General features: G+C 36.2%; 47 protein-coding genes and 5 tRNA genes (1 of these 52 running past the window's edge). 43 read left to right on the top strand and 9 right to left on the bottom strand.

Annotated elements, in window-relative coordinates; all coding sequences use genetic code 11:
• A protein-coding gene (locus tag DDY94_RS11920; RefSeq protein WP_157957312.1) for a hypothetical protein crosses the window boundary here: on the bottom strand, positions 1-250 show its 5' end (the start). 1061 nt of this gene lie to the left of the window's left edge; the window shows 250 of its 1311 coding nt (coding positions 1-250); the start codon lies at positions 248-250; the stop codon falls past the left edge of the window.
• A 116-nt stretch (positions 251-366) separates the two neighbouring features.
• Here DDY94_RS11920 and DDY94_RS11915 point away from each other — a divergent pair, with 116 nt between their 5' ends.
• Genes DDY94_RS11915 through DDY94_RS11890 form a run of 6 tightly spaced genes read left to right on the top strand, consistent with a single transcriptional unit; the run spans position 367 to position 7791 of the window.
• Entirely contained in the window at positions 367-2091 is a 1725-nt protein-coding gene (locus DDY94_RS11915; protein WP_111684348.1) for a hypothetical protein, read from the top strand.
• A gap of 20 nt (positions 2092-2111) precedes the next feature.
• Positions 2112-3056, top strand: a complete 945-nt coding sequence (locus tag DDY94_RS11910; RefSeq protein ID WP_111684347.1) for a glycosyltransferase family 2 protein — start codon at positions 2112-2114, stop codon at positions 3054-3056.
• A gap of 49 nt (positions 3057-3105) precedes the next feature.
• Positions 3106-4083 carry a GNAT family N-acetyltransferase gene (locus DDY94_RS11905; RefSeq protein WP_111684346.1) on the top strand — a complete coding sequence of 326 codons (978 nt, stop codon included), beginning with the start codon at positions 3106-3108 and terminating at the stop codon, positions 4081-4083.
• Positions 4080-5183, top strand: a complete 1104-nt coding sequence (locus DDY94_RS11900; protein WP_111684345.1) for a DegT/DnrJ/EryC1/StrS family aminotransferase — start codon at positions 4080-4082, stop codon at positions 5181-5183. The genes DDY94_RS11905 and DDY94_RS11900 overlap by 4 nt, the downstream gene beginning before the upstream one ends.
• The gene (locus tag DDY94_RS11895) at positions 5184-6491 is read left to right on the top strand and encodes an O-antigen translocase (RefSeq protein ID WP_111684344.1); all 1308 of its coding nucleotides are present in this window, start codon (positions 5184-5186) and stop codon (positions 6489-6491) included.
• Between the two features lie 10 nt (positions 6492-6501).
• Positions 6502-7791: an O-antigen translocase gene (locus DDY94_RS11890; RefSeq protein ID WP_111684343.1), complete on the top strand. Its 1290-nt coding sequence runs from the start codon at positions 6502-6504 to the stop codon at positions 7789-7791.
• Here the strand turns inward: DDY94_RS11890 and DDY94_RS11885 are convergent.
• Positions 7788-8933 carry a glycosyltransferase gene (locus tag DDY94_RS11885; RefSeq protein ID WP_111684342.1) on the bottom strand — a complete coding sequence of 382 codons (1146 nt, stop codon included), beginning with the start codon at positions 8931-8933 and terminating at the stop codon, positions 7788-7790. The two genes, DDY94_RS11890 and DDY94_RS11885, sit on opposite strands and share 4 nt — an antisense overlap.
• A gap of 36 nt (positions 8934-8969) precedes the next feature.
• Between DDY94_RS11885 and DDY94_RS11880 the strand changes: the two genes are divergently transcribed.
• Positions 8970-10058, top strand: coding sequence for a glycosyltransferase (locus tag DDY94_RS11880; RefSeq protein ID WP_111684341.1), 1089 nt, complete (start codon positions 8970-8972; stop codon positions 10056-10058).
• Positions 10059-10072: 14 nt separating this feature from the next.
• Positions 10073-10477 (top strand): sugar 3,4-ketoisomerase, encoded by a 405-nt coding sequence (locus DDY94_RS11875; protein WP_111684616.1) that lies wholly within the window; start codon positions 10073-10075, stop codon positions 10475-10477.
• Here the strand turns inward: DDY94_RS11875 and DDY94_RS11870 are convergent.
• The 3 genes from DDY94_RS11870 to DDY94_RS11860 are packed head-to-tail and all read right to left on the bottom strand — an operon-like array spanning position 10463 to position 13011.
• On the bottom strand, positions 10463-11404 hold the full coding sequence (locus DDY94_RS11870) for a glycosyltransferase family 2 protein (protein WP_111684340.1): 942 nt from the start codon (positions 11402-11404) through the stop codon (positions 10463-10465). The two genes, DDY94_RS11875 and DDY94_RS11870, sit on opposite strands and share 15 nt — an antisense overlap.
• Positions 11401-12315, bottom strand: a complete 915-nt coding sequence (locus tag DDY94_RS11865) for a glycosyltransferase family 2 protein (RefSeq protein ID WP_157957311.1) — start codon at positions 12313-12315, stop codon at positions 11401-11403. The genes DDY94_RS11870 and DDY94_RS11865 overlap by 4 nt, the downstream gene beginning before the upstream one ends.
• A gap of 12 nt (positions 12316-12327) precedes the next feature.
• Entirely contained in the window at positions 12328-13011 is a 684-nt protein-coding gene (locus DDY94_RS11860) for a cell division ATP-binding protein FtsE (RefSeq protein ID WP_111684338.1), read from the bottom strand.
• A gap of 98 nt (positions 13012-13109) precedes the next feature.
• Between DDY94_RS11860 and DDY94_RS11855 the strand changes: the two genes are divergently transcribed.
• From DDY94_RS11855 to DDY94_RS11840, 4 genes are all read left to right on the top strand, one after another.
• Positions 13110-14708, top strand: a complete 1599-nt coding sequence (locus tag DDY94_RS11855) for a right-handed parallel beta-helix repeat-containing protein (protein WP_157957310.1) — start codon at positions 13110-13112, stop codon at positions 14706-14708.
• 158 nt (positions 14709-14866) lie between these two features.
• Positions 14867-17890, top strand: a complete 3024-nt coding sequence (locus DDY94_RS11850) for a tetratricopeptide repeat protein (protein WP_111684336.1) — start codon at positions 14867-14869, stop codon at positions 17888-17890.
• A gap of 57 nt (positions 17891-17947) precedes the next feature.
• Positions 17948-19681 carry a TonB-dependent receptor gene (locus tag DDY94_RS11845; RefSeq protein ID WP_111684335.1) on the top strand — a complete coding sequence of 578 codons (1734 nt, stop codon included), beginning with the start codon at positions 17948-17950 and terminating at the stop codon, positions 19679-19681.
• A gap of 49 nt (positions 19682-19730) precedes the next feature.
• Positions 19731-20144 (top strand): hypothetical protein, encoded by a 414-nt coding sequence (locus DDY94_RS11840; RefSeq protein ID WP_157957309.1) that lies wholly within the window; start codon positions 19731-19733, stop codon positions 20142-20144.
• Here the strand turns inward: DDY94_RS11840 and DDY94_RS11835 are convergent.
• Positions 20125-20826, bottom strand: a complete 702-nt coding sequence (locus DDY94_RS11835; RefSeq protein ID WP_111684333.1) for a class I SAM-dependent methyltransferase — start codon at positions 20824-20826, stop codon at positions 20125-20127. The two genes, DDY94_RS11840 and DDY94_RS11835, sit on opposite strands and share 20 nt — an antisense overlap.
• 57 nt (positions 20827-20883) lie before the next feature.
• On the opposite strand from DDY94_RS11835, the gene DDY94_RS11830 reads away from it, so the two are divergent.
• The 5 genes from DDY94_RS11830 to DDY94_RS11810 all read left to right on the top strand — a co-directional run bounded on the left by DDY94_RS11830 (position 20884) and on the right by DDY94_RS11810 (position 24628).
• Positions 20884-21378 carry a YkgJ family cysteine cluster protein gene (locus tag DDY94_RS11830; protein WP_111684332.1) on the top strand — a complete coding sequence of 165 codons (495 nt, stop codon included), beginning with the start codon at positions 20884-20886 and terminating at the stop codon, positions 21376-21378.
• A gap of 51 nt (positions 21379-21429) precedes the next feature.
• Positions 21430-22329 (top strand): hypothetical protein, encoded by a 900-nt coding sequence (locus tag DDY94_RS11825; RefSeq protein WP_111684331.1) that lies wholly within the window; start codon positions 21430-21432, stop codon positions 22327-22329.
• A 4-nt stretch (positions 22330-22333) separates the two neighbouring features.
• A complete protein-coding gene (locus DDY94_RS11820) occupies positions 22334-23182 on the top strand; it encodes a sterol desaturase family protein (protein ID WP_111684330.1) in 849 nt (282 codons plus the stop codon).
• 28 nt (positions 23183-23210) lie between these two features.
• Positions 23211-24038 (top strand): glycerophosphodiester phosphodiesterase family protein, encoded by an 828-nt coding sequence (locus DDY94_RS11815; protein WP_232817867.1) that lies wholly within the window; start codon positions 23211-23213, stop codon positions 24036-24038.
• 161 nt (positions 24039-24199) lie between these two features.
• Positions 24200-24628 (top strand): hypothetical protein, encoded by a 429-nt coding sequence (locus DDY94_RS11810; RefSeq protein ID WP_111684328.1) that lies wholly within the window; start codon positions 24200-24202, stop codon positions 24626-24628.
• Here the strand turns inward: DDY94_RS11810 and DDY94_RS11805 are convergent.
• The gene (locus tag DDY94_RS11805) at positions 24625-25854 is read right to left on the bottom strand and encodes an exo-beta-N-acetylmuramidase NamZ family protein (protein ID WP_111684327.1); all 1230 of its coding nucleotides are present in this window, start codon (positions 25852-25854) and stop codon (positions 24625-24627) included. The two genes, DDY94_RS11810 and DDY94_RS11805, sit on opposite strands and share 4 nt — an antisense overlap.
• A gap of 9 nt (positions 25855-25863) precedes the next feature.
• Here DDY94_RS11805 and DDY94_RS11800 point away from each other — a divergent pair, with 9 nt between their 5' ends.
• The 25 genes from DDY94_RS11800 to DDY94_RS11680 all read left to right on the top strand — a co-directional run bounded on the left by DDY94_RS11800 (position 25864) and on the right by DDY94_RS11680 (position 49961).
• Positions 25864-27096 carry an ABC transporter permease gene (locus DDY94_RS11800; protein ID WP_111684326.1) on the top strand — a complete coding sequence of 411 codons (1233 nt, stop codon included), beginning with the start codon at positions 25864-25866 and terminating at the stop codon, positions 27094-27096.
• Between the two features lie 80 nt (positions 27097-27176).
• Positions 27177-28157, top strand: coding sequence for a PLP-dependent cysteine synthase family protein (locus tag DDY94_RS11795; protein ID WP_111684325.1), 981 nt, complete (start codon positions 27177-27179; stop codon positions 28155-28157).
• Positions 28158-28226: 69 nt separating this feature from the next.
• On the top strand, positions 28227-29498 hold the full coding sequence (locus DDY94_RS11790) for a DUF2851 family protein (protein WP_111684324.1): 1272 nt from the start codon (positions 28227-28229) through the stop codon (positions 29496-29498).
• Positions 29499-29543: 45 nt separating this feature from the next.
• Entirely contained in the window at positions 29544-29771 is a 228-nt protein-coding gene (locus DDY94_RS11785) for a PspC domain-containing protein (protein ID WP_111684323.1), read from the top strand.
• A 4-nt stretch (positions 29772-29775) separates the two neighbouring features.
• A complete protein-coding gene (locus DDY94_RS11780) occupies positions 29776-30807 on the top strand; it encodes a potassium channel family protein (RefSeq protein ID WP_111684322.1) in 1032 nt (343 codons plus the stop codon).
• An 87-nt stretch (positions 30808-30894) separates the two neighbouring features.
• A complete protein-coding gene (locus DDY94_RS11775) occupies positions 30895-32490 on the top strand; it encodes an alanine/glycine:cation symporter family protein (protein WP_111684321.1) in 1596 nt (531 codons plus the stop codon).
• Positions 32491-32507: 17 nt separating this feature from the next.
• Positions 32508-33374, top strand: a complete 867-nt coding sequence (locus DDY94_RS11770) for a ComEA family DNA-binding protein (protein ID WP_111684320.1) — start codon at positions 32508-32510, stop codon at positions 33372-33374.
• Between the two features lie 21 nt (positions 33375-33395).
• Positions 33396-34553, top strand: coding sequence for an acyl-CoA dehydrogenase family protein (locus tag DDY94_RS11765; RefSeq protein WP_111684319.1), 1158 nt, complete (start codon positions 33396-33398; stop codon positions 34551-34553).
• An 88-nt stretch (positions 34554-34641) separates the two neighbouring features.
• On the top strand, positions 34642-35532 hold the full coding sequence (locus DDY94_RS11760; RefSeq protein ID WP_111684318.1) for a tyrosine-type recombinase/integrase: 891 nt from the start codon (positions 34642-34644) through the stop codon (positions 35530-35532).
• A gap of 72 nt (positions 35533-35604) precedes the next feature.
• On the top strand, positions 35605-35913 hold the full coding sequence (locus tag DDY94_RS11755; protein WP_111684317.1) for an HPF/RaiA family ribosome-associated protein: 309 nt from the start codon (positions 35605-35607) through the stop codon (positions 35911-35913).
• 109 nt (positions 35914-36022) lie between these two features.
• Positions 36023-36096, top strand: a tRNA-Thr gene (locus DDY94_RS11750).
• A gap of 178 nt (positions 36097-36274) precedes the next feature.
• Positions 36275-36357 (top strand) — tRNA-Tyr (locus DDY94_RS11745).
• Positions 36358-36556: 199 nt separating this feature from the next.
• Positions 36557-36629, top strand: a tRNA-Gly gene (locus tag DDY94_RS11740).
• 113 nt (positions 36630-36742) lie between these two features.
• A tRNA-Thr gene (locus DDY94_RS11735) sits at positions 36743-36814 on the top strand.
• Between the two features lie 65 nt (positions 36815-36879).
• Positions 36880-38067: an elongation factor Tu gene (tuf, locus tag DDY94_RS11730; RefSeq protein ID WP_111684316.1), complete on the top strand. Its 1188-nt coding sequence runs from the start codon at positions 36880-36882 to the stop codon at positions 38065-38067.
• A gap of 62 nt (positions 38068-38129) precedes the next feature.
• Positions 38130-38202, top strand: a tRNA-Trp gene (locus DDY94_RS11725).
• Positions 38203-38290: 88 nt separating this feature from the next.
• Complete coding sequence (gene secE, locus DDY94_RS11720) at positions 38291-38485, top strand: preprotein translocase subunit SecE (protein WP_111684315.1); 195 nt, start codon at positions 38291-38293, stop codon at positions 38483-38485.
• A gap of 18 nt (positions 38486-38503) precedes the next feature.
• A complete protein-coding gene (nusG, locus tag DDY94_RS11715) occupies positions 38504-39049 on the top strand; it encodes a transcription termination/antitermination protein NusG (RefSeq protein ID WP_111684314.1) in 546 nt (181 codons plus the stop codon).
• 68 nt (positions 39050-39117) lie between these two features.
• A complete protein-coding gene (gene rplK, locus DDY94_RS11710; RefSeq protein ID WP_111684313.1) occupies positions 39118-39558 on the top strand; it encodes a 50S ribosomal protein L11 in 441 nt (146 codons plus the stop codon).
• A gap of 10 nt (positions 39559-39568) precedes the next feature.
• The gene (gene rplA, locus DDY94_RS11705) at positions 39569-40258 is read left to right on the top strand and encodes a 50S ribosomal protein L1 (protein ID WP_111684312.1); all 690 of its coding nucleotides are present in this window, start codon (positions 39569-39571) and stop codon (positions 40256-40258) included.
• A 21-nt stretch (positions 40259-40279) separates the two neighbouring features.
• Positions 40280-40801: a 50S ribosomal protein L10 gene (rplJ, locus tag DDY94_RS11700; protein ID WP_111684311.1), complete on the top strand. Its 522-nt coding sequence runs from the start codon at positions 40280-40282 to the stop codon at positions 40799-40801.
• A gap of 59 nt (positions 40802-40860) precedes the next feature.
• On the top strand, positions 40861-41238 hold the full coding sequence (rplL, locus tag DDY94_RS11695) for a 50S ribosomal protein L7/L12 (RefSeq protein ID WP_111684310.1): 378 nt from the start codon (positions 40861-40863) through the stop codon (positions 41236-41238).
• A 121-nt stretch (positions 41239-41359) separates the two neighbouring features.
• Positions 41360-45172 carry a DNA-directed RNA polymerase subunit beta gene (gene rpoB, locus DDY94_RS11690; RefSeq protein ID WP_111684309.1) on the top strand — a complete coding sequence of 1271 codons (3813 nt, stop codon included), beginning with the start codon at positions 41360-41362 and terminating at the stop codon, positions 45170-45172.
• A 75-nt stretch (positions 45173-45247) separates the two neighbouring features.
• Positions 45248-49549 carry a DNA-directed RNA polymerase subunit beta' gene (rpoC, locus tag DDY94_RS11685; RefSeq protein WP_111684308.1) on the top strand — a complete coding sequence of 1434 codons (4302 nt, stop codon included), beginning with the start codon at positions 45248-45250 and terminating at the stop codon, positions 49547-49549.
• A gap of 94 nt (positions 49550-49643) precedes the next feature.
• A complete protein-coding gene (locus DDY94_RS11680; protein ID WP_111684307.1) occupies positions 49644-49961 on the top strand; it encodes a DUF3467 domain-containing protein in 318 nt (105 codons plus the stop codon).
• Positions 49962-50607: 646 nt separating this feature from the next.
• Here the strand turns inward: DDY94_RS11680 and DDY94_RS11675 are convergent.
• Positions 50608-50838: a (4Fe-4S)-binding protein gene (locus DDY94_RS11675; RefSeq protein WP_111684306.1), complete on the bottom strand. Its 231-nt coding sequence runs from the start codon at positions 50836-50838 to the stop codon at positions 50608-50610.
• Positions 50839-50979: 141 nt separating this feature from the next.
• The gene (locus tag DDY94_RS11670) at positions 50980-52569 is read right to left on the bottom strand and encodes a peptide chain release factor 3 (protein WP_111684305.1); all 1590 of its coding nucleotides are present in this window, start codon (positions 52567-52569) and stop codon (positions 50980-50982) included.
• A 479-nt stretch (positions 52570-53048) separates the two neighbouring features.
• Between DDY94_RS11670 and DDY94_RS11665 the strand changes: the two genes are divergently transcribed.
• Positions 53049-57671: beta strand repeat-containing protein (locus tag DDY94_RS11665; protein WP_111684304.1), on the top strand; the 4623-nt coding region annotated here is incomplete at its 3' end.

The following is a 57671-nucleotide window of genomic DNA, read 5'->3' as shown; positions in this document are numbered from 1 at the left end:
GCACAGAAATTAAGCTAAAGGCCGCATGAAAGGCAACCGCTGCAACATCAAAATACGTTCCAAACAGTGTTGTAAACGCCTTCAGGAACATAACATAACCCATCTGTCGGTAAGGCATTGCCCTCAGGTAACTGTAGGTGTCGGGTGAGTAGATGGGATCAGTAAGTATGCAAAAAAGGAATACAATGAGATACGACGACAACAGAACATAAGAACTAATTGAGAGATTTTTGAGTTTAAATTTGAGCATATGTTCTATTGAATGATTATTGTAAAAATAGAAAAACTAATCAATCATTTTCTGAAGACGATATTCTTTAAAGATAACCTAAGGAATAATTCTCATTTACTTATCTTGACCCCTCTATGAATATTAGCATTTTAAAATCTTCAAAGCTCGGCATTACACTGATCATAGTAGTTTTAATTCAACTATTAATGGCCTTTCAGGGATTTGATGTTTGTGATGATGGCTGGGTGCTTACATTTTATCAGCAAATTTTTTCTAATCCTGAATCTGTAGAGTATAACTTTCTGTATTGGTTCGCAGGAATTGTAGGTGGATTGTGGTACAAATTATTCGAGGATGGTGGAATTCTGTGGTTTAGAATTTTAGCTATTATTGTAAATACTTCAGCATTTTATCTGTCGTATCAACTTCTAAAAAAATATCTCAACAAAGATTTTTTGCTTTTAGCACTTACCATGGTGTTGTTCGTTAACGACTATGGATTTTTAACTTTTTATCACAATCAGCTCACAGCTTTAATGGCAGTAATTGTTGTTTTTATTTTGAATAAGGCACTTCGTTCAGATAATCGACGCTTGTTTATTATTGCTGGTTTCGTATTGAGTTTTACGGTTTTTGTGAGAATACCCAACGCGGTATTGCATATTCTCATTTTTGCAATTCCTTTTGCATTCTTTATTGCTGATAAAAAGGTTTCAAAATCAATACAACCCGCTCTATTGTTCGTTTCAGGATCGATCTTAGGCTATCTCAGTATTTACTTGATATTGCTCGGCTTAGGTCAGGTTGAGATTATGAAAAATGCGCTTTTAACCATTGTAGATCTAGGAAATACTGAGAACAGTTCGCATAACTTCAAAGAGATTTTTAAAGCTCCATTACATAATTTTCTGTCTATTGTTCAAGCATTTAATGACCTGATCGTATTGGCTTTCATTCTTTACATTCTGAATTACATTCCACTTCCAAGAAAGATACTCTTGGCAATGACATCGATAGTTGCTATAGGTGTATTTATTTTTTGGTTCAACACCGGAAATATTTATCCGGTTTACAGTTTGTGTCTATTCGGAAGTGCTGTTTTAATGTTTAAGAAGAGTATACCTAATGAGATTAGGGTGATAAGTTTCATGTCGCTTTTAATTCTCTCAACCTTGTGGCTAGGTTCAGCAGGCGGACTTAAAAACAGTGGTTATATGGCTATTTGGATTGGTTTGCCATTGTTTTTTTATTTGATGCCTAAGGATTTTTCTATTAAAGGCGGTGATAAATCAATTTATATTCACAAGTATTTATATTGTCTTGCTTTCGCCTTTTTAATTTTGAAAGCCTATAAAATCCCACAACAGTCATATTTTGATCCTGGAAGTCGTTTCGAAAAGACATTTGCGATCAATAATGTGAAAGCTAGAGGTGTTTATACCACAGAAAGACGGGCCCAAATAATGAACGAACTATTACTTAATTTGAATAGATTTGTTAAACCAAATGAGTATTTGCTGGCATACGACAAGATTCCTATGGTTCATTTCTTAACTGAGACCAAACCATATATGTATAACTCTTGGGTGTGGATTTATGATTACAATTCCTTCGAGAAAAAGCTTTTAAAAGCGGAACAAGAGATAGACGAGTTGCCTGTGGTAGTTCAGCAGAAGATTGAAACGATCTATGAATTTTCAGAACCGATAGAAGATTATATGTCGGAGACTAAAGAGAATACAAACTTTCATAGCAATGAACGAAATGCCACAATGAACTCATTTTTAAAGCGAAATAATTATGAGGTTGTTTGGAGTAATGCGTATTTCAATATTTATAAATCTAATTTGAACCAGTAATCCACTAAAGACAGATTCAGATGAAAAAGAGTGATATTTCAGTTGTGATTCCAATATATAACGAGCAAGACAGCTTACTCGAATTATATGAACGCCTCACCAAGAGTCTATCTAATTTTACCGATAATTACGACATAATTTTTGTCAATGACGGAAGTTCCGATAATTCCTTAGAGATTATGTTAGGTCTTTCAGAAAAAGATAAGCACGTCTATTATATCAATTTCAGTAGAAATTTTGGACATCAAATAGCCCTTTCGGCTGGCCTCGAGTACTGTCATTCCGAAACTACGGTATTGATGGATGGTGATTTACAAGACCCACCCGAACTCATTGAAAAGTTGTATTCAAAATATAAAGAAGGATTCGATGTTGTCTATGCGAAGCGTCAAAAAAGGGAAGGTGAAACATGGGTTAAAAAGTTTACGGCCAAAGTATTTTATAGACTATTTAAGCGAATGATTCCTTTTGAAATCCCTCTAGATACTGGAGATTTTCGACTTATTTCACAAAAGGTGGTGAAATCACTTAATAAGATGACTGAGCGTAGTAAATTCTTAAGAGGCCAAATTGCTTGGTTAGGATTTAATCATGCCGAAGTTCTTTTTGACAGAGAACCGCGAAAACATGGTGAGATTAAATATTCTTATAGTAAACTAACAAAGTTGGCTCTAGATGGCATCACAGGATTCTCGGATAAGCCATTAATTATGGTGAGTCGATTAGGTTTTATTATATCAATATTTTCGTTTTTGGTGATCATTTATGCCATTTTTTCACATTTCGTATTGAAACACAGCATAACCGGATGGACGTCTTTGATCATTAGTTCAGCTTTTATCGGCGGTATTCAATTATTGTCTATCGGAGTGATAGGTGAGTACATAAATCGAATCAATAACAATACTCGAGAGCGCCCTTTGTTTATTGTAAAAGACACCAACATTAAAAGCGATGAAGATTGATTTAAACTCACAAATTAGCCAAATAAAGAATTAAAGCTATTTTTGACTGATGCGAAACGTCAAAGTTTTACAATATCAACCATCCGATAAGCACCTTTGGGACAGTTTTGTCTTAGATAGTAATCAGCAAACCTTTCTATTCCAAAGGGGTTTTATGGATTATCATAGTGATAGATTTTCAGATTTCTCCTTGATGATCTACATGGACGATAAGTTAATTGCTCTATTACCGGCCAATAAGGTTGGAAATGAACTCCATTCGCATCAGGGATTGACCTATGGTGGAATAATTTGTAATTTTCGGTTAAAATCTGAAGAGGTGATTGTCATTTTTAAAGCAATCCTTCAATTTCTAAATCAAAGCAAAATTGAAAAGCTTCACATTAAGGAGTTACCATTTATTTATTTAGATAGTCCAATCAACAATCCATTTTCGTATCTATACTTTAAAGTAAGCGCTCAATTGTACCGAATGGATATGCATTCGGTTGTAAAACCAACTAGTTTGAATTATTCCAGAAGCAGGAAGAACGGTATTAAACGTGCCGAAAAGCATGACCTTATTGTTGAAGAAACTGACGATTTTTCGGCATTTTGGAATGAAATACTTATTCCAAATCTAGATAATAAACACGACGTGAAACCTGTGCACTCACTTGATGAAATTCAGCTATTGAAATCCAGATTTCCTCAACAGATAAGGCAATTTAATGTGCTTCATGAAGGTAAGATTGTTGCAGGAACGACTATTTTCGACACTAAAAATGTTGCTCATAGTCAGTATATTTCAGGAAATAAGGATAAAAATACTTTAGGATCGTTAGATTTTTTACATCGTTTTTTACTTCAAAATGTATTTGCTGATAAATCGTATTTCAATTTTGGAATTTCGCACCTCGAGCAAGGTCAGCTTATTAATGAAGGTTTGATGTATTGGAAGGAAGGATTTGGCGCCCATTCCGTTACACAAGGTTTTTACACTATTGATACTAATAAACACGGCTTGTTAGAAGACATCTTTGTATGATAAAGTTTTTAGATCTTCATAAAATCAACGATAGATTCAGGGCAGATTTTGAGGCATCCTTCAAAAATTCTTTGGACACTTCTCATTTTATTTTAGGGAGGAATGTTTCAAATTTTGAAAATGAGTTTGCCGATTATTGTGGAACTAAATTTGCTGTAGGAACTGCCAATGGATTAGATGCTCTAACCCTTATTCTGAAGGGTTATATCCGACTGGGTCGTCTCAAAAAAGGGGACAAGGTTATTGTTCCGGCGAACACATTTATAGCTACTATTTTGTCTGTGTTTCATGCTGATTTAGAACCTATTTTTGTTGAACCAGATCCGAGGTCTTATTGTCTTTCTTCAGAATTAGTTGAAGAAGCGATTATTGAAGATGTAAAAGCTATTGTGATGGTTCATCTTTATGGTCAATTAGCTGATGTTGAAGGTCTGAAAGACTTAGCTAAGACACATGATCTGCTTCTAATTGAAGATGCTGCACAAGCCCATGGTGCAATTAGTAATACCCAAAAATTGAAAGCAGGTAATTTGGGTGATGCTGCGGCTTTTAGCTTTTATCCGAGCAAAAACTTAGGTGCGTTAGGGGATGGTGGTGCCATTACAACAAGCGATCCAGAATTATACAATGTGCTTTCATTGTTAAGAAATTACGGAAGTGAAGAGAAATATAAGAATGACATCATTGGCTACAACAGTCGTTTAGATGACATGCAATCCGCGTTTTTACGCATCAAATTAAAAACGCTAGATTCAGACAACGAACAGCGACAGCACATCGCAAAACAATATCTTCAAGGAATTAAGAATTCTAAGATTAATCTTCCTGTTTACTCAGGAACTAAAGATCATGTATTTTATGCTTTTGTTGTTGAGGTAGAGGATAGGAATCATTTTATGGATTACCTCGATAAAAATCATGTTGGTTGGTTAATTCATTACCCGATTCCTCCACACAGGCAGAAAGCACTCAGTAGATTTTCAGAATTAAAATTGCCAGTAACGGAGCAAATTCATCGTAGAGTCATAAGTTTACCTATGAGTCCTGTTTTAACAGATCACGAGGTAAATTATGTAATTGAAGTTTTAAACAACTATTAATTGAAAAAGTTTTTCCACTATATAAATACCGAAGTTTTGGTGAAAGCCGCAAACTTAAACACTGCAAATATCAGTGTTAAGATTCTTGCTGGTATTCTAATTTCCAAATTTATAGCTGTATTTATTGGCCCGGAAGGAATGGCATTGATCGGTAACTTAAGAAATTTTCTTAGTACCATTCAATCTACAGCCATAGCCGGACTCTACAATGGTATGGTAAAACTCATTGGTAAATGTAAAAATGATCTTGCTGCACTCACCAATACCTTGTCTACAGTATTCTATTTAGGCTTTTTCTCGTCAATACTTTTGGCCTTTTTGTGCTACTATAATGCGGAATTTATTAATGAACTCATATTCCTAAACAATAACTATACCTATGTTATTGAAACCATGGCCATCATACTACCATTCTACGCGCTGAATATGTTTGTGTTTTCGATAATGAATGGTTTTTCCAAGTATCGCATTCTCCTGGTGATTAATATTACTGGGCAAATTCTGGGCTTATTGGTTACCTTACTTTTAATTAAGCAAGAGAATATTGATGGTGCATTGGTTGCAGTTGTCATAACACCAGCGCTAAATCTTTTGATTACTATTGTTGGTATTGCCTTTCGGAAAAACTTAATGTCGTACATCAGAATAACAAATATCAATTTAGGTGTACTGAGAAACCTAAGTCCATATATGATTATGGCATTGGTAACTTCAATAGCCTTACCAATCGTTTACATCATTATTAGAAACTATATTATTTCAGAAATTGGTATTAAAGAAGCGGGATACTGGACCGCAGTTACAAGAGTCTCTGATTATTATTTAATGTTTATCAATTCGTTGATGGCACTCTATATTTTGCCGCGGTTTGCCGAACTAAAATCACAATCAGAATTTAGAAAAGAAGTCTTTAGTTTTTACAAAACTGTTCTGCCAATTTTCGCCGTAATATTGGGAATAATCTATCTCTGTAGAGGACTATTAGTAACCGTTTTATTTACTGAAGAATTTAGACCAATCGAAGATTTATTTGGATATCAAATATTGGGCGATTTCATGCGGGTGATGTCTATGGTGATCGCTTATAAATTTTTAGCCAAGAAGATGTTTACACACTTCATTATTATAGAAATATTCTTATTTGTAATAATGTATTTCTCTAGTATTTATCTCATCGATGTCTTCGGTGTGAAGGGTGCTGTTATGGGACACTGTCTTAGTTATTTTATGCACTTCGGAATAGTTTTGCTGATATTTGGAAGTTCATTATTTGGTGTATTAAGTGATGAAGGACTCGATGAATACTAATTAGCAAAACGTGAAAATACCTAAATTTCTTAGAGAAAATATTATCCTGAAGATTACCTCGCTAAATGCCGTAGTCATCACAATTAGGCTAGTAGTCTCAGTTTTCGTGCAACGCCTTTTAGCCATTACAGTAGGCGAAGCAGGGATAGCAAGTATTGGGCAGGTGCGTAATGCGATGGTAATGCTAACCAGTACTTCAACCCTCGGAATTTTTAGCGGAGTTGTAAAATATGTTGCTGAGTATAAAGAAAATAAACCTGAACTTGCGAAGTTGTTTTCAACAGCAACCGTGTTTTTGATTTCCGGTTCGATAGTTTCAGCGTTGATCTTGTTCTTTGGGGCGACTTATTTCTCTGATTTTTTGTTCAAATCTGAAGACTTTGTTTACGTCTTCAAAGTACTAGCTGTAATCGTCCCTTTTATTGCCATAAATAGAGCCATTGGTGGTATTGTAAATGGTCTTTCAGATTATAAGCGTTATGCTAAAATTGAGCTTATTAGTTATCTTTTAGCGACTTTGGCATTATTACTCGGGTTATATACATCAAATTTAGATGGTGTAATTATTGCCATTGCATTTGCGCCAATTATTCAGTTAATCGTCCTTGGTTTTGTATTTGGCAAAACTCTGAAATCTTATATAAAACTGAAAGACATTAACCTTAGTCTTAGCTACAAGAACAAGCTTTTAGCATTTACATTGATGTCTTTCGTTTCGGCATTTCTACTCAACTATATAGAAATAAATATCAGAACTAAGGTGGCCAACGAGATCAATATTAATGAAGCGGGTTACTGGACGGCAATGACCTTTATTTCAAAAAATTATATGGTATTTGCTACTGGATTATTCACCTTGTATGTCATCCCGAAATTTGCAAATATTCATACCAAATCAGCCTTCAAAAATGAAGTGGCGAATATCTATAAAACTATTCTTCCAGTGTTTGGCCTCGGAATGATCCTAGTTTACTTTTTACGTAACTTGATAATTGACATTATTTATCCCGATTTTAAGGGAATGGAGCCATTATTTAAATGGCAATTGTTAGGTGATTTTGTTAGGCTTTGTGCCTTAGTCTTGGCCCATCAGTTTTTAGCCAAGCGTCTGGTGAAGAGTTTTATCATTACAGAGATTATTTCGTTGGTACTTTTCTATGCGCTCACCTTAATTTTTATTAAAGAATATGAAACAGAAGGCGTCGTTATAGCCCATTTAGTACGTTATCTTATCTATTTTGTGATCGTTGTATTTGTATTATGGATGTACTACCGAAACAGAACAACTGAACAGTCTTAATTTTCATTTGTTTGCCAAGCCTTTAAATAACCTTTGGCAGAAGAAATATAATCATGATGCTGCTCAATAAACTGTCTTGCATTTCGAGATATATCTATGATTTTTTCAGGATTATTAATCAACCAAATAAGTTTATCAGCAATTTTTTGCGCATCAGGTAGCGCATTTATAGCAACGGTATCCGCTTTTAAATTGTAATACTCAAGCCATTCTTTTTCAGCGCCAGTAAATACAACCTTGCCCTTGGCCATTGCTTCTAAGGCATTAAACCCTTGATCGTACGCATAAACCTGATCCAATAGAATATGTGCATTGTCGTAAGCATTAATATATTCAGCATATGGTAAGCTTCTTACCGTAATAATTTCTACGCGATCGGAATAAGTTGTATTCAGAATATCCAAAGCCTTTTCAAAAATATCGTTTCCTTTTTTGTAATAGTGATGAGAATTGATCCCATGGAAGATCACGATCTTATCTTCTATCTGAGGAAGTTTGAAGTCCAATAGCGCTGTATTTATCGGATTTGCAACTAATCCTAAATATTTTGGATGATCTTCCAGCGGAATATGATAATCGATATCTGAGGCAATAACACCTTTTATTCTACCATAAATATGATGATGTAATTCTTCATATTCTGGTTGTAGAAATTTTAAACCATAAGTGCTCAAAAAGGTTTGATCCTTGCCATTTTTGTAAGGCGTTAATATAGAGTATCTGAATTTATCATCATTAGCGTAATTAACGCTGATATAGTCGGTACCGCAAGAGAGTAAAAAGATATTCGTATTCCATGAGGATATTAAATCAAAGATCGATTTTTCGATATCAACCACACAGCCAAAAGGCGTCTCATTTATAAATTGCACGATATCGTAATCACTAAGTTGAGGTTGTAACTCTCGGATTTGTTTTTTTATGTTGAGCGATTCAAGATCTATGCCTGTCAAAGAGAAGAGGAGATTTTTCAGTTTCTTCAAAAATCCTTTTTGATAGTTCTTCTTTATGAGTAGATCAACATCATATTTTTTGAAACCGTCATAACTCGCAACGATAGTGACCTCATGATTCAGTTTTTCTAATCCTTCCTTTAAAGAATTATGAAGTCTGCTGTATTCACCAACTAATAAAATCTTCATTTATATCGTTACATTTGTTTTCAAATATAGTGGTTAATGTCAAAAGCTGAAGCGAAAAAAATTTGCATTGTTGTTTCATCCCTTGGAGGAGGCGGAGCCGAACGCTCCTCTGCTTTATTATCTGAAATATTATTCCACTTAGGTTATGATGTTCATATTGTTTCAGTATTAGATAAGATTGATTATCCATTTAAAGGGCAGCTGCTCAATTTAGGTGCACTAAAATCTAAAGATGATAGTCGGCTTGGAAGGTTAAAGCGACTAAAGGTATTTAAACGCTATTTACAAACACATAATTTCGACTATATCATCGATAACCGAACTCGAATAGGTTGGTTTAAAGAATTTGTGATTTCTAAATGGGTTTATACCTCGCAGAAAACTATTTACTGTGTTCGAAGTTATAACACAGACATGTATATTAATCCTAGTCGTTTTCTAGGAAAGTGGCTTTACAACTCAGCTTTTAAGATTGTTACCGTGTCTGAAGCAATTTCAGAAAAACTGAAACTTGAATACGGATTTGAAAACCTTGAAGTTATACATAACCCCATTGTTGATGAGGTTGAAATACTAGGTTCTAAATCAGAGATTACGGAATCGTTTATTATTTTTTATGGTCGTTTAGAAGACAAGGTTAAAAACATCTCTTTATTGCTGAATGCCTATTCAAGATCAGAGTTACCCAAGGCAAATATGAAACTGAAAATATTAGGAAAAGGAAATGACAAAGCCTTGTTAATCCAAAAATCTGAAGAATTACAGATCAATGATCATGTTGAGTTTTTAGGTTTTTCTCCAGACCCATTTAGTTTGGTGCAAGCTGCGTATTTTACTGTTCTTACAAGTCATTATGAAGGGTTCCCACGTGTTTTGGTAGAGTCGCTTGCCTTAGGCACTCCAGTAGTTTCAGTAGATTGCAAATCGGGTCCAAGCGAGATTGTTATCCATGAGCACAACGGACTGTTGGTTGAAAATCACAATGAAGAAGTATTAGTAAATGCTATGAATAGAATGTTAAAGGATAAAGATTTATACTTACATTGCAAGTCTAATGCAAAAACTAGTGTTGCCAAATTTTCAAAAGAGGCGATAGGTTCACAATGGCAAACCCTACTAAAGTAAGCACCAAAAATACTATGAAGACATTAACGCATACGCAATTGATCGAAATTCCGAAGGTACACGACGAGCGCGGATCACTTGCGGTTGTTGAGAAAGATATCATTCCTTTCGAAATTAAACGCGTATACTATTTATACGATGTGCCAACGGATAGTTTTAGAGGTGGTCATGCGCATAAAAAACAGCAATCTGTTGTAATAGCACTTAGTGGCAGCTTTGAAGTTATTATCGATGATGGTCATACACGTCAACGTATAATGCTAAATAAGCCAAATCAGGGCTTGTATATTCCTACTGATATTTGGCGCGAAATCGATAACTTTTCTTCAGGTGCAGTGTGTTTGGTTTTAGCATCTACCAACTTTGATGCCAGCGAGTATGTGAGAGATTATGATGCGTTTTTATCATCTAAACGGTGAGCTGTAAAGTTGCTTTTTTAAAAGCAGAAATTTCATTCTTTTTAAGAATCTTAATATTCCAGAAGGTAAATTCAATAGCAGTCGCAATTTAAAGTTGAGATGATTTGGATCGATATCTTGCTTTACCTTTTTGTAGTTTTCATAGTCATTTCGCAATTTCGCCTCCATCGCAATCATAAATCTATTCACATCTAAAAAAGCTTTAAGTGAAGGATTGTTTTTTTCTTCAGCTTTGTGCTTATCGATCATCATCATGAGATTTGGGATATTTTTTGTGAGAGAGAGATGATTTTCTTGCGTATGAATCATTTTATGAGCAGTCACCTTTGAAGAAAACGCAACTTTGTGATTATTCGCAATTCTAATCCAAAGATCGGTGTCTTCGCCCCAGCCGAGATGTTCATCGAACAAAAAACCTGAATCAATTATTTTCTTCGGAATTGCCACAGCAGACGTCCAGAGGATATTGTCTACTAAACTTGTCTTGAAATAGTCCTCTACAACACCAAAAAAGGGATGGTCTACATCACTAAATTTAGGTGAAGTAGTATATTTATTAAAAAAGTGTTTTTCGTACGACGTGGCATAAATACCGCAATCGCTGTTAGCGTCGATTAAATTTTTAAGTTCTTCAAGATGATTTTCTAACCAAATATCATCGCCATCAGAAAGCGCAATGAATTCGGTTTTGGCTTTTTGCATACCAAAATTTCGGGCAGCAGAAACACCTTGATTTTTGTTTGAATAAATGATAATCCGTTCGTCCTTGATACCTTGAATAATTTCCAGACTATTGTCAGTACTACCGTCATCAACGATCAATAGTTCGAAGTTATCAAACGTTTGATTAAGAATACTTCTAATCGTTTTTTCTATAAAGTGCCCTTTATTATATACGGTAACTACGACTGAAAAGAAAGGCGTCATTTTTTATCGAGACTTATAGCACAAAGGTAGCCCAATTTATAAAACTGCAATAGCTTAACATTTGGACTATTGCCAAGCAGATGCCTTTTAATTGGCTGTCTGAACGTATTAAACATTCCACTTACAATTCTTACCATACCAAGTCTCTTAAGAGATTTAAATAATTTTAGAAGGCTGTTTTGAGTGGTATTGATTTTTTGTTCATTCAGAAGTCTATAATTGGTTTCTACAGATTTTTCCACCTTAGCTAAATATTCTGAATTTTCATCCAAACCAGTATGTAGCACAGGATTGTCGATATGATGTACTTTAGTCTTATGTTCTTTCATTAAAGCCCCAATAAAAACATCATAGCCGTAACCTTCATTCTTAATTTCTGAAATAATATGTTGAAAGGTGTGTTTTTTAATTAGAAAATTAGCCGATACAATGGACTTGTAAGGTGTTTTGTTTCTGACGCTAGAATTCACTTCCTCGTAGGCTTTTCCGTATTTCCAACGTAGTAATTGTGATGTTTCAGGCTGTTCTGATGCATAGGAGCAGCCACCATAAATCGCCTCTTTTGATTTATCAAAATAGTCTGAATAGGTTTTGATGAAGTCATCATTTGAAATTTCCACATCAGCATCGAGAAAAAGTAACCAATCGTATTTAGCATTCTGCGCAAGGCGTTTCCTCGAATTTATTCGGCCTTTATTTTCCTCTGAAATGATATGAAGCGTATGGTCATAACTATCGCATGCTGCTTTATTTTCTTCAACATACAATTGCGAGCCATCTTCTAAACATTGTATTTCGTAAGCAAGGTCAAAATTATCCAATACCCTATGTAGCGACGCAACAAGCGCACTAATTGGATAGTTATATGTGGGAATCAAAATGGATAGCATGGTGTTCTGCCAGTGGATCACAACTCTAAAAATTTAGGTCTTCCTTTGTACCACTTCAAATACTTTATTTTCATCACATTTTAAAGTTTTGCTGGGGTACTTCAGAAGTAAGGCGTAATCGTGGGTTGCCATTAATATCGTATTACCGTTTTTATTGATGTCTTGTAAAACCTCCATCACCTCTATACTCGTCTGAGGGTCTAGATTTCCTGTTGGCTCGTCAGCAAGAATTAGTTCTGGGTCGTTAAGTAATGCTCTTGCAATAGCTATACGCTGTTGTTCACCACCAGAAAGTTCATGAGGAAATTTAAAGCCCTTTGTTTTCATGCCAACTTTGTCTAAAACCTCTTCAATTCGTTGACTAATCTTGTCTTTTTCTTTCCATCCGGTAGCCTTAAGAACAAATTCTAAGTTGCCATTGACAGTACGGTCTGGAAGCAATTTGAAATCTTGAAATACTATTCCAAGTTTCCTGCGTAAAAAAGGAATGTCATTTTCCTTCATGGTTCTAAGATCAAAATCTACGACTTGCCCTTCGCCTTCCGTAAGTTCAAGGTCACCATAAAGGGTTTTCATAAAGCTACTTTTTCCACTTCCTGTTTTACCGATAAGGTACACAAAGTCACCTTTTTCCATTTCAAAATTAACGTCGGTAAGGACCATATTTCCACCTTGGTAAATGGTAGCGTCTTTAAGCTGAAGAACGGTTTCGGACATAGATTTAGATAGTTTTTAATCCCTGTAAATGTATGGCGTAAAATTTCAAATCCCAAATGCTATTTATACCTTGGCATAGTAATTGGAAACCTATATACATGAGAATTATTTTTTGCATATTTTCTTTAGTTTTAACCATGACTTCATTTGCTCAGAACGAATATCATGTGTTTCCTATTGATGGAAAAAACATTAAAGGTTCAAAGGTGGGAGATGGAAGCCTTGATCGTCCGTGGGAATTGCAAACTGCATTGTCGCAGTCTTCAGAACGTATAAATGGCGGCGATATTATATGGATCCATGAAGGAACCTACAATGGAAATTATGTAAGTACTCTAACTTCTACCGTCAATTCTGAGTTTATTACAGTTTCGGCATATAAAAATGATAAAGTAATTCTCAATGGAAATATTCAAGAAAAGACCCATTACGTGCTCGAGGTTATGGGAAGCAGAGTTATTTTCAAGAATTTTGAGATCACATATCTGGGTGAATTTAATCGTACTAAATCAGGGAATAAATTTAAAGCGGTCACTGGAGTTAATCATATTGAAGGTGAAGATTGTAAATTTCAGAATTTAATTATTCATAATATTCCAGGCTCTGGATTTGGGTCTTGGAAATCAACTGGCGGATCTATCATTGAAGATTGTTTGATCTACAATAATGGTTATCAGGCACAGCGAGGTCATGGTGTTGGAATCTATGTGCAAAACGAAAGTAACAAGACAAGAATTCTCCGCAACAACATCGTTTTTAATAACTACTATAAAGGCATTGAAGTATGGTCAGCCAGTTCTGGAACTAATCGAGAATTTGTTAAAAATGTCGATCTCGAAGATAATATAGTATTCAATAATGGCGCGCCTTCAGGTCAACCATGGTCGAACCTTATCGTAGCCTCTGGTGATCGAAAAGGTGTCAATATTGCAAAAAATATCAATGTGAGAGACAACGTATTTTATCATAATGTAGATTTTCAAAGTGCAAAGAATTATGGCTACGGAAACTCTATCACTGTTGGGTTTACTGATAAAGCATTGGTCGAGGATATTTTAATCGAAAACAATGTGATCATTGGAAGAAATAATGCGCTTAATATTCTGCATGCAAAATCTCTGAAATTCCAAAATAATACAGTTTATACCGGTTATATACATTTTGAAAAGTCAACACTCACAGGACTCGAAAATGGTAGCATGGTATTTAACAATAACAGATATCACACTAGAAAAGTAAAGGGTTTAAGGATATTGAAACACAAAGATTTTCAACTGTCTGAATGGAAAACTAAATACGATTTAGATGCTGAAAGCCAATGGAAATCGCTTCAAACATTTGAAGTTGATCCTGTATTGAAAGTAGAAAAATTGAATACAAATTCTCTGCAATTCAATGTGGCGGTATTAGATAAAGAAGGCGATGATGTTGAAGTAGATTTTAGTTCGAAAGGATTAAAAAAAGGATTGGTTTATAAGATCTATGATATTGAAAATAGGCACAAGGTTATAAAAACAGGGCTGCTTGGTGAAGATATGAAGATAACCTTTCCTATGGGTCTTTCAGAATTTGAAAAACCCTTACATAATAGTGTTGCCGTAAAGTCACAAGGAAATTTTGGCGTTTACAGAATTGAATTCGAAAGTGCTAAAAAGACTGTGGGTTTTCACAATCGATTTTTCGGATGGCTTTTTTAATGAAATAGAAATTATGAATACATTGACTCATAAGGAAATACCCAATATTAATAAGTCGGTTTATAATTATACTAATTTTCTACCGTTATAGGATTTGTATTCAACTATATTTGAAACGCTATTTATCATCAATATTAATTAATCAAAAAACGACACTGATGCTACTTTTAAAGAGACAATTTATCATCGTTTTTCTAATCATTAGTTCACTTGGATTTTCGCAAAAATCCTCAGTTTACACAAGTGAGTTAAGAGATTACCAAAAGGCTTTAACCTTGTATAATAATAAACAGTACAAAGCCGCTCAATCATTATTTGACGACATAAAATACAATACGGAAGATGAGGTTTTGAAGTCTGATTGCTCGTATTATATTGCTAATTGTGCAGTACGGCTAAATCAAAGAAATGCCGACGATCTCATCACTGAATTCGTTGAAGAATATCCAACAAGTACAAAGCGTAATACAGCATTTTTAGATGTGGCAGATTATTATTTTGAAAATTCAAAATATGCTTATGCACGGAAGTGGTATCAAAAAGTTGATGAGATGAGTATAGCCCGATCAGAGCGCGATCGCTACTATTTCAATTATGGTTACAGTTTATACGCCACAAAGAGTAAGACCCAGGCTACCAAATATTTAAATAGAGTTGTTGATTCTAAAGAATATGGCTCACAGGCCAAGTATTACATCGGATATATGGCCTATGAAGGCGATGATTATGACACTGCCAATACCTATTTCGATCAGGTTAGTGATAATGAAAAATATAAGGAGAAGCTCTCTTATTATCAGGCTGATCTGAATTTCAAGTTAGGGAAGTTTGAAAAAGCTATAGAATTGGCCTTAGAGCAATTACCAAATAGCCAAGGTGAAGAAGTTTCAGAACTTTCAAAGATAATTGGTGAGAGCTATTTTAATCTCGAAAAGTATCCGGAAGCTATTCCATATTTACAGGCTTATGAAGGCAAACGCGGTAAGTGGAGTAACACCGATTACTATCAGCTGGGCTACGCTTACTACAAGCAGAATGACTTCGAGAAGGCTATTTCAGAATTTAATAAAATCATTGACGGTAACAATTCAGTAGCTCAAAATGCTTATTACCATTTGGGTGAGAGTTATATCAACCTCGATAAAAAACAAGAAGCTCTTAATGCCTTCAGAAATGCTTCGGAAATGGATTACGACCTAAAAATTCAAGAAGATGCATGGTTAAACTATGCGAAGATCAGTTATGAGATAGGAAATCCTTATCAGTCAGTTCCTCAGGTCTTGGCAGGTTATTTAGACAAGTATCCAGATACCAGCTATAGAGAAGAGATCGAAACCTTACTTATCGATTCTTATATCACTTCAAAAAATTATAAAGAAGCGCTTGAATTGTTGAAAGGAAAGAACAGTTTTGAAAATAAAGTCGCTTATCAGAAAGTAGCCTTTTTCAGAGGCATTGAATTATACAACGAAACACGTTATAGTGAAGCATTGGAGATGTTTAATAATTCTCTGAAAGAACCTAGAGAGCCTGTATTTGTGGCTAAAGCAACATTCTGGAAGGCTGAAACAGAATATAATCTCACCAATTATAATGATGCCTTAATCGGTTTCAAGCAATTTGCAGGTAGAGCAGAGGCTTCAAGCTTACCTGAAAATGACAATCTCGACTACAATTTGGCCTATACCTATTTTAAGTTGAAAGATTACAATAATGCATCAAAATACTTTCAAACATTCATTGATAAAAATGCCAGTGATCGTCTCAGAAGAAATGATGCTTATTTAAGATTGGCAGATGGTTATTTCGTATCTAGTAAATATCAAAATGCAATTAGCGCTTATGATAAGGCCATTCAGATCAATGAGATCGAAACCGATTACGCAGCCTTTCAGAAGGCCATGAGTCATGGTTACTTGGGAAAAGTTTCTACTAAGATTTCAGAGTTAAAAACGTTTATTGAGGGTTATCCAAAATCGGCCTTACGCGATGATGCCATGTACGAATTGGCTAATTCTTATGTGAAAAAAGGCGATACAGACAATGCTATGCAAATGTATGATCGTTTAAATTCTGAATACCGAAGAAGTGCGTTTACGTCAAAGGCTTTATTACGACAGGGGTTAGTTTACTATAACGCCAATGATAATGAGCGTGCCTTAACAAAGTTTAAAAAGGTGGCTGGAGATTTCCCAGGTTCGGGTGAAGCTGTTCAGGCAATTTCAACGGCACGTCTGATCTACATAGACCTTGGTCAAGTTGATGAGTATGCCGCATGGGTACGATCTTTGGATTATGTTGAGGTTACTGATGTGGAGTTAGATAATACCATGTATTTAGCCGCAGAAAAACCGTATTTAGACAATGATACAGATAAAGCCATTAGGCAGTTTAATAAATATTTGAATCAATTCCCAAATGGTATTCATGCTCTAAAATCGCATTTCTATTTAGCGCAATTGTACTATAAGAAAGACCTGTTTGAAAATGCACAACCGCATTACAAATATGTTGTTGAGGCATCAAAAAGTGAATATACCGAGCAAGCCACTGTGAGGCTTTGCGAGATCTATTTGAAAGACTCCAATTGGCAGCAGGCTATACCGGTGTTGCTCACTTTAGAAGAAGAGGCAGATTATCCGCAAAATGTATTGTATGCACAATCTAACCTCATGAATGCCTACTATCAGACCGAAGATTACTCCGCAGCTGAAAGTTACGCAGAGAAAGTACTGGGCAATTCAAATCTAGATAATAAAGTAAAAAGTGATGCTCAGATAATAATTGCACGCTCTGCCATAAAAACTGGAAATGAGGATAAGGCTAAAACAGCTTATGCCAATGTTGAAAAAATTGCCTCAGGAAGTTTAGCGGCTGAAGCACTTTATTACAATGGTTATTTCAAGAATAAAGAAGGAAAATATGAAGCATCAAATGCCACAATTCAACGTTTAGCTAAGGACTACAGCAGCTATAAATACTTTAGTGCGAAAGGCTTGGTGGTAATGGCGAAGAATTTCTATGCCTTAGGCGATGCGTTTCAGGCGAATTACATTCTTGAAAGTGTGATTTCAAATTTCCCTGATTATGACGATGTGGTTGAAGAAGCCACCTTCGAACTCAATAAAATTAAAGCCGAAGAAGCCAAAACAAATTCATCAATCGAAACAGACGATAATTAGAAAGCTTTAAAATAGCAGAACAATTAAAAGTCTGAACCCTCAATCAAAACATTATTTATGAAGATCAAAGTTTTAATTTTTATAATCACAATAGCAAGCAGTTTAACGCTCAGCTTTGCTCAAGAGCGCAAAAAGGATACTATCGACGATCAGGTGGTGAATGTGATCAAGCCATATACACCAACAATTTCTGATGCTTTCAAAATTAAGGATACACCTAAATTGAACGATTCAAATGTGGTAAAGAAAAAGGATGTGAAGTATAATATTTTTTCGATACCTGTTGCTTCAACATTCACACCCGCAAAAGGTAAAGCGGCTAATGTTGATAAGGCAAAACCCGTTAAATTGTATGATAATTATGCCTCGTTGGGTGTGGGTTCATATACCACTATTTTAGGTGAGGTTTACCTCAATCATGAGATCAATAGTACGGAGAACGTCGGCGGTTATTTTAGTCACCATTCGTCACAAGGTGGCATCGATGGCTTGCTTTTAGATAACGACTTTTCTAGTACCCATATCAATGCGCATTATTCTCAAAAGTTAGGAGATTTTTCATGGAAAATTGACGGTGGTTTTGACGCAATGACTTACAATTGGTATGGTTTACCACAGGAGTTCTTCGGGCAAGCGGAAGCGAATATGATCGATCCGATACATACATTCAGTAGTTTCAATGTTGGTGGAAAATTGAAATTTGACGACGCGATCATCAATGACGGAAGTGTAAGATTTATACGTTTTGGTGACGATAGAGATTCTGGCGAAAATCGATTTATAGCTAAAGCTAGTTTTGATGTGCCAATACAGGGCGAAGAGATAAATACTGAATTTTATGTGGATTATATCGGAGGTAGTTTCGATTCAAATTTAAACAATACTGCAGGCATAGATTATGGTAATGTTACTTTTGGTTTATCGCCGTCATATCAGCTTAAAGAAGATGACCTTACTGTAAATCTTGGCGTGCGTTTTGTATTTCTGAATGATACTGAATTGAGTGATAATAAGTTCTTTATATATCCAAATATAACGGCTTCTTATCGTTTGGTTGATGAGATCTTGATTGCCTTTGGTGGAATTACTGGTCAGTTGCAGCAAAACTCTTATTATGATTTTGCGAACGAAAATCCGTTTGTGTCACCGAACCTAATAATCGCACCAACAGACGAGCGTCTTAATGGTTTTATCGGACTGAAAGGAAAACTCTCTAATAATGTGAGTTATAATGTAAAGGGTAATTATTTTTCAGAGGAGAATAAACCGCTATTTAAAGTCAATGATGCAAATTTTGATATGGCGAATAGAAATGATTATGAATACGGAAATTCGTTTGGAGTTGTTTACGATGATGTCAGAACCTTCTCTTTGGCTGGTGAATTGAATATTGATGTTAACCGCAATTTTACCTTAGGATTAAAAGGTGAATATTTCAACTATAGCACTGACGAACAAGCCGAAGCGTGGAATTTACCAGATATTACAGGCTCGGTTTTTATGGATGTTCAGATTTCTGAGAAGTGGTTTGCAGGTGCAAGTGCTAATTATGTAGGTGAGCGAAAGGATCTGCAAGAGGTTACAGGGACTTTAATTTTTGTAGAGCCAGTCTCTATAACACTCGATAGCTTTTTTGATGCCAATGCCCATTTAGGTTATAAGATCAACGATCAGTTGTCTGTATTTGCTAAGGTGAATAATATGTTCGATCAGGATTATCAGCGCTATGCGAACTTCCCGGTACAAGGTATTCAAGCATTAGCTGGGGCAACCTATCAGTTTGATTTTTAATTTTTATAATTCTAAAAACCAAGTAAGTTTCTGTTGAAATCATAATGATTTGCCAACATTTAAAATAAGGCACCTGAAATTAAGTCTTAAAAATATATCAATTCTGCTCTATGTAATTGCATTAATCTTACCCTGTTTTGTTGGGGCAGAAGGACTCTTGGGTATTATGGCGTTACTTTTGGGATGGATGGGTGTAATGTCACTAGATGTTTTTGTCGGTTTACCATGGTTGGCAAATCTACTATTTTTCGTTTCTATGATGTTTTATATGCTTAATAAAAAAACAAAGATTGTATTAACGTTATTGGCAATTGTCTTTGGATTATTCACTTTAGGAATAAAAAAAATTCCAGCCGATGAAGGTGGTGCATATTATACCGTTTCTGTTGGTTTAGGTTTTGTGTTTTGGATGTCAAGTTTTATCATTTTACTCATTTCCCATATTAGAGAGAAGTCAGCCTAGCCAAATAATCAAAATGTGGGCCATCCATAAGCTTTTCGCAATACAATCCAACACTTTGGCAGGCCGCATTCAAAGTATCAAAATCGAGATATAACCATTTCATAGGTAATTCTGTTTCACCTTTATAACTCAAGTAATAGTCGAGCTCACCATAATAGCGACTATTAAGATCTTGCCAAAAACCTCCATCATCATCTTCGTACATATACGCAATGTCTGAAGAGTCCATGAGAATTTGACCCTCAGGGTTCAAAAGTGATTTAAGATGTTTCAGGTATTTCGAAACTTGAGACAACTCCTGAAATATTCCGCTACCATTCATCAGTAAAAGAATGGTATCATAAGAATTAGTTTCTTCTAGTATAGCTCTGTGGTACGTATCTAGAACACCGCGTTGTTCCGAAACCTTGATGGCGCCCTCAGAATTATCAATCGCAGTCACCTTCAGTCCTTCATTTTGTAACCAAAGTGAATGACTTCCTGAACCGCAGCCTACATCAAGAACATGACCTTTACTATGCTGAAGGGCTTTTTGTTCAAGTATTGGCATTTCAGAATAGCTTCTAAATAAATAGGGAAGAGGTAAAACATCTTTGTCTGAAATATGAGTCCAGGTGACAATATCTTCAGAATAATCGCCATTCTGATAATCCATTAAAGCTTTTCCGAAGATATCTTTCATTATAAAATTGTTATAACAGACTTGATTCAATTTCCCTTTCTCGTTATCTTTACATTTATGCAAGACCAAATCCAAAATTTACCTAAGCGCGCCAAAGATAAGCATAAGGAAAATAAAGCCTTCTTTGCAAAACTTAGGAAAAAGCCACCCAAACAATTAGATTATTTAATGCAAGAGCTTCATGAAGATGAATTTGAGCGTACCGATTGTTTAGAATGCGCAAACTGTTGTAAAACCACTGGGCCATTATTTACAGACAAGGATATCGATCGTATTGCAAAGTTCTTTAAAATGAAACCTCAAAAGTTTATTGAAACCTATTTACGCGTAGATGAAGAGAACGATTTTGTCTTAAAGTCAGTGCCGTGTACTTTTTTGGGTGCAGATAATTATTGTTCAATTTACGATGTGAGACCTAAAGCATGTAGAGAATTTCCTCATACCGATCGAAAAAAATTTCAACAAATATCTAATTTAACCTTGAAAAATGTTGCTATTTGCCCGGCTGCTTTCAACATTGTAGAAAACATGAAAAAACGAATTTCAGTATAGCAATCAGGATTCGGAATAATTTTTGATAGACTATTGAAAACCACAATTACCATGAAACAACGTCTCTTAATCATCTTCTTCGTTCTATTTGCCATTAATCTTACTTCTGCACAAGCCTGGATGACCAATCTAGAGATTGCCCAACGATTAGCTTTAGTTCAGAATAAAATGGTGTTAATGGTATGGGAAGAGACGACCAGCTATGAATATCCTGTCTTAGTCAAAGATAAAAAAGGGCGTACCATATTTATCAATAATTTATTCGAAGACGAATATATTAGTCCATTGATTTGGGAGCATTTTGTACCTGTAATTGTGAGTGAAGATCGCTACGCCGATCTGTATGAAAAGATAAAGGGCAAACGCAGTCAGAAATACATCGATAAGTTTAATGACGATACCATTAAGATTATGGATGTTAATGGCAATATCGTTAATACCGATTATTTGGTTGAAGACTTTCAGAACGTTACAAATATTATCAATCAATATGCTTTTGATACATCATTTTTAGAAGAAGAATTAAATAATTATAGAAAGGACAAGAACTTTTTTTCTGCCTATTATTTAGCTTCAAAGTATTTAGATATTGCGCTCTATACAGGGCGGAAAGTAAGATCTAATATTGTCGAATTATCAAACATATATCTAGATGAGGCAAAGGCACTAGTTGTTGAACAGGAGATTAAAGAGAGAGACGCCTTAAGACAACGCTGTGAGCTTCTTAAATTGCAGGAATTTATATTACTAAGGCGCCCTAAAAAAGCAGTAAGAGCACTTAAAAAAATTGATGAGGAAACTATTGCCGAAAGCAATAAATCTTTCGTCGCATTTTTGTATTACACGGCTTACATGAGTATGGATAAGTATGACGATGCCGAGCCATGGAAATCTAAAATATCTTCACTAAATTTGAAAAAAGCACAAAAGCTTATAAATCTCAACACCTAGACCTTTGGAAAGCATTGTTACTTATTTTGAAACCATTCCGTCCTTACATAGAAGCTTAATTTTAGTTGGTGGCCTCACCTTTTTTTGGTTACTAGAAAGCGGTTTACCGCTTTTCAAATTTAAATACAATAAGTGGCGACATGCATTACCAAATCTGTTCTTTACATTAACTACCGTCATCATCAATTTTGCTTTGGCATTTTTGTTAGTAGGATCGGCAGATTGGGTTGCAGCAAATGACTTCGGAATGATCAATTGGATGTTTCCTAATTCCCAACCCTTATGGCTTTATGTGTTGTTAGGCGTTTTATTCCTTGATTTTTTTGGTGCTTATTTAGCACATTTTGTTGAACATAAAGTAAAGCCACTCTGGATGGTGCATTTGGTGCACCACACAGATCATAAAGTAGATACTACCACAGCCAACAGACATCACCCAATCGAAAGTTTAATACGCTTTACGTTCACTTTGGCTGGAGTATTTATTGTAGGAACACCAATAGCCATCGTAATGCTATATCAGGCGCTATCATTGATTTTTACGCAATTCACACATGCTAATCTTAAAATGTCTAAAGGCTTTGATAAACTTTTAAGTTATGTGATCGTTTCTCCAGACATGCATAAAATTCACCATCATTATCGTTTGCCCTATACCGATTCTAATTATGGAAATATTTTCAGTATTTGGGATCGCATCTTCGGAACCTACATGTACATGGATCGCGAGAAACTGGTGTATGGTGTAGATGTTTTTCCTGATGAGCAAAAGAATACACATATTGGTGAATTGTTGAAACAACCTTTTCAGAAGTATGAAAAACCTACGTTTTCGCCAGACGCTCAGAAATAGTTGTGTTTTACTAATAATCGGTTTTCTTGTGAGTTGTAATCCTAAAAAACATGTCGACATTCAAGGGCATCGCGGTTGCAGAGGACTACTTCCTGAAAACTCACTTCCAGCATTTGAAAAAGCTATTGATCTCGGTGTACATACTTTAGAACTAGATATTGCTATTACAAAAGATCGAAAGGTTGTTGTATCTCACGAACCATTTATGAGCAGAACCATTTGTTACGATCCTGAAGGGAATAACATTCCTGAAGAAATGGATATGGCGTACAATCTTTTTGAGATGACACATGATGAAATCAAACGATTTGATTGTGGTTCTAAATTTCACTCGAAGTTTTCTAATCAAGAAAAAATAAAGACGTACAAACCACTTTTATCCGAAGTTTTTGAATTGGTGAAAGCGAAAAAAGCCGATGTGAAATTCAATATTGAAATAAAATCCAAGCCAAGCTATTACGGCATTTATACGCCACAGCCGAACGACTATGTCAAAATTGTAATCGATGAGATAAATACCTATGATATGTTTGAATTTGTGAATCTTCAATCCTTTGATCTCAATATTCTCGAAGAGATAAAGAAGCAATCACCTAATATGCCAGTAGCCTTACTGATCGATGAAGATGAATCGATAAATACTAAGCTGTCACAACTTTCTTATAAACCTGAAATTATTAGTCCATATTTCAAATTATTATCCCAAGAAGAAACACAAAAATTCCAATCGGAAGGTTACCTTATTATTCCCTGGACGGTCAATGAATCAGCCGATATGAAGACCATGCTCAGTTGGAAAGTAGACGGAATTATTACGGACTACCCAGATAGATTGATCGCTCTATTGACCAATTAAGGTTTTCAACACCTTATTAACATAAAAATGTTGTTCCTCTGATTTCTGTGTAGTTTATGGATTTTTTATAGCCTCATGCCTTTATCCAATTATGTTTGTGACGGATTGATTAATTACTGTTGAGCTAAACACCCTTATGTTTAATGTAACGCTTTGCTGTATTGAAAAATTTAATCCGCATTTTCCTCATCGTTATCCTCATCTTTTTGTTGAGCTTTACACTTAAAGCACAAGAGCGTATTAAGCTCGAAAAAAACAGAAACATTCAAGCTAAAAATCTGATCCATAAATTAAATGAGACCAAGGATACTTTAATTCTTCAAAGTGATCAAAAGATCAATTATCTGTACTCTATTAATAAAGATTATGGAAGAGATTTCGAAATCAATGTAGACACAACCTACTTTGAATTTCCTTTAAATAAACTAGCTATTGGTAAACATGTTCTGGTGGCTGTGCAATCGCCTAAACGTATCGTTTTTGTAGTTAAAGTATTTGAGGAAATCCCAAGTCCGGAGCCAGTTAAATTAGTTCAAAATGAAAGTGTAGCCATCGAACCTAAAGGGGTCGTTACAACTAAAAGCCACTAGTTATAGAGCAGGTATTTTGTTCTCATGGTCTTATAAGAATTCAAATCCTTTTGCCAACTTTTTTTAATTTCAGCCTCACTCATTCCAGCTTCTATTTGCTCTTGTAATTTAGCAGTACCAGCATGTTTTGTAAAGTTTGAAGTATTAAAAACCTTCGATTTATCTTTGGCATTAGTATAGGCATCAATAATATATTTCAGAGTAAATTTACGTTCTGCTTCAACCTGAGATAAATCAGCGCCGTAACAAATCTCATTTTGATGTTTTGGATATTTAGAACCAAAATTCGGAATTGGTGTATAACTAAAGTTGTAATGTTCTTTATCTAAAAACGGAGCACCATAGCGTTGGAACTGAAATTCAGTACCTCGACCGGCATTAATATTTGTGCCCTCAAATAACCCAAGACTTGGATATAATGTGATGGCTTGGTCATTGGGTAAATTGGGTGAAGGCCTAATGGGTAAGCTATACGAACTATTATGATCGTAATTCTTTAGACCAATAATTGTAATATCACAAGTAATACCATCCTTTAGCCAGCGCTCCCCATTGATCATTTGCGCATATTCACCTATAGTCATCCCATGAACTAATGGAATGGTGTGCATCCCTAGAAAGCTGCTGTGTTCTTTTTCTAGTACTGGTCCATCTACATAATTTCCGTTTGGGTTTGGGCGATCAAATATGAGCAATGGCACATCATTTTCAGCACAAGCCTCCATCACATAATGTAAAGTAGAAATATAGGTGTAAAACCGAACACCCACATCCTGAATATCAAAAACGACAACATCTAAATCTTTCAGTTGCTCATCAGTAGGCTTTTTGTGCTTTCCATGAAGCGAGAAAATTGGTAATCCGGTTTTGGTATCAGCACCATCTTTTACATTTTCTCCTGCGTCTGCTTTTCCTCTAAAACCATGCTCTGGAGAGAAGACTTTAGTAACGGTTATCTGATGCTTTAATAATGAATCGACAAGATGAACATTTGAAGATTTTGTAAATATTACAGATGTCTGATTGGCAACAATCCCAACACGTTTTGCCTTAAGCAATGGTAAATAACGTTCAGTTTGATTGGCACCAACAATAATTGGTTGTTCTTTCTGTTCTAGTTCATTAAGTTCGTCATTTGTGGTACTTTCATTTTTAGTTTTAGAAGCACAAGCAATGGCTACCAGAACAAATAATAAAACTGTATTTTTGAAAACCTTAAAACGCATATTTCGGTTTTGAATTTTGAGTTGTTTATAGCTAAACGCATTATTGGCAATAAAGCGTATAAAAGTAGTGTTTCGGCACCAATAATTAAAATTGGTATTGCTGCAATTGCAATTGGTATAATTGTGATGCTTGTTGCTATTGCTACAGGTTTAGGCTTGCAACAAAAGATCAGGGATAAGGTAGTGGCCTTTAATGGTCATATTGAAATTTCTAATTACGATACGAATGCTTCAGACGAATCTCAGGTTCCAATTTCATTAGATCAAGATTTTTACCCAAACTTTACAGCACTTGAAGGTGTAAAACATATTCAGGCTATAGCAACCAAATTTGCTGTGATCAGAACTGAAACTGATTTTGAAGGCGTGGTTGTAAAGGGCGTAGGTGCTGATTATGACTGGACGTATTTTAAGGAATTTCTCATCGAAGGGCGTTTGCCTGATTTCTCAGGAAAACGTAATGAAGAAATCTTAATTTCGAGCTATTTGGCCAATCGGTTGAATTTCAAATTAGGCAATAAATTTCAAACACTATTTGGAGATAACCTCAATTCTAGACCTCGAATCATGAATTATGAGATCGTAGGAATTTACAATTCGGGCTTTCAAGAGTTGGATGAAAAATTCTGTATTGCCGATCTGAGACATATCCAACGCTTAAATAAGTGGGAAAATAATGAGGTTGGCAGTTTTGAAGTTTTTGTCGATGACTTTTCAGAATTAGAAAACCTTACCATACAAGTCGATAGAGAGATAGGTTCTTTACTGAATGCAACTCCTGTTAATCGCAAGTTTTTTACAGTTTTTGAGTGGATAAAGATTTTTGATAATAACACCTACGGTATTATCGCTATAATGATCATTGTTGCTGGGATTAATATGATCACAGCACTATTAGTGCTTATCCTTGAGCGGACAAGTATGATCGGTATTTTGAAAGCTCTTGGAAGTTCTGATTGGACCATTAGAAAGGTCTTTTTATACAATGCATCTTATTTAATTGGTTTAGGATTACTATGGGGAAATATCATTGGGCTAGGCTTACTTTTTGCGCAAAAATATTTCAAATTATTTCCTCTAAATCCTGATACTTACTATGTGAGTGAAGCACCTGTATACATTAGTTTAGATTACATTATAATACTCAATATTGGGACATTTCTCGCGTGTTTATTAATGCTTTTGATTCCTTCAGTAATTATTGCAAAGATTTCGCCAGTAAAGGCGATTCGTTTCGATTGATTTATTATTTCTGAAACATAACTCACTTTTAACTTTGTACTTCTCACATTTGCCGTAAATTTGCGCAGCAAAAATATTCTATGGATTACGCAGAAAATATACTTGGGACAATTGGTAATACACCTTTAGTGAAAATGAACAAATTAGTCGAAGAACTACCTTGTTTAGTATTGGCCAAATATGAAACCTTTAACCCTGGTAACTCAGTGAAAGATCGTATGGCTCTACAAATGGTTGAAGATGCTGAAGCCGATGGACGATTGAAACCAGGAGGAACCATTGTGGAAGGCACATCTGGTAATACTGGGATGGGTTTAGCGCTAGCCGGCGTGGTAAAAGGTTACAAATGTATTTTCGTTACAACAGATAAACAGTCTAAAGAAAAGATAGACATTCTTAGAGCTCTAGGAGCACAAGTTGAGGTTTGCCCGACCGATGTTGCGCCCGATGACCCAAGAAGTTATTATTCGGTATCTAAGCGATTAGGTGAAGAAATTCCGAATGCGTGGTATGTAAATCAGTACGATAATCCTAGTAACACCAAAGGACATTATAAAACTACTGGTCCAGAAATATGGGAACAAACCGATGGTAAAGTCACGCATTTTGTTGTTGGTGTTGGTACTGGTGGAACAATTTCTGGCGTTGGTACTTACCTCAAGGAGAAAAACCCTAACATTAAAGTTTGGGGCATAGATACTTACGGATCGGTGTTTAAGAAATACCACGAAACGGGTATTTTTGACGAGAACGAGATTTACCCATATGTAACCGAAGGTATTGGTGAAGACATCCTACCTGCTAATGTAAATTTTGATGTCATCGATGGCTTTACAAAAGTAACCGATAAAGATGCTGCGGTTTACACACAGCGATTAGCTAAAGAGGAAGGCATGTTTTTAGGTAATTCTGCCGGAGCAGCTATAAAAGGTGTGCTTCAGTTGAAGGAACATTTTGGTCCAGACGATGTAGTGGTGGTGTTATTCCATGACCATGGTAGTCGTTATGTTGGCAAAATGTTTAATGACGACTGGATGCGCGAGATGGGATATATCGACTAAATCTCCTATTTTATTTATTGTAAGAAATATACTACATTTGTGTAGTAATATTTCAATTCATTTCCGTGTATGCAAGAAGATTTTCTTCATTACATCTGGAAGCATAGTGCATTTTCTAATCCAATTCTGTACACCTATGAAGGTCAGGTTTTGACTATTCAAAACTTGGGTCAACATAATTTTAATTCTGGACCAGATTTCTTTAATGCTCAAATTCGTATTGATGAACAGCTATGGGCTGGAAATGTTGAAATTCATGTAAAATCTTCAGATTGGTATTTGCACAATCATCAATCAGATATGGCCTATGATAATGTTATTCTACATGTAGTATGGGAGTATGATGCGGCTATTTTCAGAAGAGATAATACCGAAATACCAACTTTAGAACTCAAGAATTTAGTAGAAGAAAATCTATATTCAAACTATAAGAAATTGATGCAATCCAAAACTTGGATCAACTGCGAAAAGGACTTTCATAGTATAGATGAATTCCATCTCAACAATTGGTTAGAACGGTTGTATGTTGAACGACTCGAAAGGAAATTTAATGAGATCTCACTTCTCTTGAGTGAATCTCGGAATGATTGGGAGGCCGTTTTGTTCAAAATGCTTTTGAAGAATTTTGGACTAAGAGTAAATAGCGATGCTTTTCTGAGTATTGCAAACTCAATTGATTATTCGGCTGTAAGAAAACTACAATACGAAGTTACTGATCTTGAGGCCTTATTATTTGGGCAAGCCAGATTGCTTATTGATGATATTGAAGACTATTATTACAAGTGTTTACAAGAACGCTATAAATTTCTGAAACGAAAATTTAAACTTGAAAACGATAGTGTAATTCAAGTAAAATATTTTAGGTTGAGGCCAGCAAATTTCCCAACAATTCGATTATCACAGTTTGCAAGCCTTTATAGCAAAGAACGTCAGCTTTTTTCAAAGTTAATTCAGTTAGAAAAGAAAGACGAATTGTATGATCTTTTTAGTTATGGTGTCTCAGACTTTTGGAAATCACATTATACGTTTAATACAAAATCAGGGACTTCAACAAAAACAATCACTCGGTCGTTAATAGACTTAATAGTGATTAATACAATTATTCCATTAAAATTCTGCTATCATAAACTACACAGTAATACCATGGATGAGGTTTTACTCGATTTAGCCAGAGAAATTTCACTCGAAAACAATACCATTGTAAATAAGTTTTTCGATTTAAGACCCATGGCTAAAAACGCTCTCACATCTCAAGGATTGTTAGAATTAAAACAAAATTATTGCGATAAAAATAAATGTTTACAATGTGCTGTTGGGAATCGTCTAATCGTTAAAAATTGAGTAAATTTGAATACCGTTTAACAATTGGAATTTAAATATCAACGGATGAATTTATTCTATACTTTGTTACATTATTTTCAGAAGCGAGGTTATTATGTGTGCCAGCGTATTGCGGATCGATTAGGAATAAGAGCAAAAATTGTTAGAACATCCTTCATTTATTTAACCTTTGTTACCTTAGGTTTTGGTTTTGCATTGTATTTATTCTTAGCTTTCTGGATACGAATTAAAGATATAATTTACACTAAACGCTCTTCGGTATTTGATCTTTAGGCCTATGAATAACCGTCTGATAAAACTATTTAGATCTAAAATCTATACGGCATTTTTGCTGCTATTCTTAGTTTTGTGTATTGGTGTTTTAGGGTATAGATATATTTCGGACTACACTTGGATTGACGCCATGTATATGACGGTTATTACGATTACGACTGTCGGTTTCGAGGAAGTTCAACCTTTAGATGTACCAGCAAAAATATTTACCATTTTTTTAATTTTAACCAGTATCGTAATTGTTGGTTACGCGATATCAATTATCACCGAGTATATTTTAAGTAAAAACAATTTTGAAGACATAAAACAACGTAAGATGCAAAAGGAAATTGAATCCATGTCTAACCATATTATTATTTGTGGATTTGGACGTAACGGACGGCAAGCGGCTAAAAAATTACAAGACTATGGAAAACCCTTTGTAATAATTGAACGTAATAAAGAAATTGTAGAACGTCTATTAGATGACGGAATACCTCATGTATTCGGAAATGCCAATGAAGATGAAACTCTAATTGAGGCTGGAATTGAACGCGCAAGTACATTAATAAGTGCCTTACCCAGTGATGCCGACAATTTGTTTGTAGTCCTATCCGCAAGACAAATTAATGCTTCACTTGGAATTATAAGTAGAGCCTCCCAAGAGACGTCATACAACAAGCTTAAATTAGCTGGTGCCAATAATGTGATTCTACCAGATAAGATTGGTGGTGATCATATGGCTTCGTTGGTTGTAATACCTGATCTTGTAGAATTTATAGATAATCTGGGAATTGTCGGCGAACAAAATATCAATATTGAAGAAGTTAAAGTTGAACAATTGTATAATGCCAGCGAAGTAAAAACCATTCGGCAATTAGATCTTAGAAAAAAAACCGGTTGTACCGTAATTGGGTTTAAAGGTGTTAATGGCGAATACATAGTTAATCCTGAGGCAAATACTAAATTAGTTGCAGGTTCTAAAATTGTAGTTTTGGGCCGTCCTGAACAAATTAAAAGCTTGAATTCTCAATACAATATTGAACAAGAGACCTAGTCTTTTAACGTCTCTGACTTTAAAAAATCATTTTTTTTTAGCATCTTGTCGGCTGTTTAAAATAACATCTAACTAATAATAACTCTCATGAAGAAATATCTTCTATCTATTTTTGCACTTTTATTACCACTATTAAATTTTGCTCAAGAAGCTCAAGAAATGGGTATTGACGAAAAGATTGACCAAGCATTCGGTAATGCAACAGGTTGGTTTGTAAATGCCATTTTTTATCAAATTGATTTTGGAGGCGGTGTAAGAGTATTTTGGGTGTTATTTCCCTTAATAATAGGAGCAACTTATTTTACCTTCTATTTCAAGCTGATTAATTTCAGAGGTTTCTTTACCTCCATAAATATCGTTAGAGGTAAATACGATGATATAGATGACCACGGCTCATTAATTGCTGCCGGAGATTCTACGCCAGGTGGTGATATTATCGAAACCATAGCAGTTGAAGACCATGAAGGCGAAGTATCGCACTTCCAGGCATTAACAGCAGCGTTGTCAGCAACTGTTGGTTTAGGAAATATTGCAGGTGTTGCTATTGCCGTTTCAATTGGTGGAGCAGGAGCAACATTCTGGATGATCATTGCCGGTCTTCTAGGTATGGCTTCAAAATTTGTAGAATGTACCTTAGGTGTAAAATACCGTGATATAGCCGAAGACGGAACCGTTTATGGTGGTCCGATGTATTACCTTACTAAAGGACTAAAATCAAAAGGATTTACAGGCTTAGGTAAGGTATTAGCAGGATTATTTGCCGTATTTGTTATTGGTGGATCTTTTGGTGGTGGAAATATGTTCCAGGTAAATCAGGCTTTTCAGTTAGTTCAAAATATAACTGGTGGTGAGAATTCAGTACTCGACGGTTACGGTTGGGCCTTCGGAATAGTGATGGCTATCCTTGTAGGTATTGTAATCATCGGTGGAATAAAGAAAATTGCTAAAGTAACAGATAAGATCGTACCATTTATGGTTGCTATATATGTAGCGGCTTCGTTATTTGTAATCTTTGCTAATTTTAATATGATTGGTGATGCTTTTGCGCAGATTTTTAATGGAGCTTTCAGTCCTGAAGGTGTTGCTGGTGGTGCAATAGGGGTGTTAGTTCAAGGATTTAGAAGGGCGGCATTCTCAAATGAAGCAGGTGTTGGATCTGCATCTATTGCACATTCAGCGGTAAAGACAAAATACGCGGCAAGTGAAGGAATGGTTGCATTATTAGAGCCGTTCATTGATACGGTTGTTGTATGTACAATGACTGCTTTAGTGTTAATCATTACAGGAAATGTAACAGCAGCTAACGCTGGCTTAAACGACGCTCAGGCCATCTTATTAACTTCAGGTGCATTTGAATCTGCAATCTCATGGTTCCCTTATGTACTAACGGTAGCGGTAGTTTTATTCGCATTTAGTACAATGATATCTTGGTCTTACTACGGTTTCCAAGGATGGGCCTATTTATTCGGAAGATCAAAGAAAATGGAATATACCTATAAAGTAATCTTCTGTATTTTCGTTGTGATTGGCGCTGCGGCAAGTTTAGGATCAGTAATTGGATTCTCCGACGCGATGATCTTTGCTATGATGGTTCCAAACATGATCGGATTAGTAATACTAGCACCAAAAGTAAGGGACGAACTCAAAAAATATATGACAGCCATAAAGGAGAGGAAGGCTTAAAGAATTTAAATAACATTATGAAATCCCATTTCCAGTTTACGAATCAACAACGAAATGGGATTTTTCTTTTAATCACCATTATCATTGCCTTGCAATGCATTTACGCGTTTGTAGATATACCCGATAGGAGTGAAGCATTAAATAATGAAAAGCTAGATGCTTTCAGAAGAGAGATAGATTCTATCAAAGTAGCTAAGCTCGAAAAGAGTAAACCAAAAATCTACCCTTTCAATCCAAATTTTATCACCGACTATAAAGGGTACACGCTAGGAATGACCAATCATGAAATTGATAGGCTTCATGCGTTTAGAGAAAAAGATCAGTGGATCAATTCTTCAAAACAATTTCAAGCGGTGACTAAAATTTCAGATTCATTGTTGAACGAGATCTCACCTTATTTTAAATTTCCCAAATGGGTAACACAGTCAAGATCTAATTCAAATAAAAACTATTCAAATAATAGTGAGCCAAAGTCATTCGAACAAAAAATTGATTTAAATACAGCAACTGCTGCTCAACTTCAAAAGATATATGGAATTGGTGAAAAGCTTTCTGAACGAATTATCAATTACCGCAATAGGCATGAGGGAGGATTTGTTGACATCATTGAACTCACTGAAGTTTATGGGTTAACAACTGAAGTGATTGAGCGCGTAAAAAAAGAATTTGTTGTTAAAACTCCACGTGTAATTAAGCAATACAACCTGAATACAGCGACCAGAGATGAATTGGTAAACATCAAATACATTGACTATGAAGTCGCTAACAATATTATTGAAGAACGTACACTTAGAGATGGCTTCAAATCTGTGGAAGAATTAACAAAAGTTGAAGATTTTCCCTTAAATAAGATCGAGATAATTAAGTTATATTTGCAGTTGTAAAAAAATTGCGAATTATCATTTATGTATTTTACAGAAGAACATAATCTATTTAGAGAAAGTCTAAGAGAGTTTTTACAGAAAGAAGTTGTTCCTCATATTGAGAAATGGGAAGAAACAGGGAACATAGAACGCTTCATCTGGAAAAAGTTTGGAGATATGGGCTACTTCGGTTTAGCCTATCCTGAAGAATATGGCGGACTGGATTTAGATCTATTCTATACCGTTATTTTATTAGAAGAATTACAGCGTATTAACTCAGGAGGATTTGCTGCTGCTATTTGGGCACATGCATACTTGGCGATGACGCACCTAAATGCAGAAGGTGACGAAAACATAAAGTCGACTTACTTAGCCGATAGTATTACCGGTGATAAAATTGGTTGTCTTTGTATTACGGAACCTTTTGGAGGTAGTGATGTTGCAGGGATGAGAACCACGGCTGTGAAAAAGGGTGATACCTATGTAATAAATGGTTCAAAAACTTTTATAACGAATGGAGTGAGTAGCGATTACTTAGTGGTAGCCGCTAAAACCAATCCAGAATTAGGAAATAAAGGTATCAGCATATTTTTAATGGATAGAGAAACACCAGGAATCTCTGCGACTAAATTAGATAAGCTTGGTTGGAGAGCATCAGATACTGGTGAAATCGCTTTCGATAATGTAGAAATCCCAGCTTCAAATTTAATGGGAGAGGAGAACCAAGGTTTTCCTTATATCATGCAACATTTTGCCCTAGAGCGATTAATTATGGGAATCAATGCCCATGCAAGGGCTGAATACGCATTAGAATATGCCAAGCAATATATGAGCGAGCGTACTGCCTTCGGAAAATCTATAGACCAATTTCAGGCTTTACGACATACATTCGCTGATTGCACAACACAAATGGAAATTTGTAAGCAGTTCAACTATTATGTAGCTAAACGATTAGACAAAGGTGACTATGTGGTGAAAGAAGCTACAATGTCTAAGTTGCAATCTACTAAAATGGCTGATGACGTCATTTATCAATGTTTGCAGTTTTTAGGTGGATACGGCTATATGGAAGAATATCCATTGGCTCGAATGTTTCGAGATAGCCGTTTAGGACCTATCGGTGGAGGTACCTCAGAGATTCTTAAAGAGATCATCGCAAAAATGGTAATAGACAATAAAGACTACAAGCCTGCAACCTAATTTGTAGATAATAAATATTTAAAATCCTGCTTCGTGCAGGATTTTTTGTTTGTTTCAAAAAAGGTTATATTTATTCTGAAGAAGAATTATGAGTTTAAGCGCATTTTCAGATTATTTATCCCTAGAGAAAAATTATTCTAAGCATACCGTATTGGCCTATCAGAGAGATTTGGAGATGTTTCAAGAATTTCTGAATGAGACATACGATTCAGAATCACTAGATAAAGTTAATTATCCAGAAATAAGACAATGGATTGTTGAACTTGTCAATAGTGGAGTTTCTAATAGAACCATAAACAGGAAAATATCGTCGCTCAATTCTTATTATAAGTTTCTTCAGAAAGTAGGCGATTTAGAATCAAACCCTTTAAAACGACATAAGGCACTCAAGGTTGGGAAAAAAGTGCAGTTGCCATTTTCTGAACAAGAATTAAAACAAGTTCTCGAGACTGCAATTGAAATAAACGATTTTGAAAGCGCGCGAGATCAACTAATTATTGAGTTATTTTATGCAACTGGCATTAGACGAATTGAATTAGTAAATCTTAAACTGTCAGATATAGATTTTAGTAACAATCAAATAAAAGTACTAGGAAAGCGAAATAAGGAGCGCTATATCCCTTTGATTGAAACATTAACGGGTACCATAAATAGTTATTTAAACTTCAGAAATGAGTTACCAATTATTAATGACAAGGAATTCTTACTATTAACAAAGAAAGGTTTAAAAATTTACGAAATGCTTGTTTACCGAATAATAAATAAGTATTTTAGTAAAGCATCTTCAAAGGCAAAATGTAGTCCACATGTATTAAGGCACTCATTTGCAACTCATCTTTTAAATGAAGGCGCAGACTTAAATGCAGTAAAAGAACTTCTTGGACATACCAGTTTAGCCGCTACACAAGTATACACGCACAATAGTATAGCAGAATTAAAAAAAGTGTACGCTAAATCGCATCCAAGAAATAGACGTTAAGAACTAACCTTAACACCAAATTGAAGTATTGAGACCAAGTCAATACAAATGTTTAACTTTAAAAATCAATGTATGAAAGTAAACACCCAATCCGTTAATTTCACAGCAGACCGAAAGTTGATTGATTTCATTCAAAAACGAATGGATAAGTTAGATCTATTTTACGATAAGATCATTCAGTCTAATGTATATTTGAAGGTTGAAAACACAAGCGATAAAGAAAACAAGGTTTTTGAAGCTAAAGTGCTTGTACCAGGTGACAGTTTTGTGGTTAAAAAACAATGTAAAACATTTGAGGAAGGAGCTGATATAGCAATAGCATCTTTAGAAAGACAAATAAAAAAGCGAAAGCAAAAATTAAGAGCTAGAACAAAGGCTTAAAAATATTTCAAAAATGTTTTGATTAAAAAAATAAAACACTACATTTGCAGTCCGTTAGAAATAGCGGACTTTTTTATGGTTCAATTTGACTGTAAATAAGGAACAAAAAGCCGATATAGCTCAGCTGGCTAGAGCAGCTGATTTGTAATCAGCAGGTCGTGGGTTCGAGTCCCTCTATCGGCTCTTGAAATTTTGAAAATGCATCAGGAGAATCTGTACAAACTTTAATGTTTAAAATACAGGTTTTGGGACGAGAAGTTTATCCTGAGCGAAGTCGAAGGGAGTCCCTCTATCGGCTCTGAATTCCTAAGAAATTAGGAGCCTCAAACGAAAAGTTTGAGTATGTTATTTGAAAATATTTGGGGAGATACTCAAGCGGCCAACGAGGACAGACTGTAACTCTGTTGTTTTTTAACTTCGCAGGTTCGAATCCTGCTCTCCCCACAAAAAAATTCAAAATAGCGAATGTCGAAAGCTAGCTTTCGTAAATTTGCAGCTTGAATTTTTGTTTGAAGGGCATCTTAAAGGATCATGAGCGAAGCGAATAATCCTAAAGAAACCTTCAGGGATCACCGAACTGTGTAAGGTAATCCACATCCTTGAAATATTGAATACCATTAATTAAGGAGACTTAATTATAAATGCGGGAGTAGCTCAGTTGGTAGAGCGTCAGCCTTCCAAGCTGAATGTCGCCGGTTCGAACCCGGTCTCCCGCTCAAAAGCGGAATGTCGTCACGCCGAAAAGCGAGATCACCCGCTTAAAGAATTTACGAATTACGAATTTCGGTTTGCGAATCGTAGATCTAAGGTCGGCAGTCGTAAATTATTAGCCGGCGTAGCTCAGGGGTAGAGCGTTTCCTTGGTAAGGAAGAGGTCACGAGTTCAAATCTCGTCGTTGGCTCTAAATTTTGAGATTGAAGAATAAAAATTGAACACTAATATTAAATAAGATTAAATAAATTAAAAATGGCAAAGGCAACTTTTGATCGTTCAAAACCACACTTAAACATTGGTACTATTGGACACGTAGATCACGGTAAGACAACTTTAACTGCGGCTATTACTAAAGTATTAGCTGATGCAGGTTTATCTGAAGCTAAAGATTTCGATCAGATCGATAACGCACCAGAAGAGAAAGAAAGAGGTATTACAATTAATACATCTCACGTAGAATATCAAACAGCTAACCGTCACTACGCTCACGTTGACTGTCCAGGTCACGCGGATTACGTAAAGAACATGGTTACTGGTGCTGCTCAAATGGATGGTGCTATCTTAGTTGTTGCTGCAACTGATGGTCCTATGCCACAAACTCGTGAGCACATCTTACTTGGTCGTCAGGTAGGTATTCCTCGTATCGTTGTATTCATGAACAAAGTGGATATGGTAGATGACGAAGAGCTATTAGAGTTAGTAGAAATGGAAATCAGAGATTTATTATCATTCTATGAGTACGATGGTGATAATGGTCCTGTAATTGCTGGTTCTGCTTTAGGTGCACTTAACGGTGAGCAAAAGTGGGTAGACACAGTATTAGAATTAATGAAGAGTGTTGACGAGTGGATCGAAGAGCCAGTACGTGATATGGATAAGCCTTTCTTAATGCCTATCGAAGACGTATTCTCAATTACTGGTCGTGGTACTGTAGCAACTGGTCGTATTGAAACAGGTGTTGCTAACACTGGTGACCCAGTTGAGATTATCGGTATGGGTGCTGAGAAATTAACATCTACTATTACTGGTATCGAAATGTTCCGTCAAATCTTAGATAGAGGTGAAGCTGGTGATAACGCTGGTATCTTATTAAGAGGTATTGAGAAAACTCAAATCTCTAGAGGTATGGTAATTACTAAGCCAGGATCTGTAACTCCTCACCAAAAATTCAAAGCTGAGGTTTATATCCTTAAGAAAGAAGAAGGTGGTCGTCACACACCATTCCACAACAACTATCGTCCACAGTTCTACGTACGTACAACTGACGTAACTGGAAATATTTCTCTTCCAGATGGCGTTGAAATGGTAATGCCAGGTGATAACCTTACAATTACTGTTGACTTGATTCAACCAATTGCAATGAACGTAGGTTTACGTTTCGCTATCCGTGAAGGTGGTAGAACAGTTGGTGCTGGTCAGGTAACTGAAATTTTAGACTAAACAAACAATTAAATAGGCAATTAAAGGTGTCCCGAAAATTCGGGATGCCTTGATTGTTGTTTACGGGTTTAGCTCAGTTGGTAGAGCACTGGTCTCCAAAACCAGGTGTCGTGAGTTCGAGTCTCGCAACCCGTGCGAAGCGAAGGATAACAAGACGACATTAAGTCTTAACATCTGAAGCGCTAACAAAAAAGGTTAATAAACAACCAAAAATTAAATACAAATGGCAGGATTAATAACATACATTAAAGAATCATTCGCAGAGTTGAAAAACCATGTGTCATGGACACCTTGGCCAGAAGCTCAACGCTTAACGGTTCTTGTTGCAGTTTTTTCAATTATTTTTTCTCTAGCTATTTGGGGAGTGGACACTGTGTTTAGTAGAGCAGTGAAGGCGTATTTCGATATATTAGGCTAACAAATATTAGGGAAGAAGATGTCAGACAAAAAATGGTATGTTGTTAGAGCAGTAAGCGGTCAAGAAAACAAGATCAAGACTTACATAGAAAATGAAATCTCAAGATTGGGATTAGAAGATTATGTAGATCAGGTTTTAGTACCGACTGAAAAAGTGATTCAAATTCGTAACGGTAAGAAAATAAACAAAGAAAAAGTTTATTTCCCAGGTTACATTATGATACAAGCCAATTTGAGTGGAGAAATTCCACACATTATTAAATCTATTACAAACGTAATCGGATTTTTAGGCGAAACAAAAGGCGGTGACCCTGTTCCATTAAGACAATCTGAAGTAAACAGAATGTTAGGAAAAGTAGATGAGTTGGCGATTGAAGCAGATGCAAATATTGCAATTCCATTTACTAAAGGAGAAACTGTAAAAGTGATCGATGGACCATTCAATGGATTTGATGGTACTATCGAAAAGATATTTGAAGAAAAGCGTAAGCTAGAGGTTATGGTGAAAATCTTCGGAAGAAAGACACCATTAGAACTGAGCTATATGCAAGTTGAAAAATTATAATAATTGTTACAATTAAGATAGCGTTAATCTAAGCTTCCAAAATAGAAAAACGCACTAAATTTTTAAAAATGGCAAAAGAACTAGACAAAGTAGTTAAGTTACAAGTTCGGGGAGGTGCTGCGAATCCATCGCCACCGGTTGGACCCGCTTTAGGTGCCGCTGGAGTTAACATCATGGAGTTCTGTAAGCAGTTTAATGCTAGAACCCAAGATAAACCAGGTAAAGTTTTACCTGTTGTGATCTCTGTTTACAAAGACAAATCTTTTGAATTTGTAATCAAAACACCACCAGCAGCAGTGCAATTATTAGAAGCGGCCAAAGTAAAGAAAGGATCTGGAGAACCTAACCGACGTAAAGTAGCAAAAGTAACTTGGGATCAAGTTAGAGCAATTGCTGAAGACAAGATGCAAGATTTAAATGCATTCGAAATCGGTTCAGCTATGAAAATGGTAGCTGGAACAGCAAGATCGATGGGTATCACTGTTAAAGGAGGTGAAGCTCCAAACTAAAATTTCAGAAATGGCAAGATTAACAAAGAAGCAAAAAGAAGCAAGAGCTAAAGTTGATAGAAACAAACTTTACTCTTTAGAAGAAGCTTCAGCTTTACTAAAAGAAATCACATACACTAAGTTTGATGCTTCAGTAGATTTAGCAGTAAGATTAGGTGTAGATCCGCGTAAAGCCAATCAAATGGTACGTGGAGTAGTTTCTTTACCACATGGTACAGGTAAAGACATGAAGGTTCTTGCATTAGTAACTCCAGATAAAGAAGCAGAAGCTAAAGAAGCTGGTGCTGATTATGTTGGGTTAGACGAATACTTACAAAAAATTAAAGACGGTTGGACTGACGTTGACGTTATCGTTACAATGCCAAGCGTTATGGGTAAGTTAGGACCATTAGGTAGAGTATTAGGGCCAAGAGGTCTTATGCCGAATCCAAAGACAGGAACAGTAACCATGGATATTGGTAAAGCTGTTAGCGAAGTAAAAGCTGGTAAAATAGATTTCAAAGTTGATAAAACGGGTATCGTTCATGCGCCAATAGGTAAAGCATCTTTTAGTGCTGAAAAATTGGTAGGCAATGCTAACGAACTTTTAACAACGTTAATGAAGTTAAAACCAACTGCTGCTAAAGGTACTTATGTAAAGAGTATTTACATGTCAAGTACAATGAGTCCAAGTATTCCTGTAGATACAAAAATTAGTTAAGTAGTTAAACTTTAAAATATTATGACAAGAGAAGAAAAATCCCTAGTAATTGAAGAGTTAACTGCGCAATTAGCAGATAATACAAATATCTATTTAACAGATATTTCTGGATTAGATGCAGCAACAACTTCAAATTTAAGAAGAGCGTGTTTCAAGTCTAACATTAAGTTAGCTGTAGTAAAGAATACACTTTTAGAAAAAGCAATGGAAGCATCGGAAAAAGATTTCGGTGAATTACCAACAACTCTAAAAGGTAATACTTCAGTAATGTACTCTGAAACAGGTAATGCTCCAGCCAAAGTAATTAAGGAGTTTCGTAAAAAATCTGAAAAGCCTTTATTAAAAGGTGCTTTCATTGAAGAAGCTATTTACATTGGTGACGATCTATTAGATACTTTAGTAGATATTAAGTCGAAAGAAGAACTTCTTGGAGAAATTATCACATTATTACAATCTCCTGCTAAGAATGTTATTTCAGCACTTAAGTCTGGTGGAGGAACAATAGCAGGCATTGTAAAAACATTATCCGAAAGAGAAGGATAATCAAAGAAAACACACTTTAAAAATTATTATAAAACACACACATTAAAACAATAGAAAAAATGGCAGATTTAAAAGATTTCGCAGAACAATTAGTTAACTTAACAGTTAAAGAAGTTAACGAATTAGCTACTATATTAAAAGATGAGTATGGCATTGAGCCAGCTGCTGCTGCAGTTGCAGTTGCTGCAGGTGGTGCTGCTGGAGGTGGTGAAGCCGCTGAAGAAAAGACAGAATTTGATGTAGTATTAAAAGCAGCAGGTGCTTCTAAATTAGCAGTTGTAAAATTAGTTAAGGAATTAACTGGTTTAGGCTTAAAAGATGCAAAAGGATTAGTTGATGAAGCACCAAGTACAATTAAAGAAGGTGTTTCTAAAGACGAAGCTGAAGGCTTAAAATCTTCTTTAGAAGAAGCTGGAGCTGAGGTTGAGCTTAAGTAAGCTCAGCTTAACCTACAACATATGGTTTAGGTCTGGAGTAGTTCTCTAAGACCTAAACCCTTTTGTGTATATAAACGTTATATACATATTTTAGTTTTTTTAATAAAAATCTCGTTCATCAATGCAAGCAAATAAGGCTGAAAGAATTAATTTCTCTTCTATTGTAAATAGAACAGATTACCCAGACTTTTTGGATATCCAAATAAAATCCTTCCAGGATTTTTTCCAATTAGAAACAAAATCAGAGGAAAGAGGTAACGAAGGTTTATACAACACCTTCATGGAGAACTTTCCAATTACCGACACACGAAACCAATTCGTGTTGGAATTTTTAGACTATTTCATTGATCCACCAAGGTATACGATCGAAGAATGTATCGAGAGAGGATTAACGTATAGCGTACCCTTAAAAGCAAGATTAAAATTATACTGTACCGATCCGGAGCACGAAGATTTCGAAACTATCGTTCAGGATGTATATTTAGGTACAATCCCATATATGACGCCTAGCGGAACCTTCTGTATCAATGGTGCAGAACGTGTTGTTGTATCTCAATTACACAGATCTCCAGGTGTATTCTTTAGCCAATCATTCCACGCCAATGGAACCAAGTTATATTCTGCTAGAGTAATTCCTTTTAAAGGATCTTGGATTGAATTTGCTACGGATATCAATAGCGTTATGTACGCTTACATTGACAGAAAGAAAAAGTTACCTGTAACGACGCTTTTCCGTGCAATTGGTTTCGAACGTGATAAAGATATCTTAGAGATCTTCGACCTCGCAGAAGAGGTGAAAGTTTCTAAAACTGGCTTGAAAAAAGTAATCGGTCGTAAGTTAGCGGCACGTGTACTTAACACATGGCACGAAGATTTCGTGGATGAAGATACTGGTGAAGTAGTATCTATTGAGCGTAATGAGATCGTACTAGATCGCGACACCATTGTTGATAAAGACAATATCGAAGAGATCCTAGAAGCTGAAGTGAAGACTATTCTTCTACACAAAGAAAGTGCTCAGCAAGGTGACTACGCTATCATTCACAATACATTACAAAAAGATCCAACAAACTCTGAAAAAGAAGCTGTTGAACATATCTATCGCCAATTACGTAATGCTGAACCGCCAGATGAGGAAACAGCACGTGGAATAATTGACAAGTTATTCTTCTCAGACCAACGTTACTCTTTAGGTGAGGTAGGTCGTTACAGAATGAACAAAAAATTAGGTTTAGATATCGGAATGGATAAGCAAGTACTTACCAAAGAAGATATCATTACCATCATCAAATATTTAATTGAGTTAATCAACTCTAAAGCAGAGATTGATGATATCGATCACTTATCTAACCGTCGTGTACGTACAGTAGGTGAGCAGTTATCATCTCAGTTTGGTGTTGGTTTAGCACGTATGGCGCGTACCATTCGTGAGCGTATGAATGTTCGTGATAACGAAGTATTTACGCCAATCGATTTGATTAATGCTAAGACCTTGTCTTCAGTTATTAATTCTTTCTTCGGAACAAATCAATTGTCTCAGTTCATGGATCAAACAAATCCATTAGCAGAGATTACACATAAACGTCGTTTATCAGCTTTAGGTCCAGGAGGACTTTCAAGAGAAAGAGCTGGTTTCGAGGTTCGTGACGTTCACTATACACATTATGGTCGTTTATGTCCAATTGAAACACCAGAAGGTCCAAACATTGGTTTGATCTCTTCACTTTCAGTATATGCGAAAGTAAATTCAATGGGATTCATCGAAACACCATACAGAAAAGTTGAAAACGGAGTTGTTGACATTAAAAATGCACCGACTTACTTGAGCGCTGAAGAAGAGGAAGAGAAAATGATCGCTCAGGCAACTGTAGAAGTTGATGGTAAAGGAAAAATAATACACGATAAAGTTATTGCTCGTCAAGAAGGTGACTTCCCAGTTATTGAACCAACTGGAGTTAACTATACGGATGTAGCGCCAAACCAGATCGCTTCAATCTCAGCATCATTAATTCCATTCTTAGAGCATGATGATGCAAACCGTGCACTGATGGGATCAAACATGATGCGTCAGGCAGTACCGTTATTAAGACCAGAAGCGCCAATCGTTGGTACTGGTTTAGAGCGTCAGGTAGCATCAGATTCTAGAGTATTAATTAATGCAGAAGGCGAAGGTGTTGTTGAATATGTTGATGCTGATAAGATCGTAATCAAATACGAGCGTACTGAAGAAGAAGCAATGGTAAGCTTTGACAGCGATGTGAAAGAATATCCATTAGTGAAATTCAGAAAAACAAATCAAGGTACGTCTATCAACTTAAAGCCTATCGTTAAGAAAGGTGATAAGGTAACTAAAGGACAAGTACTTTGTGAAGGTTACGCAACACAGAATGGAGAGCTTGCTCTTGGTAGAAACATGAAAGTAGCCTTCATGCCTTGGAAAGGATATAACTTTGAGGATGCGATCGTAATTTCTGAGAAAGTAGTTCGCGATGATATCTTTACATCTATTCATATCGATGAGTACTCACTTGAAGTAAGAGATACAAAACTAGGTAACGAAGAGTTAACCAACGATATACCAAACGTTTCTGAAGAGGCAACTAAAGACCTTGATGAAAATGGTATGATTCGTATTGGTGCTGAAATCAAACCGGGTGATATCTTAATTGGTAAGATCACACCAAAAGGTGAGTCTGACCCAACACCAGAAGAAAAACTTCTTAGAGCGATCTTCGGTGATAAAGCAGGTGATGTTAAGGATGCATCATTAAAAGCGTCTCCATCATTAAATGGTGTGGTAATCGATAAAAAATTATTCGCGAGAGCAGTAAAAGATAAACGTAAGAGAGCTCAGGATAAGGAAGATATCGAAGCACTAGAAAATGCTTATGATAACCGTTTTGATGATCTTAAAAATATCTTAGTTGAAAAACTATTCGCAATTGTAAATGGTAAAACAGCTCAGGGTATTTATAATGATTTAGGTGAAGAAATTATCCCTAGAGGTAAGAAGTACACCTTAAAGATGTTAAACGCTGTTGATGATTACACGCATTTAACTTCTGGTAAATGGACGACTGACGATCATACTAATGAGCTTGTTGCTGACTTAATTCACAATTACAAGATCAAGGAGAACGATCTTCAAGGATCTTTAAGACGTGAGAAATTCACCATTTCGGTTGGTGATGAATTACCAGCAGGGATCATTAAACTTGCTAAAGTTTACATCGCTAAGAAACGTAAACTGAAAGTAGGTGATAAGATGGCAGGTCGTCACGGTAACAAAGGTATCGTGGCACGTATTGTTCGTCAAGAGGATATGCCATTCTTAGAAGACGGAACTCCAGTTGATATCGTATTGAATCCACTTGGTGTACCATCTCGTATGAATATCGGTCAGATCTATGAAACTGTATTAGGATGGGCTGGTAAAGATCTTGGTAAGACCTATGCAACACCAATCTTTGACGGTGCTACATTAGACCAGATCAATGCCTACACTGATGAAGCAGGAATTCCAAGATTCGGTCATACTTATCTATACGATGGTGGAACTGGTGATCGTTTCGATCAACCAGCAACAGTTGGTGTTATCTATATGATCAAACTTGGTCATATGATCGACGATAAGATGCACGCACGTTCTATCGGACCTTACTCATTAATTACACAGCAGCCGCTTGGTGGTAAAGCACAATTCGGTGGACAGCGTTTTGGTGAGATGGAGGTATGGGCACTTGAAGCATACGGTGCATCAAGTACTCTACGAGAGATCTTAACTGTAAAATCAGATGACGTAATTGGTAGAGCAAAAACTTACGAAGCTATCGTTAAGGGTGAGCCAATGCCAGAACCAGGACTACCAGAATCTTTCAACGTACTTATGCACGAATTGAAAGGTTTAGGATTAGATATTAGATTAGAAGAATAAATTATTCAGTAAACAGTATTCAGTCTCAGTAAATAGTTACTGCGGCTGAAAACTGTCCCTGAAAACTCAAGAAATATGGCAAGAAAACAAGATAAGAATACAGTACTGAAGTTTAACAAAATTTCAATCGGTTTAGCGTCACCTGAATCTGTTTTAGCAGCTTCACGAGGCGAAGTATTAAAGCCAGAGACTATTAATTATCGTACACACAAACCAGAGCGTGATGGTTTGTTCTGTGAGCGTATTTTCGGTCCTGTAAAGGATTACGAATGTGCTTGTGGTAAATATAAAAGAATACGTTACAAGGGTATCGTTTGTGACCGTTGTGGAGTAGAGGTAACTGAAAAGAAAGTTCGTAGAGATAGAGTAGGTCACATCAATTTAGTAGTGCCAGTAGCACACATTTGGTATTTCCGTTCATTACCAAACAAAATTGGATACTTACTCGGATTACCATCTAAGAAATTAGATATGATCATCTACTACGAGCGTTATGTAGTTATCCAACCAGGTAGTGCAGTAAATGCTGAAGGTGAGCCTGTACAAAAAATGGATTTCTTAACAGAAGAAGAATACTTAAACATTCTTGAAACTCTTCCACAAGAAAACCAATACCTTGAAGATACAGACCCTAACAAGTTTATCGCTAAAATGGGTGCTGAATGTTTAATCGATCTTTTAGCAAGAATTGATTTAGATCAGTTATCATACGATCTTAGACACAGTGCTAATAACGAAACATCTAAACAACGTAAAACTGAAGCTTTAAAGCGTTTACAAGTTGTTGAGGCCTTTAGAGAATCTAACGAGAACAGAGAGAATAAGCCAGAGTGGATGATCATGAAGGCTATTCCTGTAATTCCACCAGAATTAAGACCATTAGTGCCATTAGATGGTGGACGTTTCGCAACTTCAGATCTTAACGACCTTTACCGTCGTGTTATTATTCGTAATAACCGTTTGAAGCGTTTAGTAGAGATCAAAGCTCCTGAAGTAATCTTACGTAACGAAAAGCGTATGCTTCAAGAGTCTGTAGACTCATTATTCGATAACACTCGGAAGTCTTCTGCAGTTAAAACGGATTCAAACAGACCATTAAAATCACTTTCAGATTCGCTTAAAGGTAAGCAAGGTCGTTTCCGTCAGAACTTACTTGGTAAGCGTGTTGATTATTCAGCGCGTTCGGTAATTGTTGTTGGACCAGAATTAAAATTATTCGAATGTGGATTGCCAAAGAATATGGCAGCAGAGCTTTACAAGCCTTTCATTATTAGAAAATTAATTGAAAGAGGTATTGTAAAAACTGTAAAATCTGCGAAGAAGATTATAGATAGAAAAGAGCCTGTAGTTTGGGATATCTTAGAAAATGTCCTTAAAGGACATCCTGTATTACTAAACCGTGCTCCTACATTACACAGACTTGGTATTCAAGCATTCCAGCCAAAGCTTATCGAAGGTAAAGCAATTCAGTTACACCCGTTAGTGTGTACTGCATTTAATGCCGATTTCGATGGTGACCAGATGGCGGTGCATTTACCATTAGGACCAGAAGCGATTTTGGAAGCGCAACTTTTAATGTTAGCGTCTCACAACATTCTGAATCCTGCAAATGGTTCTCCTGTAACCGTTCCTTCTCAGGATATGGTACTCGGATTATACTATATGACCAAGTTGCGTAAAACTGATAAAGACTATACAGTAAAAGGTGAAGGCTTAACATTCTATTCTCCGGAGGAAGTTACTATTGCTTACAACGAGAAGAAGGTTGACCTTAACGCCGGAATTAAAGTAAGAACAAAAGACTTTAATGAAGAAGGTGAGTTGACTACTCAAATCATTGAAACTACTGTAGGTCGTGTACTTTTCAACGAAAAAGTACCAGAAAAAGCAGGTTATGTGAATGAAGTATTAACGAAGAAATCGTTGAGAGATATCATCGGTCAAATTCTGAAAGTTACTTCAGTGCCTGAAACTGCTGAATTCTTAGATGAGATTAAAACTTTAGGATATAAGTTCGCATTCCAAGGTGGATTATCATTCAGCTTAGGGGATATCATTATTCCAGAAGAAAAACACGGAATGATCGATGCAGCCAACAAAAAGGTTGATGGTATTATGGGTAACTATAATATGGGACTTATTACCAATAACGAAAGATATAATCAGGTTATTGATATTTGGACATCTACTAATGCCGAATTGACTGAATTATCTATGAAGCGTATCCGCGAAGACCAACAAGGATTTAACTCAGTATTTATGATGTTAGATTCTGGAGCTCGTGGTTCGAAAGAACAGATTCGTCAGTTAACTGGTATGCGTGGTTTGATGGCTAAGCCGAAAAAATCTAATGCTGGTGGAGGTGAGATTATTGAAAACCCGATCTTATCTAACTTTAAAGAAGGTCTTTCAATTTTAGAGTACTTTATTTCAACTCACGGTGCACGTAAAGGTCTGGCAGATACCGCTCTTAAAACTGCGGATGCTGGTTACCTAACACGTCGTTTAGTTGATGTATCTCAAGATGTTATCGTTTACGAAGAAGATTGTGGTACATTACGTGGTATTGAAGTTTCAGCACTTAAGAAAAACGAAGAAGTTGTTGAAAAACTAGAAGCTAGAATTGTAGGTAGAACATCACTAAATGATGTTTACGATCCACATACTGAAGAACTAATTGTTGAAGCTGGTGGCCATATCGATGATGCTATCGCTAAACAAATTGGTGATTCTGCAATCGAGTCAATTGAAGTACGTTCACCATTAACATGTGAAGCTAAGAAAGGTATCTGTGTGAAGTGTTACGGACGTAATCTTGCAACTGGTAAGATGGTACAACGTGGTGAAGCTGTTGGTGTAGTTGCTGCTCAATCTATTGGTGAGCCTGGTACACAGCTTACCTTACGTACATTCCACGTAGGTGGTATTGCAGGTAACATTTCAGAAGAAAACAAATTAGTTGTTAAGTTTGATGGTGTTGCAGAGATCGAAGATCTTAAGACTGTTAAGACTACTGATAATGAAGGTAACGAAGTAGATGTTGTTATCTCTAGAACTTCAGAATTAAAATTAGTTGATGCTAAAACAGGTATCGTTTTAAGTACAAATAATATTCCTTATGGTTCTCACATTTTTGTGAAACCAGGTGCTAAGGTGAAGACAGGCACTGTAATTTGTCAGTGGGATCCTTACAATGGTGTAATTATTTCTGAATTTGCTGGTAAAGTACGATACGAAAACATCGAGCAAGGTGTAACTTACCAGGTAGAGATCGATGAGCAAACAGGATTCCAAGAAAAAGTTATTTCTGAATCTAGAAACAAGAAATTGATTCCAACATTATTGATCGAGGATAAGAAAGGTGAAACTATCCGTTCTTACAACTTACCAGTAGGTGCTCACATAATGATCGATGATGGTGAGGAAATTAATATCGGTAAGATCTTAGTTAAAATACCACGTAAGTCAGCAAAAGCTGGTGATATTACAGGTGGTCTTCCACGTGTAACTGAGTTATTCGAAGCACGTAATCCATCTAACCCAGCGGTTGTAAGTGAGATCGATGGTGTTGTATCATTTGGTAAGATTAAGCGTGGTAACCGTGAGATCATCATCGAATCTAAATTAGGTGAGGTGAAGAAATACCTAGTTAAATTATCTAATCAGATCCTTGTACAAGAGAATGATTATGTAAAAGCTGGTATGCCATTATCTGATGGTTCGGTAACACCAAACGATATCTTAAATATCAAAGGCCCATCTGCTGTTCAGCAGTACTTAGTGAATGAAGTACAAGAAGTATATCGTTTACAAGGGGTGAAGATCAATGATAAACACTTCGAAGTTGTGGTAAGACAGATGATGCGTAAAGTGAAGATCATGGATTCTGGTGATACTATTTTCTTAGAAAACCAACTTGTTCATAAATCAGATTTCATCGAAGAGAATGATAAGATATTCGGAATGAAAGTGATTGAGGATGCAGGTGATTCTGAGAATTTACAATCAGGTCAGATCGTTTCTGTAAGACAACTAAGAGATGAAAATTCAATCTTAAGAAGAGAAGACAAGAATCTTGTAACTGCTAGAGATGCACAGCCAGCAACGGCTACGCCAATCTTACAAGGTATTACAAGAGCTTCGTTACAAACTAAATCCTTTATCTCAGCAGCTTCCTTCCAGGAAACCACTAAGGTTCTTAATGAAGCAGCAGTAAATGGTAAAGTAGATACGCTTGAAGGACTTAAAGAAAATGTAATCGTAGGACACAGAATACCAGCAGGTACAGGTGTTAGAGACTATGACAATATTATCGTAGGTTCAAAAGAGGAGTTTGATGAAATGATGAAAGCTAAAGAAGAGATGAATTTCAACTAGAATTCATCTTAACTGTCGGTAAGGCAGAAATTACATAAACAAAGCCTTCATACAATATAAAGTGTGAAGGCTTTTAATCTTTAAATAAAATATTATGGCAGAGGAAAAAAAGAATCCAAAAAAAGGACAGATCAATATAGAATTAGATGAAAAAGTAGCTGAAGGGATTTATTCAAATTTGGCAATTATTAATCATTCTGTGTCGGAGTTTGTAGTCGACTTTGTAAGTATTATGCCTGGTACTCCAAAGAGTAAGGTGAAGTCTAGAATAATTCTAACACCGCAACACGCTAAACGTTTATTAAAAGCTTTAGGAGAAAATGTGAAACGTTTTGAAAATGCACATGGTGAAATCAAAGATTACGAGCAACCGCCAATTCCGTTAAATTTTGGCCCGACGGGACAAGCATAATTCGAGTAACAAAAGGTTGCTCGAAATGTTTTCAATGAGCAACCGCCAATTCCGTTGAATTTTGGCCCGACGGGACAAGCATAATTCGAGCGTCAAAAGGTTGCGCGAAATGTTTACATTGAGCAACCGCCAATTCCGTTAAATTTTGGCCCGACGGGACAGGCATAATTCGAGTATCAAAAGGTTGCTCGAAATGTTTTCAATGAGCAACCGCCAATTCCGTTGAATTTTGGCCCGACGGGACAAGCATAATTCGAGTATCAAAAGGTTGCTCGAAATGTTTTCAATGAGCAACCGCCAATTCCGTTGAATTTTGGCCCGACGGGACAAGCATAATTCGAGCGTTAAAAGGTTGCTTGAAATGTTTTCAATGAGCAACCGCCAATTCCGTTGAATTTTGGCCCAACGGGACAAGCATAATTCGAGCGTTAAAAGGTAGCTCGAAATGTTTTCAATGAGCAACCGCCAATTCCGTTGAATTTTGGCCCGACGGGACAAGCATAATTTGAGCGTTAAAAGGTTTCTCGAAATGTTTTCAATGAGCAACCACCGATTCCATTAAATTTTGGCCCGACAGGACGGGCATAAAAAAGAAACCCTTTGAGACTATCAAAGGGTTTATATTTTACGGTTCAGTACCTAATCGTTAGGCCACATCCTTTTGGTTAAGGTGAAACTTCAAAGCACCCGAAGGGCATTTCTTAATTTGATTTATAATGGCATCATTGTGAGCGCCATCTAAATCAATCCATGGAATTACAGAACTCCTAAAAACATCGGAAAGTTGTCTAGCGCAAATACCTGCATTAACGCAACAACGTGGATCGTAGGTTACAGTAATGTCTTCATTACTGAAAACGTTAGCATTTAAGTCCATAATAAGTAGATTAGTTTGGGGTTAATCTCTAAATCAAAGTAGAAATTGATGTTCAAGAATAATCAAATTATCGACAAAAAGCAAATAACATCGATAAAATACGTTTTTGAAACCTGCTTTTCGATGAAATGCATAGTGTTTTTATTCAAATTCCGAAGTCATATGGAAGGTAATGCTCGGGTATTTTTGTTGCGACATTTGAAGTGAAAACATAGAATCGGCCAGAAAAACCAACTGGTTTTGCTTATCCCGAGCTAAATAACGCTGCTTAACCCTTAGAAATTCCTTGTATTCTTCACTCTTTTCATCATCGGTCTGAACCCAACAAGCCTTATGAACATTAAGGTTTTCGTATGTGCACTTAGCACCATACTCATGCTCTAGACGGTATTGAATTACTTCATACTGAAGTGCTCCAACCGTTCCAATCACTTTTCGTCCGTTGTAATCGAGTGTAAAAAGCTGAGCAACTCCTTCATCCATTAGCTGATCAATACCTTTGTACAGTTGCTTGGCCTTCATAGGGTCGGCATTGTTGATATACCTAAAATGCTCAGGTGAAAAACTAGGTATGCCTTTGTAATTCAATACTTCACCTTCTGTTAGCGTATCACCAATTTTAAAATTACCTGTATCCTGAAGCCCCACAATATCACCTGGATAAGAGATGTCAACGATTTCTTTCTTTTCAGCGAAAAAGGCATTCGGACTCGAAAATTTAAATTTCTTATTATGTCTTACATGCAAGTATGGCGTATTTCTTTTGAATTCACCTGAAACGATCTTAACAAAAGCCAATCGATTACGGTGATTAGGATCCATATTGGCATGAATCTTAAATACAAATCCAGTAAACTTGTTTTCGTCAGGCTTTACTAATCGAGTGTCACTTTGCTTAGCGCGTGGTTTTGGAGCAATTTCTATAAAGCAGTCTAATAATTCACGTACACCAAAATTATTCAAAGCTGACCCAAAGAATACGGGTTGCAGTTCGCCCTTTAAATAAGCTTCTTTATCGAATTCAGGATAGATACCTTCTACCAATTCGATTTCATCTCTAAGTGTTTGAGCAGCAGAATCACCAACCAGTTTATCGAGTTCTTCAGAATTTAAATCCGAAATTTCTACGGTATCATTTATATGTTGTTTGCTTTCACCTTTAAATAAGTTGACATTCTTTTCCCAAATATTGTAAATGCCCTTAAAGTCGTAGCCCATGCCAATAGGAAAACTAAGAGGAGTAACCCTTAAGCCTAACTTTTGTTCTACTTCGTCTAGAAGGTCAAAAGCATCCTTACCTTCGCGATCGAGTTTGTTTATAAATACGATCATGGGGATGTTTCGCATACGACAAACTTCAACCAGTTTTTCGGTCTGTTCCTCAACACCTTTAGCGACATCGATCACTACAATAACACTGTCAACAGCCGTGAGAGTTCTAAAGGTATCTTCAGCAAAATCCTTATGCCCTGGTGTATCCAAAATGTTGATTTTGATGCCGTTATATTCAAATGCCAAAACTGAAGTAGCAACTGATATACCACGCTGTCTTTCAATTTCCATGAAATCACTTGTAGCACCCTTTTTGATTTTATTACTTTTTACAGCACCTGCCTCCTGAATAGCGCCACCAAAGAGTAACAGTTTCTCCGTCAAGGTAGTTTTACCTGCATCTGGATGGGATATAATCCCGAAGGTTCGACGTCTTTCAATTTCTGAATTAAAACTCATTTTATTTTTTTGAGAATTGCAAAATTAAAACAATCAGTAGTATTATGTTTCATTTCTGCGAATATTATTCAAATTGAAGGCTTAATTTAAGCTTGAAGGGAATATTTGTCAATTCATCGAATAATTAGTTAGAATAAGAATTCTATGAGTATTTTTCGCATGCATGAGAATTAGTAATAATGTTAAGTATTAAATGACCATGTTAGATAGTCCCAAATCACAAGTTTTTTTTCTACAAATGAAGTTGATTAATAGCCAATCTCTTCTTTTTTTAATTCAATAGGAACATACAACTCGTTTTTGGTGACATTTTAGATGTGGCTGTGTCATAGTTTAAAGGCATTGGCAATTCTTTAGTACTGAAATTCTTACTTAAAAAATTTGTTTATTACAGTTTATCGAATATATTTGCATTTAATCGATAATTGTATAAATTGTTCAGTGCACAAAATTGAATTATACATCAACTATTTAACCATATGAAAATCTCTACCCGATTCTCTGTTCGAAATATTGTTACTACCACAGTGTTAGCATTATTTTTCATTTCTATTAACTTTTTGAATGCACAGTCATTTTCTCTTAATACCCCAACAAATCTAGATCTTGGTGGAACGATTGAAGGAGGCTTTACTTTTGGTGACTTTAACGGTGACGGCTTACTAGATGCAGCTTTGGGCAACCACAGCAGTGGCGGTCAGTTATTTATTCAACTTCAAGGTCCAGTTGGGACATTTACTAATAATGGAGTTTTTTCTGGATTAGATGCTAGAATCAGACAGGTCACGGCTGGCGATATGGATAATGATGGAGACCTAGATCTTCTAGTTGCATCGGGCACGGGGAATAATTTATACATTTTTGCTAATGATGGTACAGGTACCTTTACTCTATGGCAGCAAGGAGGAGCTGCAGTTGGTGGCAGACCAGCACTTACTGGTTTTAGCTCTACAGAATTTGCGACTTGGATTGATTCAGATGGTGATGGATATTTAGATATAATTGTTGATAATAATACCAATATTTTACTTTTTGATAATGATGGCACAGGTATTTTTACCTTGGTACCAGGTGCGACTTCAGGCTTTACAGCTACGGGTGGCTTTGGAGACTATGGTGCTGCCGTTGATTATAATAATGATGGATTTGTCGATATTGCCATCCGACGAGATGGTACAGCAAGTACTCCTGCTGAAGCAGATATATATGCAGGCAACGGTGATGGCTCTTACACACCTTTTTATGGATTAAATTTTGACGCATCCAATGGTAATAAAGGTGGTGTCGTTTGGGCGGATTTCGATAATGATGGAGACTTTGATGCCATATGGACTGACTTTTCTACTAATAATGATGCAACAATTTTAATTGAGCAAACTGGAACTGGTTCAGGGAATTTTGCAATAGCATCAGTTACTGTCACCAATGATGGTGGAGGTCTTACAGCTTTGCCAAATACTTCAGATGTCGATGGAGTAACTCAAGGTGATATCAATCATGATGGGTTAGTGGACTTATTTTTAACTAACGATAGTGGTACATCATTTTTGCTATTAAATACTTCCACAGGAGCAGGAAACTTTAGTTTTTCTTCAGATAACTTAGGAATAAATGTTAATGCCAATGGAGAAGCTGCAGAATTTATCGATATAGATAATGATGGCGATTTAGATTTGTATGTTGCAGTTACAGGCGGTGCAAATCAATTGTGGGAAAATACATTTACTGATACAGATTATTTGGATGTAGAAGTTTTATTCGACAATACGACAACAGGTGGTACTGGCACTAGACCAGCTTTAGGTGCCACAATTTACCTTACGGATTGCGCTGGTAACGTCCTAAGTGGTATTAGAGAATTCAATGGTGCTTCAGGACACGGTTCCCAGAATAGTTCTGTTGTTAAATTTGGATTGCCTCTTGGAGCCAGTGAATACTATCGCGTTGTTGTTTCTTTCGTTGATGATTTAGGAGGTTCCCCAAGAACTATTGTCTATAGAAATGTTATCCCAAATACATTGCCTAATCAAAAACTTGTTTTATCAAACACAACAACCTCAGATCCTTCTGATTTTGTAACAATTTCAAATTCTGTAGTAACTAATCCTACTTTTATTGGTGCTTCAGACGGAAGTATAACCTTAGAAGGATTATTGCCAAATAATAATTATACAATTGATTATTTAGATGATGGTGTGCCAGTAAGCGCATCTATAACTTCCGACGGTAGTGGGAATGTAGTAATATCAGGTTTAGATGCCGGGGATTATACTCAAATCGTTGCGTCCTTTTCTCCAATATGTCAATCTACACCTCCGTTCGATTTAACCTTAGTTGATAATACAGATTGTCTTGATGTTATTCCTTCGGGAAGTCCAACAGGTCCAATTCCGGGTACAGATATTACAACAAGTATTACTGGTCCTGGTGGTTCATCAGGTGCTGTCTTAAATTCTATTTCAGTTGCTGGCGAACCTAATGCTTTTACTGAATTATATCCACCAAGTCAGGTGAATTACAATTTTGTAAATGAGGCTGCAACAAGTCAATTTATCAGAGATCAAAATATTATAACTTCAGATATTACTATCGGAACAGCAGCTTTCGAATCTGCGGTTCTAGAAGCAAATAGAGACAGAGATCTCACACATTATTTAGCTTTAGATAATACAATTACAAATTCAGACTTCGTAGAGTATTATTACAACACACCTTTAACTGCTGCGGCTAACAGATATATCGTCATAACTGAAAGAAATGGAAATAACCGTTTAACTATTCAAGCAATTGATGGCGGAGGTACTCTAGTTGGTTCACCTCAGTTAGTAAACACACCAGACTATTTTGATACTGGTGTATTAGCAGATAACGTATCTGGTCAGAATGTATTTATGGCTGTTTATCCATTAACAACATTCTTCGCTGCGGGTACGCCGGTTGAAGGAATTCGATTAAGTTACATCAGTTCTGGTGGCGACGGTGGTGACGGTAAGGCATTCATAATGTATGACCCGGCAACATTAATCCCACCACCTTCTATATTAACCAGTACAGGAGCTATTCAACCTACATGTCCTTCAAATACAGGTTCAATAACGATCGATGCACAAGATAATGGCGGAGGAATAATAGAATACAGTATTAATGGTGCTGCAGGTCCTTGGCAATTGTCTCCAACCTTTACAGGTTTAGGACCAGCAACATACACACCTGCAGTGAGATATCAGTCGCGTCCAGATTGTTTGGAAGTGTCTATTAACCCTATAACTTTAGATGATGCTTGTTGTAATTTATTGAGTATTTCAGCTAGCAATATTTCGGTATGTAACGACAATGGTACGCCTTCAAACATTAATGACGATACGTTCACCGCAGATATTACGGTAACGTTTAATTTATCTCCTGGCTCTGGAACTCTTGATTTATCTGGCGATGGAACAGCTTCAGTTTCAGCAGTTGGTTTAACATCACCTCACACTTTTGTTGGTGTTGTTTTACCTTCGAATGGATCTGCGATATCATTAACGGCAACATTCTCAGATGAAGCCATTTGTCCGTTTGAAGATACAAACGTGTTTACCGCACCTTTTGAATGTAGTGATGATGATTGTACAGATACAATTCCACCAGGGAACCCAACAGCGGCTCTTTTGAGTGGTGATGTTGTTTTCGACATTAATAGTGGAATTAACGAAGGTGATCCAGCAATATTGAATTCAATTACAGTTGCAGGGCAACCTAATCCATTCTCAGGATATTATGCGCCGAACAATGTGAATTATCAATATGCAACACCATTGGCATCAAGTCAATTCATTAGAGATCAAACGGCAGTTGTAGCTACCGTAGCGGACGGACCAGCGATTTATGATGCGGCTCTTCTTGCAGCAAATGCTGAAAACGATCTAAGACATTATTTATCAATGGATGATACCATTGACCCAACCGATTTTAACGAATTTATTTATAATAGTCCAATCGCTTCTGCATCTAACCGTTATATCGTTATCACAGAACGAAACGGTAATAACGAGCTTAGTGTACAAGCGTTAGATAATACTTTAACTCCATTTGGAAATGTAGTTTTGGCAAACCCTACAAATTACATAAATACAGGAGTTGAGACGGACTTCAATCAGGATGTCTTTGTAACTATTTACCCATTGACAGCCTTAGTACCTTCAGGAACAGATATCCAAGGTATTAGAATTACTCAATCAGGTGCTGCGGCAACTGGTGGCGATGGTGGTGATGGTAAGGCATTTATAATTTACGACCCTTCGTTTTTCGTTCCTCCACCAACAATCGATGTAACAACGTCATCTGTACAACCTGATTGTTTGACCAATCTTGGTTCTATAACAATAGATGCAACCGATAATGGTGGTGGTGCTTTAGAATATAGTGTGAATGGCCTTGCAGGTCCTTTCCAGGCTAGTCCGATTTTTACCGGATTGACACCAGGCTCATATACTCCAGCAGTGAGATATACAGGAACGCCAACATGTTCAGAGGTGGCGATTACTCCAATTGTATTAAATTCTGCTAGCTGTAGTATTAGTTTGATTAAAAGTGTAGCGAGTGTTACTTCAGCAGGTGCTCCAGGTTTATTAGACGATGTTATTAATTATTCATTTACTGTAACAAATACTGGTGACGAAACCTTATCAAATATTGTAGTTACGGATCCTGTCGTTGGAACAGTAACTTGTATAGATTCAAGTTTAGCACCAGGAGCAAGTACAACCTGTTCAGCTTCTTATACGGTTGTTCAGGCGGATATCGACGCCAGTGGTGTTGAAAATTCGGCATCAGTTGTTGCTGAAGTTCCAGGTGGTAATACCGGAAATACTGCAGATGATATAACAGATACTTCAGATACAGGAACAGCCTCAGATGGTTCTGCAGTTACTGATCCTGAAACTGTTGAGACTCCAGATATTGATGCAGTTAATGGAGACAATAATGATGGTGATACTACAAATGATGTTACGCCATTTGCAATTGCACAGAACCCATCTATAGAACTTACCAAGACCGCAGCGATCACTACAGATGTAGGTCCTGCAGGTGCAAGTGTAGGCGATGAGATCACCTATACC

Source organism: Winogradskyella tangerina (assembly GCF_003260205.1).
GTDB lineage: Bacteria > Bacteroidota > Bacteroidia > Flavobacteriales > Flavobacteriaceae > Winogradskyella > Winogradskyella tangerina.
The sequence above is the reverse complement of the archived record's forward strand: the minus strand, read 5'-3'. Positions and strand labels throughout refer to the sequence as shown.

Bases quoted from the DNA above. Each gene is read 5' to 3' on its own strand.
- DDY94_RS11755 (WP_111684317.1), top strand. From the start codon at position 35,605: ATGAAAGTAAACACCCAATCCGTTAATTTCACAGCAGACCGAAAGTTG.
- DDY94_RS11910 (WP_111684347.1), top strand. From the start codon at position 2,112: ATGAAAAAGAGTGATATTTCAGTTGTGATTCCAATATATAACGAGCAA.
- nusG (WP_111684314.1), top strand. From the start codon at position 38,504: ATGTCAGACAAAAAATGGTATGTTGTTAGAGCAGTAAGCGGTCAAGAA.
- DDY94_RS11675 (WP_111684306.1), bottom strand. From the start codon at position 50,838: ATGGACTTAAATGCTAACGTTTTCAGTAATGAAGACATTACTGTAACC.
- DDY94_RS11785 (WP_111684323.1), top strand. From the start codon at position 29,544: ATGAATTTATTCTATACTTTGTTACATTATTTTCAGAAGCGAGGTTAT.
- DDY94_RS11850 (WP_111684336.1), top strand. From the start codon at position 14,867: ATGCTACTTTTAAAGAGACAATTTATCATCGTTTTTCTAATCATTAGT.
- rplJ (WP_111684311.1), top strand. From the start codon at position 40,280: ATGACAAGAGAAGAAAAATCCCTAGTAATTGAAGAGTTAACTGCGCAA.
- DDY94_RS11795 (WP_111684325.1), top strand. From the start codon at position 27,177: ATGGATTACGCAGAAAATATACTTGGGACAATTGGTAATACACCTTTA.
- DDY94_RS11835 (WP_111684333.1), bottom strand. From the start codon at position 20,826: ATGAAAGATATCTTCGGAAAAGCTTTAATGGATTATCAGAATGGCGAT.
- DDY94_RS11855 (WP_157957310.1), top strand. From the start codon at position 13,110: ATGAGAATTATTTTTTGCATATTTTCTTTAGTTTTAACCATGACTTCA.
- DDY94_RS11765 (WP_111684319.1), top strand. From the start codon at position 33,396: ATGTATTTTACAGAAGAACATAATCTATTTAGAGAAAGTCTAAGAGAG.
- DDY94_RS11870 (WP_111684340.1), bottom strand. From the start codon at position 11,404: ATGACGCCTTTCTTTTCAGTCGTAGTTACCGTATATAATAAAGGGCAC.
- DDY94_RS11830 (WP_111684332.1), top strand. From the start codon at position 20,884: ATGCAAGACCAAATCCAAAATTTACCTAAGCGCGCCAAAGATAAGCAT.
- rpoB (WP_111684309.1), top strand. From the start codon at position 41,360: ATGCAAGCAAATAAGGCTGAAAGAATTAATTTCTCTTCTATTGTAAAT.
- DDY94_RS11770 (WP_111684320.1), top strand. From the start codon at position 32,508: ATGAAATCCCATTTCCAGTTTACGAATCAACAACGAAATGGGATTTTT.
- DDY94_RS11880 (WP_111684341.1), top strand. From the start codon at position 8,970: ATGTCAAAAGCTGAAGCGAAAAAAATTTGCATTGTTGTTTCATCCCTT.
- DDY94_RS11905 (WP_111684346.1), top strand. From the start codon at position 3,106: ATGCGAAACGTCAAAGTTTTACAATATCAACCATCCGATAAGCACCTT.
- DDY94_RS11780 (WP_111684322.1), top strand. From the start codon at position 29,776: ATGAATAACCGTCTGATAAAACTATTTAGATCTAAAATCTATACGGCA.
- rplA (WP_111684312.1), top strand. From the start codon at position 39,569: ATGGCAAGATTAACAAAGAAGCAAAAAGAAGCAAGAGCTAAAGTTGAT.
- rplK (WP_111684313.1), top strand. From the start codon at position 39,118: ATGGCAAAAGAACTAGACAAAGTAGTTAAGTTACAAGTTCGGGGAGGT.
- DDY94_RS11875 (WP_111684616.1), top strand. From the start codon at position 10,073: ATGAAGACATTAACGCATACGCAATTGATCGAAATTCCGAAGGTACAC.
- DDY94_RS11825 (WP_111684331.1), top strand. From the start codon at position 21,430: ATGAAACAACGTCTCTTAATCATCTTCTTCGTTCTATTTGCCATTAAT.
- DDY94_RS11860 (WP_111684338.1), bottom strand. From the start codon at position 13,011: ATGTCCGAAACCGTTCTTCAGCTTAAAGACGCTACCATTTACCAAGGT.
- secE (WP_111684315.1), top strand. From the start codon at position 38,291: ATGGCAGGATTAATAACATACATTAAAGAATCATTCGCAGAGTTGAAA.
- DDY94_RS11885 (WP_111684342.1), bottom strand. From the start codon at position 8,933: ATGAAGATTTTATTAGTTGGTGAATACAGCAGACTTCATAATTCTTTA.
- DDY94_RS11680 (WP_111684307.1), top strand. From the start codon at position 49,644: ATGGCAGAGGAAAAAAAGAATCCAAAAAAAGGACAGATCAATATAGAA.
- tuf (WP_111684316.1), top strand. From the start codon at position 36,880: ATGGCAAAGGCAACTTTTGATCGTTCAAAACCACACTTAAACATTGGT.
- DDY94_RS11845 (WP_111684335.1), top strand. From the start codon at position 17,948: ATGAAGATCAAAGTTTTAATTTTTATAATCACAATAGCAAGCAGTTTA.
- rplL (WP_111684310.1), top strand. From the start codon at position 40,861: ATGGCAGATTTAAAAGATTTCGCAGAACAATTAGTTAACTTAACAGTT.
- DDY94_RS11760 (WP_111684318.1), top strand. From the start codon at position 34,642: ATGAGTTTAAGCGCATTTTCAGATTATTTATCCCTAGAGAAAAATTAT.
- DDY94_RS11900 (WP_111684345.1), top strand. From the start codon at position 4,080: ATGATAAAGTTTTTAGATCTTCATAAAATCAACGATAGATTCAGGGCA.
- DDY94_RS11805 (WP_111684327.1), bottom strand. From the start codon at position 25,854: ATGCGTTTTAAGGTTTTCAAAAATACAGTTTTATTATTTGTTCTGGTA.
- DDY94_RS11670 (WP_111684305.1), bottom strand. From the start codon at position 52,569: ATGAGTTTTAATTCAGAAATTGAAAGACGTCGAACCTTCGGGATTATA.
- DDY94_RS11775 (WP_111684321.1), top strand. From the start codon at position 30,895: ATGAAGAAATATCTTCTATCTATTTTTGCACTTTTATTACCACTATTA.
- DDY94_RS11915 (WP_111684348.1), top strand. From the start codon at position 367: ATGAATATTAGCATTTTAAAATCTTCAAAGCTCGGCATTACACTGATC.
- rpoC (WP_111684308.1), top strand. From the start codon at position 45,248: ATGGCAAGAAAACAAGATAAGAATACAGTACTGAAGTTTAACAAAATT.
- DDY94_RS11790 (WP_111684324.1), top strand. From the start codon at position 28,227: ATGCAAGAAGATTTTCTTCATTACATCTGGAAGCATAGTGCATTTTCT.